This is a genomic window from Desulfosarcina alkanivorans (assembly GCF_009688945.1).
Classification (GTDB): domain Bacteria; phylum Desulfobacterota; class Desulfobacteria; order Desulfobacterales; family Desulfosarcinaceae; genus Desulfosarcina; species Desulfosarcina alkanivorans.
The window spans coordinates 6,857,672-6,915,342 of sequence record NZ_AP021874.1; the positions used below are offsets into that span (position 1 = coordinate 6,857,672).

Here is a 57,671-nt window from a genome sequence, read left to right on the forward strand (position 1 = left end):
CGATGCCGACGGAATCGACTGTGCGCTGATTATCCTGCACGGCCCATATGGCGAGGACGGGACGGTTCAAGGCCTGCTTGACCTGCTGGACATTCCCTATCAGGGGGCCGGTGTGCTGGGCAGCGCCGTTGCCATGAACAAATTGTTGTCCAAGGGTTTATACGAGCAGGCCGGATTAACCGTGCCGCCCTATGCGGTCGTTCGGCGGGGGGAACCGGTCGACGTAGACACGATTGTCACCCGGCTGGGGCTGCCGCTGGTGGTCAAACCAGTGGAGACCGGATCCAGCGTGGGGATGTCCATCGTCCGCACGGACGCGTCCCTTGAGGCTGCGGTGGGAAAAGCATTCGGGTTCGGCGCCACCGTGATGATCGAAGCCCATATCTCCGGAACGGAGATCACCTGCGGCGTGCTGGGCAATGACGACCTGGAGGCGCTGCCGCTCATCGAGATTATTCCGGGTGACAACCATGAGTTTTTTGATTACGATGCCAAATATCAGCCCGGTGCCACCCGGGAAGTCTGTCCGGCACCTCTTTCGGCGGAGCTGACCCGAAAGGCGCAGGCCTGCGCCATAGCCGCCCATCGTGCCCTTTATTGCCAGGGGTACAGCCGCACGGACATGATTCTGAAGGACAATGAATTTTTTATCCTGGAAACCAACACCATCCCGGGCATGACGGCCACCAGCCTTTACCCGCAGTCAGCCGAGGCCGCCGGTTTTTCCTTTGGCGGGCTGCTGGACCGGCTGATCGAACTGGGAATGGATGCCCGGCGTCGTCAAACGACACGGGGGTAGGGGGCCGAAAAAGCGGACGGGAGGACATCATTAAGAAACCGTCAACATACCCATGACCACAAACGCCGGCGGCATTGCCGACGGCTCAAAAAGGAGGGAGGCGTTTTATGAAAGTGCTGGTTGTCGGCGGCGGCGGAAGAGAGCACGCCCTGGTTTGGAAAATTGCCCAGAGTCCACGTGTAAAAAAAATTTTCTGCGCACCCGGAAATGCAGGAATCAACCGACTGGCCACCTGTGTCCCCATCGGGGCAGCCGAAATCGACAAGCTTCTCGCCTTTGCCCGGGATGAGAAGATAGACCTCACCATCGTCGGCCCGGAAGATCCGCTGTCCAATGGGATCGTCGACCAGTTCGAAGCGGCGGGGCTGCGGATTTTCGGAGCCAGCCGGAAAGCGGCCCGGATCGAATCAAGCAAGTCCTTTGCCAAGGCGGTCATGGAAAAATACGGCATCCCCACCGCCAAAGGCCGGACGTTTACCCGTTTCGCCCAGGCGCAGGCCTATGTGAAAAAGATGGGGGCGCCTCTGGTGGTCAAGGCGGATGGCCTGGCCGCCGGAAAAGGCGTTATCGTCTGCAGTACCGAGAAAATGGCTTTGGATGCTTTAAAGCAAATTATGATCGATCGTGAATTTGGAGATGCGGGGGACCAGGTGGTGGTGGAAGAATGCCTGGTGGGGGAAGAGGCCTCGTTCCTGGCATTCACCGACGGTAAAACCGTACTGCCCCTTCCGTCTTCCCAGGACCACAAACCGGTTTTCAATGACGACAAGGGGCTGAATACCGGCGGTATGGGAGCATACTCCCCCGCGCCGGTGGTGGACCAATACCTCCACCAGCGGATCATGAATGAGGTGATGATTCCCATGGTCAACGGCATGGCCGCCGAGGGATGCCCCTATAAGGGTGTATTGTATGCCGGGTTGATGATCGATCGGGATACGATCAAGGTGCTCGAGTTCAACGGCCGGTTTGGTGACCCGGAAGCCCAGCCCCTGCTGGTGCGCATGCAAAACGACATTATTCCGGTTGTCGAGGCCATCATCGATGAGCGGCTGGACGCCTGCCGGCTGGATATCGATCCCCGCGCATCGGTGTGTGTGGTCATGGCCGCCGGCGGCTACCCGGGAAAATACAAAAAGGGGCTCGAGATCAAGGGCATCGATGCGGCCAATCGCATGCGGGATGTGGTGGTTTTTCATGCGGGAACCCGTCTGTCCGGCAAAAAAATCCTTTCCCATGGCGGCAGGGTACTGGGGGTCACGGCCCTTGGGGATACCGTGGAACTGGCCATCAAGAAAGCCTACAAGGCGGTGGCCAAGATAAAATGGACCCGCGTTCATTATCGTACCGATATCGGGAAAAAGGCGCTCGTGCGGATGCAGGCCGTGCCCCGGGTGGGTATTGTCATGGGCAGTGACTCGGACCTGAAAGTGATGGAAGGTGCTCTGGGGATATTCAAAAAGTTCGGCATTCCCATTGAGATGACCGTGGCGTCGGCCCACCGCAGCCCGGAGCGGGCCGCCGCCTATGCCACTTCTGCCAGGGACCGGGGACTCAGGGCAATCATTGCCGGTGCCGGACATGCCGCCCATCTGGCCGGTGTGCTGGCTGCCCATACCACCCTTCCCGTGATCGGGGTACCCATTGATTCGTCGTGCCTTCAGGGATTCGATTCCCTCCTTTCCACCGTACAGATGCCGCCGGGGATCCCCGTGGCGACGGTATCCATCGGAAAGCCGGGTGCCAAAAACGCCGCCATCCTGGCCGTACAGATCATGGCCGTGTCCGACGATGCCCTGGCCGTTCAGTTGAAGGCATTTAAAAAAGAAATGGCCGAACAGGTTGAAAAAAAGGCAGAAACTCAAACGATACCGCTGAGGTCATCCTGATCGACCCGAAGAGGCCCGATCCGGATGGTATCCGTCCGGCGGTCGACGTCCTGAGGCAAAAAGGCGTACTGGTGTTTCCCACCGCGGGACTTTACGGCCTCGGCGCCGATGCGCTTTGTGAGGAAGCCGTCCGCCGCGTATTCGCCATCAAGCGCCGCCCGTTGGATCAACCGCTTCTGGTGTTGCTGTCCGGCATCGAGGACATGAAAACGGTGGTGCCGGCGGTTCCGGACTATGCTGAACCGCTGTTGCGTCTCTGGCCCGGTGGGATCACCCTGGTTTTCAGGGGCGGCGATTGCCTGCCGGCAGCCCTTACCGGCGGAACGGGAAACATCGGTGTACGCATGCCGGCCCATCCGGTGGCCAGGGCGCTGGTCGAGCGTTTCGGCGGCCCCATTACCGGAACCAGCGCCAACCTGTCCGGCTATCCGGCAGCGGCCCGTGTGACGGACCTTGCCCCTGACATCCGCAGGCGGGTGGATCTGGTAGTGGATGCCGGTGTCCTTGCCGGTGGGACCGGCTCCACGATTCTGGACGCGACCTGCTGGCCGATGAAGGTGCTCCGTGAGGGGGCGGTATCCCGGCGGGCCATTGAGGGGGTTCTCAAAAACGGGTCGTGCAAATAGATTGACAATCACACCCGTTTTCCCTATATAACCGAACCCATGCCGGAGTGGTGAAATTGGTAGACGCAGTGGACTCAAAATCCACCGGGGGCGACCCCGTCTCGGTTCGATTCCGAGCTCCGGCACCATAAAGAAATCAGGGGGTTAGCCATTATCGGGTGACTCCCTTTTTTTGTGGGAAATCGGCGATTGTGCCCGAAACTGTGCCCGTAAAATTTTCAAGGTAATCGGCCTGTCTTTCTGACGCTGCTTTCAAGTCCGCATCGTTGACGATGTTGTAACGGTCAAAGACAGAACGAGTTTTATGACCTGATATCATCATTGCCACTCTTTCCAGTGTCCCGGAGCGGACCATGTTTCGAATTGCGGTCCTTCTGAAGTCGTGGAAAAGCCTCCGACCGATTCCAGCAACTTTACAAGCCGAAAATCATGCTGACCTGAAATCTTTGATTTTACCTGTCCCTTTGCGATTCGGAAATACGTATGGGGATAGGGCATTTCGGTCTTTCTGATTTTGCCACTGCCGCTGAAATACATCTCTTAGCTCATCATCAAGGAACACCGTCCGGGCTTCATCGTTTTTGGTTTCACCGACTTCAAGCCGAACAATGCCTTGCTTCAGATCTATACGAAAAATCCTTTGCGGACATTATTTTCTTTGAGTCTGGGAATGTAAGGCATCCTCCGCTCAACGAGTGGAGGCGTTTGCTTGATTCCTGTAGGTTAGCGGGATCGAGGGTGGAGTAACCGGCAAGATAATCACAATCGTTGACAAACGGAAAAGAATTTTCGAATTAGATGAGCCTCCGGCAAGGAGGCTTTTTTTATGGATAAAGAAAAGGGGTGACGGTTGGCAGACCGGAGCACCCCAGAAAACCGGGTCGTATTATCGACCCCAACAAAGTCTTGAGGCGGTGGATGAGGCTATCCGCCGCTACGGAACCCCGGAAATTTTCAACACCGATCAGGGCTCCCAGTTTACCAGTGACGATTTTACCGGCTTGCTAAAAGACCATGGCATTGCCATCAGTATGGACGGCAGAGGCCGTGCCCAAGACAACATTTTTATTGAAAGGCTATGGTGGACCCTGAAGTATAACTATGTCTATCTCCGCGCTTTTAACAATGGGGCCGATCTGCGGAAAGGCCTTCGCGGCTGGTTCTCATTTTACAACAAGGAGCGATTTCATCAGGCACTTGACAACCTGACCCCGGATGAGGTTTATTACGGCCTTCCTCATCCATTCGCGGAGGCGGCCTGAGGCCTCCCCTTAACGAATCGGCTCAGAGTTTATCCTATACGTCAGGTTGTCCAGCCTCTCGGGTCCATCGCCTAATTCATGGATGCATCTTCCTAAAAGCGACCATGGATTTCTGCAAATCTTAAGAGGGCGAAGTCACACAATTTATAAATTAACCATTCAGAGCTTTTAATAGCAAAATAAGAGGATAGCCCGTGACGAACATTGTCGGAATTGCCGACAAAAAATGTTAAAGCACCAGGCCGACGCAAAATTTAGTTTTTAAATCGCTGTAATAAAAGGGTAAAAATATTGCTGCTATTCGGTACAGATTGTGCTACACACCTATAGCGCCGGGATCCAGAATTGATCACGTAATTGTTGCGCTGCCTTTTTCCCCGGCAATCACTATTCAGAAATTATATAATTCGGATATCGAACCACGTTGTGCGCATTGTGTCTGTGCATTTCTATATTGTGCAGTGGGTTCAATTTTTTACTTGCTAAATGAACAAGGTTAGCAAGCATAAATGTGAGTTGCGTGTAGACGTGGGACTGCAAGGAGCTTTAAAAAATGAAGTGAGATCAAACAATGGTTACATGTCGGTTCCACAGGGAAACAGAAATTCGGTTTTTTGCCAAATCTTGAAACGTCGGTAGTCCTTGAAAGGAATGTATGAAACGACTTGCGCTTCTTACCTTTGTATTTCTTATCGGAGTAACTTTCATCCAGGCTTCGGCTTTTTCTGGTGAGGTAACTTTATTTGGGGCGAAGCAGTACCTGCGTACGACAGGTGAGCCGAATTTTTATTCTGACACCTTTTCCGGTGTTCCGGGTCAGGGCAGACTTTTATTAAAAAATGGGAACTATAATGGCGGGAAAAGGGTTGAAGATGGCGTGAGCAGCGCTTGGATCCATGTCAATGGCGTTGAAATTTTTGGTCCCAGCGATTTTAATAAAAATGTCTATATCTTAGAAGCCACAGTAACTCTCTCCGAGCAAAACGTCCTCGAGGTCGAGCTTAGCAGCACGCCGGGTAGCTATCTTACAATCGACATCACGGAGAACATTCCCGCCCCAATTATTTCTTTTGCGGCAGATCCGGGGAGCGTCATTGCCGGGCAATCTGCAATTTTGACATGGACCACCGATGCCGATTCAGTATCTATCGACCAGAGCGTCGGTTCGGTTGCCACTTCCGGGTCAATTTCAGTTATACCTTCGCAAACCACGACATATACGCTTACGGCTACGGGGCTTGGCGGCACAACAACAACCCATGCGACCGTTACAGTCCTGCATCCGCCTAGTGTTTCTTTGGAAGCCACACCAACGATTGTCCTGATCGGAGAATCCTCAACCTTGGCCTGGACCGCGACGAATGCGGACTCCGTTTCCATCGATCAAGGCATTGGCCCGGTTGACCTGACCGGATCGGTTTCAGTAACACCGCTGCAAACAACCACATATACCCTCACTGCCACAGGTCCCGGAGGAACGACAACCGCAATTGCAATTATAACCGTCCTCCAGCCTCCGGAAGTCTCTATTGAGGCCAACCCGGGAACGGTTCATACTGGAGAATTTTCAACCCTGGCATGGACAGCAACCAATTCCGATTCCGTCTTTATCGATCAAGGCATCGGCCAAGTCGACCCTGTCGGCTCGATCACGGTTTCACCTTCACAGACCATGACATATACCCTCACGGCAGTTAACCCCGACGGTACAACGACGGATAGCGCTACGGTCATCTTTGAAAATACGGCTCCGGCTGCAACGGATGATACCGTATTAACCGAAGAGAACATTCCTGTAACCACAACCAACGTGCTCCTAAACGATTCGGATGTCGACGGAGACAACCTTATTGTTTCAGACTATAGCCAAGCCACCACCGGAACGGTCGTCAGCCATGGAGATGGCACCTTTACGTATACCCCGAACGATGGATTTAGCGGTGCGGACAGCTTTACCTACACCGTCAGCGACGGCCAGGGCGGAACGGATACGGCCGTGGTGGAGATACAGGTCGTACCTGGTATTTTGACAATAGAAATTACTATCCCGACATCGGGACAGGAATTTGCCACTGCAAGCATCACTGTAGCCGGAACAGTGAATCGTTCCAGTGCATCCGTATTCGTCAACGGGATTGCTGCAACGGTCAGCGGGAACGAATACACGGCAGATAACGTTCCTTTAGTGCCGGGGACGAATACAATCAGCGTCCTGGCCGAAGACGGCGATGACACACAGGTGGCCAGCATTACCGTGGTACTGTTGGCAACGATCGACCTGGAACCGATCCAAATAGAGGTCTCTTCCAATATCGAAGACGACGGATCGGCCAAAGTATCCGGCCTGGCCATGGTTACGGTGGCCAATAACGGCAGCACTGCGGTTTCCACACCCTACCAGATCGTTTTGTTTGAAGACACCAACCTGAACCAGCGTTACGAAGAGGACGAAGATAATCGATTGGGCGAAACGACTGTTTCAGCAGGCCCCGGAGCCGGCGAAGCAATCAATACTTCCATCGAATTTACCGGTCAGTTGCTGTTTCGAGACAACCGGATGCACGTATTTGTCGACAGCGCAGATGAAATATCCGAAGACGATGAAGCGAACAACATCCTCGCTACCAGCTCCAACGGTATCGACCTGAGCGCTTCGTTTTTGACAATGGATGCTGCCAGCTGCCCGGACGAGGTAGTCCTGACCGCGCGTATCGGCAATGCCGGAGACTCAGCTGTTCAAAGCGGTGTGCCGGTTATTTTTTACGATGGCGATCCCGAAAACGGGGGCTCACCAATTGGAACGGTTTTGACGACCCAAATTCTTGATCCGGGCCAATATGAGGACTTGACACTCCAATGGCCCGATCCGGCTGCAGGTATCACAATTATTTATGCTCATGCCGACGATAACGGCACCGGAGTCGGTATACTGGGTGAAATCGATGAGATCAACAACCTGGTTTCTGCCGAAATGGCCATTTGCACTTCATTGCCTGCGACCGATGGCATATCCGGGCAGGTGATTGATGCGCAAACCGGTGCGATCCTTTCCGGCGTATCGGTTTATTTACATGAAGATGGCAACGGCATTCCCGGAGCAGTCGTCGAACAGACCGGCTCGGATTCCTATGGCGGGTTTGCCTTTTCACAGATCGATCCCGGCACCTATTATGTGGTTGCCAGCCTGCAGGACTATATCGAAGGGCAACGGCGAGTCGTTCTCTTGCCGGATGAAACCCTAACCCATCAGGATTTAGTGCTTTCTCCCGTTTTAAATCCGGGAGAATTTCGAATTGTATTGACCTGGGGAGAAAATCCCGCAGACCTGGAGGCGCACCTGACCGCCCCCAATCCCGATGGCTGTCGGGAGCACTGTTTTTACTGGAATCGTACGATCTCCGGGGCTGATTTAGACGTCGACGACCGGGAATCATACGGCCCCGAGACCATCACCATCTCACAGATGGATCCGGGAACCTACCGTTTCTACGTTCATGATTTCACCAATCGAAATTCCGTTAACAGCGCGGCCTTGGCCAGCTCGGGCGCCACCGTGACGGTTTACTCCGGATCCGGGAATGACCCACTGGTATTTAACGCTCCGGCCGGTGCCGGGAATGTCTGGCATGTTTTCAACCTGGACGGTACCAGCGGAGCGATCACCCGGATAGATAAATTGTCTCACCAGTCCCAGCCGGGTGAGATCGATTTTCCAAGAATCACCTCCTCTCCGGTTACCAACGCCACCTATGGAGAAGCATACAGGTATCAAATAGAGGCCGAGGATCCGGATCTGGATACACTTACATATTCCTTAATAGAAGGTCCGGAAGGGATGGCCCTGGATCCGTTCAACGGTCTGATCGAATGGACACCCACTGCAGGGCAGGGAACAGGGTTTACTGTTGATGTCCGGGTAAATGATGGACGCTGCGGTGAAGATACACAAAGATTTACAGGATTTCTGACATATCTGCCCATCGTTCAGTTTGACGTGGAGCCTTGTTCGGGTGTGAATCCCGGCGGGGATATTACGCTGACCTGGCAGACCGAAAGAGCCGAAACCGTGGTCATCGATCAGGGGATTGGAGAGGTTCCGGCCATAGGAAGCATGAATATTCCATCTCCTGATCCACCCGTCGTATATACCATTACGGCTACGAACGGCGCTGGCCAGGTTGCCCGAACGGTTCCCCGCAAACCATCAATTACCAAACTTTCTGCAAGCTGTATCGGTTCCTTGGGAGAGCCCGGCCAGATTGAATGGACCAGCAAATGTGCCGACAGTTGTTTCATAGATCAGGGAATCGGAGAGGTCTTGCCCAATGGTTCGGTGGTGGTAACGCCCGCACAGCTGCCTGCGGAGTATACACTTACCTGTTCGAACGCTGCAGGGGTGACTTCAGGAAAGTTAATGGTTTATCCGTGTGTACCCAGCGCAACGCTCGATGCCATCGTTCCTTGCTGCTGGACAGCGGGTGAACCGGTTACCTTGGAATGGTCCACCAGCCAGGTCGACGATTGTTCCATCTCTCCCGATGTCGGTAGTGTGGGCTTAAATGGCTCTATGGAAGTGTTTCCAGGCGAGGACCAAAAAATATACACGATTTCCTGCAACATGGCTACGGATTATGTTGATATCTACCCACGAGAACTTCAACTAAGAGCAAGCAAAACCAACGTGCTTCCCGGCGAAAGCACGACCCTTTATTGGAACACCGAGTGCTATGACGCCTGCAGTTTGGATCAGGGGGTTGGTAGTGTGCCGACAAGCGGCGGTATGGTGGTGACTCCCGATCAACTGCCTGTGACCTATACACTTACGGCAACATGCGACCAGATCACGGATACAAAATCCGTAACTCTTGATTATCCTTTTCCGATCATAACTTTTTCTTCCAGCCCCGCGTTTATTAAGACCGGAGAATCCGCTACCCTGACATGGTCAACGGAGTTGGCTACGTCGTGCAGCATTGAACCGGATATCGGAGAGGTACCTCTTAGCGGCAACATCGCTGTTTCCCCGGATCAAAACACGACCTATACGCTTATTGCGGTCGGACCGGGTGGAATTATCGAAAGAACGGCAATCGTGTCCTATGTAAAGCCCACGGCATCGATTTTTGCCGATCCCGGGCATCTCGACGTGGTGGGTCAATCCTCGACGTTGACATGGGTTTTCAGCAACGCGGACACATGCGAAATCGACCAGGGCATCGGCGAAGTGCAATTGGGCGGGAGTGTGGTTGTCTCCCCGCAAGTGAATACCACGTATACCATTACGGCCACGGGGCCTGGTGGCACGGCGAAAAACAGTGTGACGGTAGGTTATACCCGACCGACCGTTGAGATTCATGCGGATCGGGAATTTCTCGATGAAGGCGAGGACGCCACATTGGCATGGACCTTTAGCAACGCCGATATATGCTCCATTGACCAGGGAATTGGCGAAGTGCAGTCTGGGGGCAGCCTTGTTGTCGATCCGAACCAAAGCACCACATATACCATAAAAGCCACCGGTCCTGGAGGCGAATCCACCGATCGGGTAACCCTGACCTGCCTGGCGCCAACGGCAGAGATTCATGCCGATCCCGAAACGATTATCGAGGGACAGGCGGCCACCTTGATCTGGCAGGCGGACCATGCTGCCAGCTACGTTATAGAACCGGACATCGGCCCGGTCGCTCCAACCGGTTCGATCGCGGTTACGCCCACAATTACAAAGACCTATACAATCACCGCAACGGGTCGTGGTGGCGAGACATCGGCTGAAGCTATGGTTACGGTATTGAATCCGCCGTCAATCAGACTCACCGAACCGGATGGCAATGACGATCTTGCGCATGACAGCTATACCATCCAATGGAATGATACGGATTATGACAGCAATGCCGTTATCTCCCTTTATTATGACATCAACAACAGCGGGGCTGACGGGACACTGATCGCCAGCGGGATCAACGAAGACCCTGACGGATTAGACGATAGATACATATGGAACACAACGGACGTTCCTGCAGGCAGCTACTATGTTTATGCGCGTATCGAGGATGGGGTAAACGACCCGGTGGTCGCATACAGCCAGGGGGCCGTTACCATTGACCACGCGGTCACCGATGAGATCAAACTGACTGCAAGCGATGGTGAAGCCCAAGACGATTTTGGCAAAACGGTTGCCATCGATGGCGAATATGCCGTTGTCGGTGCTCCGGATAGCGGTGATGCGGGCGCGGCCTACATTTTCAGAAAAGAAGGCGCCACCTGGGTTGAGCAGGCCAAGCTGACCGCTGACGATGGAGCGTCAGGAGACAATTTTGGCTCCTGGGTATCTATCAGCGGCGATACGGTTGTCGTGGGTGCCCCCAGTGGAAACGGAGATACCGGCGCGGCTTATGTTTTCGCCTATGACGGGACCAGCTGGAACCAACAGGCCCGCTTGGTCGCCGGTGATGGTGAGGAATGGGACTATTTCGGAGATTGTGTAGCCGTAAGTGGAACCACCATAATTGTCGGCGCACGGGGACACGGCAGCTCGGGGGCGGTTTATGTATTCACGGGGCAAGGCGGGACCTGGGTTGAAACTGCAACGTTGACCAATAGTGAAGGTGCAGCGAGTGGTTCTTTTGGTTCCTCGGTTTCTATTGATGACGATGTGCTGATAGCAGGAGATCTGCAAGCAAATAACGGTATCGGTGCCGCTTATATTTTTCGGCAAGCCGGTTCAGAATGGATTGAAGAGTTCCAACTAATTCCTGCCGAAACAAACCAATGGGCATCTTTCGGTACGGCGGTTTCCATCAGCGGCAATTACGCCATCGTAGGCAGTCCCGGTTGTGCCGAAGCAATGGCTGAAAGCGCGGCTTACATTTTCATGTATGACGGCAGCGCCTGGGTTGAACAGGCCAGGATCGGCAGCTACAGTCTCGATGCTGGTGAGAGCTTGGGAGAAAGCGTATCTATCAACGGCAACCTGGCGGCAGTGGGCGAACCGAATATGTGGGATGATGCCGGTGCGGTATACCTGTTTCAACGTTCAGGTTCCCAATGGATCTCGCAGAACACACCAGATTCTGACGAAGAGGACGGCGGGGAAGAGCCGGTTCCCGGAGAAGGAGAAGAACTTCCCCCGAGTGAAGGGGAGGGCGAAGGCGATACGGCAACTGCCGCTGCCATACTGACACCCAGCGATGGCGCGGCTCAGGATTATTTCGGAACCAGCGTGGCCATGGACGGTAGTCATGTCATCGTGGGATCCAGGCTTGATGATGATAAAGGATATAATTCAGGTTCGGCTTATATCTTTCCGATCTTTTCGGTCGGTATCTCGGCAGAGCCCGAAACCATTTACCTCGGCGGTGAAGGATCTGTTACGACAACCTTGTCCTGGACGTCAAGAGGCGCGGATTCAGTCGCGATCACCCCGGATATCGGAGCCGTGGATGTGAGCGGTTCCATGACCGTTGCCCCCCAGCAGACCACCACCTATACGATAACCGGGACCAAAGATGGAGCTACGGTCACGGACAGTGTCACCGTGATAGTGATCGATCCGTCGGCATTGCCCACGGTAACGATTTCGGCCACACCGGAAACCATTGCCCGGGGGGAGTCGGCCACCTTGACCTGGTCAACCACCAATGTTGAATCCGTAACCCTGGACAACGAAATCGGAACGGTGCCAATGAGCGGCAGCCTGCAAGTCTCCCCAGTGCAGACGACAACCTATAAAGTCACGGCTGTCAATGGTGCCGGTAGTGCCACGGCCAGTGTTATTGTTACGGTGGACAATTCCCCAATAACATTGGCAATCGCATCTCCGGTAAACGGCGCTGTTGTCGGCAACGCGACCGTTCAGGTGACCGGTCAGGTGACCCCGGGAGCTACCGTTACGGTGAACGGGGTTTCGGCATTGGTTAGCGAAAATGCTTTTCATGCTGAAATATACCTGGACGGTGAAGGCCGGCATACGATTACGGCGGTCGCTGTCGATTCATACGGAGAGCAGGCGGCAGTACAGGTGAGCGTGTATTTTAATTATTTGCCATCTGTCAGCCTCACCACGAGCAACTATCTTATTCAAATCGGACAAACCGTTACCCTTTCCTGGTCCAGTGAAAACAGCGACCAATGTGTTCTTGAGCCGCTGATGGTTGCGGTGCCTTGCGAAGGATCGTTGGAGGTATCGCCTGAAGCGGATACGGTGTATACCATTAATGCAACCGGTTTGGGAAAGACAGCACAAGACAGTTTGCTCGTTATTGTCGGGAACAGTTACGGCAATCCCAGTGTGGAAGAGCAGGTTCACCTTGAGGATATTAACCGAGCCAGGGCCAATCCCTTGGCTGAAGCGGAGAGGCTTCAGATTGATCTCAATGAAGGTCCTCCCAGCGAAACTATTAGCGAGAACCCTGTGCCTCCGTTGACCTTCAATCGTTTGCTATCCCTTGCCGCTGCCTTGCACACCGAAGACATGGTTGTGAATAAATACCAGGCTCATGAGGGACTTGATGGAAGACAACCTCGTGATCGAATGATCGATGCCGGTTACTTAGGTAACGCGGTCGGCGAGAATTTGGCTAGTAATGCACAATGGGTTCCGATTGAAGATTCCAATGAATTGAGTTCGGTCCTCCACGACGATCTGTTTGTCGATGCCGGTTATGATGGCAGGGGGCACCGTATCAACATCCTGAATGGTCTTTGGAAGGAGGTCGGTATAGGATTCCAACCCGAACCGAATAAAGCGGACTACCCCTATGGCGGCGTGGTCACCTGTGATTTCGGCGCTTTCACCGACGGACCCAACTTCCTTTTGGGGGTGGTCTACGACGATGCCGACAACAGCGGGGATTACACTGGCGGCGAAGGGTTGGATGGGGTAAAGATCTCGGTGGACGGCCAAACAACCTTCACGGCCAATGCCGGTGGGTACGGTCTCCCGATCGATCCCGGTGTCTACACCGTTACCGCTAGGTTGTCGGACGGACGCACGGCAACAAAGCCGGTTACCATGGAAGACCAGAATAAAAAGATAGACTTCACCCTGGCGGATTTTGAAACCGATCCCGTGCCGGAACTCAGCGTTTCAATTGAATCCGGCACCATTTATCGCGGACAAACAATTCAGTTTTCTTGGGCCAGTGCACACGCACAAGGCGTTTCCATCGATCAGGACATCGGCGCGGTTCCCGATAGCGGCGCCATTGAAGTATCGCCAGTCGAGGACACCGTGTATACGATCACCGCCGTTAACGAACATGGCAGCACCTCCAGGACCATCAGCATTACGTTCACGGACGCCGATCCGCCGCCGATCGTGCAACTGACCGTCAACCCCGGGGAGATACCGGTCGGAGACAACGCCACCCTGAGCTGGACCTCCACATATGCCGACACCTTATCCATCGATCAGGATATTGGTGCGATTGAGCCGGGCGGAACCATGACAGTGTATCCATTGCAAACCACAATGTATACGATCACAGCCACCGGGTCGGGAGGGACAACCACTGCGAGTGCGGTCGTAACCGTAAACCATCCGATCACCCTGCAAATCACCGAACCGCTGGATGGAGCGGTGATATCGGATACGGCGGTGACCGTACGGGGAACCATTGATCATTCCGAAGGTCTTGAAACCGGCCTGATGGTAAATAGCCTGCCCGCGATGATCGACGGCGATCAGTTCACGGTCAACCATGTGCCCCTGATCCAGGGAGAAAACATCATCACGGCCGCGGCCACGGATGCTTCCGGGCTTACGTTATCGGATTCTATCACGGTCAATGCGGAAATGCCCGAGGATTATATCCGCCTGACCGCCAGTCCGGTTTCGGGAACGTCGCCCTTCGAGACCACGCTGAGGATCGACAGCTCGTTTGCCGTCGCTTCAGTCCAGATGACCTATTTCGGGCCGGATGACGTCACCTATCTCGATGAATCAATGGATGAAATACGGCTGCAGGTCACGACGGAAGGTGTACATACCTTTGCGGCTGAGGTTACCGACTTGCAAGGCAACACTTATACGGATGATGTTAGCATTGAAGTCGTTGACGCGGAGAAGTTGGACGGCCTGCTGCGGGATAAATGGGCGGGGATGAAGGCGGCCTTGCTTGCCGGAGACTTCAATAATGCCGAAACTTTTTTTGTTTCTGATCGGCAGAATGCCTATAACCTGGTATTCAATGACCTGTCGGACAAAATCGGTGATATTATCTCAGCCACGGGAGCGCTCGAAGCCTTGGAAGTATCCGATGGGCATGCGCGCTACACCATAAGCTATCCCATCACAGTCGACGGCGTCACCACCACCGCCGGGACCTATGTCATCTTCGTACAAGACACCGACGGTCTGTGGAAAATACGGTTTTTTTAGACACAAAAGGAAAATTTAAATGCCTCTGTATTTAAAATTCTGCATCACGATTTTCGCCATAATTTTCACCTGTGGATTATACCGGGCCATAGAAGACCGGCGCAAGAGAATCATCATCACCATGTTGATATTGCTGGCTATCAGCACCTTCAGCAACCGTTCGATTTACTGGTTCATATATTGGGACGGGCCTTACTTCGGGAAAGTTATTGACGCAGACACCGGTGAACCAATCGAAGGCGCTTGTGTGGCCGGTATCTGGGAAATCGAAAACTTTATGCTTATTGCTTCCATGTACCATTTTGCCAATGCTACGGAGACCGTTACCGATGCAGATGGCGAGTTTACGATCCCCCTAACTTTTGCGTTCACCTTATGGCCCATGTCAGGACTGGATGAGATGGATCTCGTGGTGTTTAAGCCGGGGTATGATTCTCATCCACCGGCAATACAAAGAAAAATGGAAAAACCTGAACATATTGAACACACCTCACCGGATGGGAACTATTTTGTGGGACGGCGTGCTCACTGTAAAATATGGAGAAAATGCGAAGTTAGATTGAATAAGGCAATGAGTTATGAAGAAAGAAGGCAAGCTTCAGGCAAATGTTTAAACATTTTGGCTTCTTGGGGTATGAAGACATCAAAAATAAAAAAATTTGTTAAGGCATTAAAGGATGACAACCCATCTCTAAAAAATTGGTGGAAAAAATAAAGGAACTTCCCACAGGAAAATTGTAGATTCTGGAGAATAATAAATGTGCAAATACATTATAAAAATAAGCATGACAATAGTATTTATCGAACTCATATCTCTGTCGGCCGCAATTGCCTATAAAAAAAACGTACATATCAAAATTACCGAAAATGCTGTTTTACAAAGTCAAGAAATTCAGCCCGCCTTGGAGTCGGCGGGGATTTTGCCGCCTGGTGCAGATTTTAAGAATGCAGGTGTAAAGAATCTAACTTTTTCTGAATGGATCCAACACGGCGCAGACTGGGAAGACGGCATTCAGATGGTTTGGGGTGAACCGCAAGATATTGCTTTTTGTCATTTCTACAATCCAATTGCTGATAAAGGGTATATGTTTCCCTCCGGAGCCGAAATTGGCCAATCTCTGATTTCACGTTCCCATGATGTCACCAACGAGTGGTCCTATGAGATGGCAAAAAAGCTTTACTACGCGGCTTTGATCGGTGACAACAGTGAGATCCTGGATAGTGATATTACCCGAATGCGATCAGGATGGGTACCACATCTTCTTGTTACGTTAACAGAGTTGACCGAAGAAGATAGAGACCAATACTTCGCCTGGGCGCTGCAGGCTTTGGGTCACACACTCCATCTGATACAGGATGCGTCAGTTCCTGCGCATACCAGAAATGATTTCCATGGCCCAATGGAACCCTATGAGAGATGGACAAATAATAAACTTGACTATTTGGAAGACAACAAAATTTTTACTGCAGATGGATCCAACCCATGGACAAACTGGAGCCAACACACTGACATCATAGTACCAGATGTTTTTATGGACACCAATCAGCTCGACGCAAGTGACACGGAGCCTATTTCCGGATCAGATCAGGGCATTGCTGAGTATTCCTATGCCAATTTCATGAGTGAAGACACAGTTTTTGCGTATGGTCTGCCTGTAAGGCCGGAAGAGCTGGACTTTTTTTTCAACTATCAAAGCGAAGATTTCAATCTTGATGTCAGGCCGGTGAACGGAAGGGATATGACTTTTGTGTACCTCAGAAATAAGCATCCCGGTGGCGTTGAACACCTATCGTTGGCCGGTGTGCTTCACCCTTATCATCCGAATTCTTCTTCGATATATTACGACTTGAGGTGGACAACAGATGATAATGAAGTAAATAAGGATTACGCGACCAAACTGATTCCCAGGGCTGTGGGCTATTCAGCAGGGTTGCTGGACTATTTCTTTCGCGGCAGTATAGAAATAACCCTGCCCTCCAATCAATACCACTCCGGGGTTTATGCCATAATTGAAGACCCCGATCAAGGCTTTACACACATCATGTTGAACGCCCGAAACACCACTCCGGACGGAGACGAAATGACCGATGGCAGCATTGAACTTGTCGTCAAATACAAGCTTACCCTGAACGGCGAGGACCCGTTTCAGTCCAAATATATTGAAACAACGGAAAGCTATTCATATATCACAGCGGAAGCTAAAAATATTTCTGAGATTTCACGCAATGAGAGCGTAGAGCTGGAATTTGAGTTAAAAGAAGCATTACCCATCAATGCCACGGATGTAACGATCAATCTGGTCTATAGAGGTGTTTTGGGAAGCGAGCAGGATGCCATTGCCGTGGGTTACAAGGACATCAGCGAACCCACACCGCTGGACATTTTCAGCAACCTGGATAAGGTCTGCCTGTCAGGGAACTGGTATGATGCCGGCAGCGCGGAGGCCATCGCATTAATCGATGAAAACGGCAATGGAATATCGGACGAAAACGAAATAGATGTGTATCCGCACGACGTTAAGGATTACTATGCAAGGCTTTCATCAATTTCCGATCCGCAAGCTCCATTGCAAGATCCGGAAGATATTCACATACCCGAAATAAAAGCTGGAGAATTCAAACGAGTGGTCTATTTCCTCGGCGATGACGAACTCGCTTTAAGCCGCTTCAGTCTATGGTCACCCTGCAGCTATCCGGGTGATGGTCATTCATCGGGATCACAGATACCTTTGGGCACGGATACTTTGACAAGCTTTAGAAGACAGACGTATTGGTTAACTGCGGAAGAATGCGCTGCAATGGGAGAAACTCCGGGCTGCAGCATTCGTCGCTATCCATCTTTCACGTCTTTCCGGGGGGTTGAAATGCATGGCGTTAGAATTACCTACGAAGATGAATCATGGGGACATGACAATACCTGCTCCCTGGACAATTTGAATTAGAATCAAGGAAAAGGGGACCGAAATGAAAAGCATTTGCTTTTTTGTGCTGGTTTCAATTTTTGCAATTTGCGGACCGGCATATTGTCACACTTTTAAAGCAACCTATGTCAGTGGAGACGGAACCGAAGCGGTGTTGCGAGATACATCCACTGGAGATGAGTGGATGGTCCAGGTGGGTGACGAGATCGATGGCTATCGAGTGATTCAAATAACCATGGATCATGTTACCATAGTCCATCCCGGGGAAAATGGTGTTGTCTATTCAACGGATATCCCGATCGATGATGAAAAACATACAGTAAAAGTAAGCCCCTGACGCCTAGGCTATACCGTTTATGAACTCGGGTCTTCTGAACTCGGATAGGACCAAGCAGAATAACAAAATATCAATTAGTTAGGCCAAAAAATGGGCCGTTTTACGGCCTTAAATTGATGTTTTTGGGCCGAAAATCGCTGTTTAAGAAATCGCCCGACGGCATTCACCGATCGCTTCGGCAACACCACCGTCATCCGCCGGTATTCCACCGGCGCACCTTATGAAATCGAATCTCCCGATGGTCTCGTCACCCGGTTGACCCGGTTGACCGTCGACCCCGGGGAGATACCGGCCGGAGACAACGCCACCCTAACCTGGACCTCCACATATGCCGATACCTTATTCATCGATCAGGATATTGGCACGGTCGAACCCAATGGAACAATGACGGTGGCCCCATCGTCATCAACAACTTACACCATCACGGCCACGGGTTCCGGAGGAACGGCCACGGCGAGCGCGGTCCTGACCGTAAACCATCCGATCACCCTGCAAATCACCGAACCGCTGGATGGAGCGGTGATATCGGATACGGCGGTGATCGTGAGAGGAACCATTGCCCATGCCAACGGGCTCGAAACCGGCCTGATGGTAAATGGTGTTGCAACCATCATTGATGGTGGTCAGTTCACAGCCAATCACGTGCCGCTGGTTCAGGGAGAAAACACCATTACGGCCACGGCCACGGATACTTCAGGGCTTACTTTCTCGGATTCCATAACGGTCAATGCGGAAATGCCCGAGGATTATATCCGCCTGAGCGCTATCCCGGTTTCGGGAACGTCGCCCTTCGAGACCACGCTGAGGATTGACAGCTCGTTTGCCGTCGCTTCAGTCCAGATGACCTATTTTGGACCTGACGATCCTACCTACTCTGATGTATCGTTAGATGAAAGAAAAGCCCAGGTCACCACAGAAGGCTTGCATGATTTTTCCGTGGAGGTTACCGATTCCGAGGGCAACATCTATACGGATGAGGTTAGTGTTGAAGTCGTTGACGAGGAGGCTTTGGATGCCTTGCTGCAAGACAAGTGGACGAAAATGAAAACAGCCTTGATGACAGGTGATATAGATGGAGCGCTGGAATTCCACCATGAGCATCAAAGGGAGAAATATGAAGGTATCTACAACGCGTTGGGTTCTGATTTAATAACCCTTTCCGGTCAGATGCAGGATATCTCTATGGTATCTTACGTTAACGGTCTCGCCAAATATAAAATTCAACAAGATCATGAAATTGCTGGCCAGGTTGTCACCATTACCTACTATATTTACTTCAGTCGTGATGCGAACGGACTGTGGCTGATAGAAAGTTACTGATAAATTATTGATGGAATTATGACCGGTTTTCTTTAAGGAGGGTATATCATCATGCGAAACAAATCAATCCTGGTCGCCATAGCTATTTTAATGATGTCAGGTTGCGCCCTTCCCCGAACGTTCGGGCCGTATAGTGGAAAAGTCGTTGATGCCGAAAACAATGAGCCGATCGAGGAGGCGGTGGTTGCGGTTTGGTATTATACGAAAAGCTCTTCAATGGGTGGAACAGTTGGGCGATTTGCGGATGCTATTGAAACGACAACTAATGCCAATGGCGAGTTCAGCATTCCTACACATAGCGTCTATTTATTTAAAATACTGGAATGGTGGGATGACAAGAACAGCGTATCTATTTTCAAACCCGGTTACGCCGCATATCCGGGGAATTTCAAAGCATATAGCTCATTAAAAAAAGAACAATCCTATTCGATCCCCGAGAACGAATACATAATGGTTTATTTGCCCAAATTGATGACTGTCAAGGAAAGAAAGGATAATCTTTACGATATAGAAATACCTGGAGGAGTAGATATTCTTAATGATGAGATTCCAAATTTGCGCAGATTAGAAAGTGAGGAAAGATTTAATGTCGGGTTGCAACCCTATAAGGAATGGAGAAAAGAATGAAACATTGCTCCTTTATTATAGCACTGATTGCCTTTGCATTCCAAATATATGTTTTTAATGCAAATGCTTATGATAATACAACTACGCATAGATATATTAACGAAATGGCGGTTAAAAATAAAGCAAATATTGATAGCTACCTAATGACATCGCTTGGCATGAATGGCGGAATAGATACAATGCTCGGAACAAAACCAATATGGGAATGGATAGTTAAAGGCGGTTTCGAAGAGGACAAACCGTCCTCGAGATGCTTGAGGCATTTCCACGATCCGTTGGAGGAAAATTGGGATGAGGCCGGATTATTATTTTTCACGAAGTACGATTCAATGATCTATTGGGCGCAAGCTCCATACTCTGAAAACGACGATAGCGATAATAAATATTCATGGCAATGGGCAAAGGAATATTATCATAAGGCATTGCTTACCGGATCAGAGGAGTATTATGCGAAAACATTTCGATCACTGGGACAGGTGATGCATTTGGTCTCGGATGCAGCGGTCCCGGCTCATGTGAGAAATGATCCTCATCCAATAATAGACCCTTATGAAAGATGGGTTGAAAATCATCCTTCCACGATCAAGAACCTCGAATACAAATGGTTCTCTGCCGAGGATACAATTTTCGATAAGGCTGTTTCCAACAGTTCTGCGCCAAGTCCGATCTCGGCCCTCTGGGATCACGACGAATATCTCCCCGATGGATCGAATATGCCAGATGGTTACAATCGTACGATCGGTTTGGCCGAATACACCAATGCCAATTTCTGGACAGAAGATACTATGAATGATTACCCTCATCCTTCTTTTGAAGACATTAATTTTGATGAGGATTTATTTAGAGAAGTTATTTTGGCTGAAAATTCCGAAAGCCACAATCGTTTTTATTTATCGAAACAAAACGGAGATCCCATAGATCACTTCTTTACTGTCAGGTATTGGTTTTATCATTTAAGTGAATCGGCGGAATATGATGATGCAAAAAAAGAGGCACTGCGGCTTACTTATACTTTGGACGATGTATGTTGTATAGATTACGCTAAAAAGTTGATCCCTCGTGCCATCGGTTATTCCGCAGCATTGCTGGATTATTTCTTTCGCGGTAGCATTGAAATAACCCTGCCCTCCAATCAATACCACTCCGGGGTTTATGCCATAATTGAAGACCCCGATCAAGGCTTTACACACATCATGTTGAACGCCCGAAACACCACTCCGGACGGAGACGAAATGACCGATGGCAGCATTGAACTTGTCGTCAAATACAAGCTTACCCTGAACGGCGAGGACCCGTTTCAGTCCAAATATATTGAAACAACGGAAAGCTATTCATATATCACAGCGGAAGCTAAAAATATTTCTGAGATTTCACGCAATGAGAGCGTAGAGCTGGAATTTGAGTTAAAAGAAGCATTACCCATCAATGCCACGGATGTAACGATCAATCTGGTCTATAGAGGTGTTTTGGGAAGCGAGCAGGATGCCATTGCCGTGGGTTACAAGGACATCAGCGAACCCACACCGCTGGACATTTTCAGCAACCTGGATAAGGTCTGCCTGTCAGGGAACTGGTATGATGCCGGCAGCGCGGAGGCCATCGCATTAATCGATGAAAACGGCAATGGAATATCGGACGAAAACGAAATAGATGTGTATCCGCACGACGTTAAGGATTACTATGCAAGGCTTTCATCAATTTCCGATCCGCAAGCTCCATTGCAAGATCCGGAAGATATTCACATACCCGAAATAAAAGCTGGAGAATTCAAACGAGTGGTCTATTTCCTCGGCGATGACGAACTCGCTTTAAGCCGCTTCAGTCTATGGTCACCCTGCAGCTATCCGGGTGATGGTCATTCATCGGGATCACAGATACCTTTGGGCACGGATACTTTGACAAGCTTTAGAAGACAGACGTATTGGTTAACTGCGGAAGAATGCGCTGCAATGGGAGAAACTCCGGGCTGCAGCATTCGTCGCTATCCATCTTTCACGTCTTTCCGGGGGGTTGAAATGCATGGCGTTAGAATTACCTACGAAGACGAATCGTGGGGACATGACAATACCTGCTCCCTGGACAATTTGAATTAGAATCAAGGAAAAGGAGACCTAAATGAAAAGCATTTGCTTTTTTGTGCTGGTTTCAGTTCTCGCAATTTGCGGACCGGCCTATTGTCACACTTTTAAAGCAACTTATGTCAGTGAAGACAGAACCGAAGTTGTTTTGATAGATAAAGCCACTGGAGATGAGTGGATGGTTCAGGTGGGTGACGAAATCGATGGCTATCGAGTGATTCAAATAACAATGGATCATGTTACCATAGTCCATCCCGGGGAAAATGGTGTTATCTATTCGACAGATATCCCGATAAATAGTGAAAAACATACCATAAAACGTACATTCCGCACCCCAAGCAGCAACGATTCGACTATTTTTCATCGCTTTATGGGGCTGTGAATGTGTCAGTTGTGACGCCAAGCGCTTTCAAATACTCAAGCTGAACAGCTTTCAATGGTTTTGCCAACTGTCTGTGGTTCCCGATGGAAACGACCATGATTGAAGAGAACTTGGTCGTCATCATAAAGCTGGTCGGCTTTCTGGTTTTGCGTCGCACCCAACCGGGCAACTCACAGTCATTGGTCTCGACATACTGGCGCATGGAACGCTCCATCAAACGCCAGATCAAAAGGGAGATCAGCAATACCAGGCCCAACACTTCGATCCGCTGGGCCTTTTTCAGAAAAATGCTGTTTACGATGGCCGGGTCCTTCAGGAAGCTGAAGTTCTTCTCGATGCCGATCTGGCTCTTGTAAAGGGAGAGCAGTTCCGGGGCGGACCAGTCGCCTTGTTGGTCCAAAAGATTCGTCAACAGGACAAAGCAACCGGCTTCTTCCCTGAGCGGTTGCACTTTTTGCGGGGCTTCCACAACCGTCGCCGTTACGCGATATTCGTAGCGCAAAACCTTTCGGGGCTTACCGGCCGCAGGCCGGCCGCGACCGTATTTGGGGATTTTTTCAACACCAGCTTGAAGCCGGTGGTAGCTGGACGCGGATTGACGAATCAGTTTGTCTAACGCGACCTGCGCATCGGCCTGACAATAGTACACGGTGTCCGCGAGCTTTTTGCAGTCTTTTTCAAGCTGCTTGCGGTCCTGTTTCAACATGCGATCGATGCGTTTATGACGCCGCTTGTCATGCGCGCTGGAATGCACGACGATCGCCCGGTAGGTTTTTCCGTAAAGCTCGACGGTGCCGTCATAGGCCCGATAGCGGGCAACTGAGCGATTGGGGCGGTCGCGTTCTTCGGCCAGGCGGCCGATGTCGATCCAGTCATCGGCGGCCACGGCTTCACGAATGATCCGGCCGCACTCTTTGTAGGTCGCCGGCAGGCGGGTCAGAAACCAGGTCTGACGCCTGTCGGCTTTCTTCAGATTGTCCTCGGTGACAAATGCAGAGTCGGCCACATAGACGTACGCGCCCGGTTCAAGCCCGTGTCTGGCCATGTATGCGGAGATATTGGTCAGCAGTTCGTTGTTCAAGGTCTTGTCCGAAGCGTTGCCGTCCGTCGTGGTCCCCAAAATGGGGATGTTGCGGTCGACACACAGCATCGATACCAGAAACTGTTTGAGGTCCGGTCGTTTGTCCTTGCTGTAACCATAGGTGATCTCAAACGGTGGATCAACCAGATGGTAATCGCCGAATACACTCACGGAGGTCGTATCGAAATGCAGTCGTCGCGGATCGACGGCAAAAACTGTCAATGCATTCTGCGCGATCTGAGAAAACACCTTCTGGGTACCGGTCTCGAAAATCTGATCCATGGACCGGCCCAAGTTGGTATCGCAAAAGCGTTCCGGTTCGATAGCGGTGCCCAGGAGAAGCTCCGTATCCTTTTCTTCAAAAAATTCGGTCAGACGGTAAAGCGGTGTCCGTCCCGAAAGGGTGTCGAGCACCATGCCGAATACAGCCATGCCGGGGCTCAATTCCATTTGAGAACCGACCATCCGGTCGATGGTCTCCACCAGACCGATTTTTTGTGCATAAGCCTTGACGATCGGCAGATGCCTGACCTCGGTGATGGTCAAACTTTCAGTGTCAAGCGGTGGCATGTCCCCTCCTTTGAACTGTTGTTGTCAAGATTGGGGGTAACGTACCAGCAACTAGTTGAAATGTCTAGGTATTTTTATTTTACAGTAAATACAATATGTTAAATCGCCTATGTGGTTATTTTTGAACGATAAAAAATTTCCTAAAATCGATTCTCACGGGTGCGGAATGTAAGATAAAAGTAAGCCCCTGACGCCATGGCCACGCCGACGCTGGCCGATAAAGGGGCAAAGATGCAAGTGTCACGATAGCCCAACCAGCGGCGGTATATGAAGATATCGGTCTTCTTATACCGCCGTATTATTTAAATGGTTCCAACTTATTTTACGCAACATCGGGGACTGACCTGGACCTCCACCTATGCCGATACCTTATCCATCGATCAGGATATCGGTGCGATTGAGCCGAGCGGAACCAGGAAAGTTAGGGAAAGTTAGGGACATCCATAAATTTATAAATTGACATAATCATAACCACCATGTAAAAAGACACCCATGCCACGTCAATCCCGCATCGATGCACCTGGCGCGCTTCACCACCTGATCATCCGTGGTATCGAACGAAAGGCTATTTTCAAAGACGACGCGGATCGGTATGGATTTATTGAAAGAATCGAGTCCATCTTTTCAGAGACCGATACCCCATGCTTTGCATGGGCGTTGATGTCCAATCATGTGCATCTTCTGACCCGCACTGCGCAGACCCCCCTGGCCACTTTAATGAGGCGGTTGCTCACCGGCTATGCGGTGGCATTTAATCGCAGGCATCATCGACATGGCCATCTTTTCCAGAATCGCTATAAATCCATCCTTTGTCAGGAAGACGCTTACCTGCTTGAACTGACCCGTTATATCCACCTGAATCCACTGCGCGCCGGAATAGTCAAAGATATTGATGCGCTAAACGTTTATCCGTTCACGGGACACAGCGTCATCATGGGCATTCAAGATGCGAAATGGCAGAACACTGAAAAGATTCTCGGCATGTTCGCCAAATACAAGAAGACCGCTCGGAGAAAATATCGGGAGTTCGTGGAGGGGGGAATCGATGCCGGTCGCAGGCCTGAATTGGTGGGCGGCGGGTTGATTCGCAGTGTGGGGGGATGGAAACAAGCAAAAATTCTATTGAAGGGACAAGAGCGGGTGAAAGGCGATGAGCGGATATTGGGCGACACCGATTTTGTCCAGGATGTGCTCAATCGGTGCAACGAAAATTATATGCGAAAATATCGATTGGCCGCTCAAGGGGTCGAGTTAGATACCTTGTCCAAAGGCGTCGCTGCGTATTTCAATCTGACCTGTGATCGGTTGTATAGCCCCGGCCGTTATCCCGCCGTTGTGCAGGCTCGCAGTGTGCTTTGTTTCCTCGCTGTCCGCCAGTTGGGTCTGACAGCCACCGAACTGGCCCGAAAAATTGGATTGACCCAACCGGCAATCAGTATTTCTGTGAAACGGGGAGAGGGGATCGTCAAGGAAAGAAGGTTCGATATTTCAGACTTCTTACCGTAATTTATATATTTATGGATGTCCCTAAGGTTCCTAAGGTTCAAACAACCTTCACGGCCAATGCCGGTGGGTACGGCCTTCCGATCGATCCCGGTGTTTACACCGTTGCCGCCACGTTGTCGGATGGTCGCGTGGCAACAAAGCCGGTTACCATGGAAGACCAGAATATAAAAATCGATTTTACCCTGGCGGATTTCGAAACCGATCCCGTGCCGGAACTCAGCGTTTCAATTGAATCCGGCACCATTTATCGCGGACAGACACTTCGGTTCACCTGGGCCAGTGCACACGCACAAGGCGTTTCCATCGATCAGGACATCGGTGCGGTTCCCGATAGCGGCGCCATTGAAGTATCGCCAGTCGAGGACACCGTGTATACGATCACCGCCGTTAACGAACACGGCAGCACATCCAGGACCATCAGCATTACGTTCATGGACGCCGATCCCCCGCCGATCGTACAACTGACCGTCGACCCCGGGGAGATACCGGTCGGAGACAACGCCACCCTAACCTGGACCTCCACATATGCCGACACCTTATCCATCGATCAGGATATTGGCACGGTCGAACCCAATGGAACAATGACGGTGGCCCCATCGTCATCAACAACTTACACCATCACGGCCACGGGTTCCGGAGGAACGGCCACGGCGAGCGCGGTCCTGACCGTAACCCATCTGATAACCCTGCAGATAACCGACCCACTGGAGGGGGCCTTTGTATCGGATGCGGCCGTAACCGTGAGGGGAACCATTGCCCATGCCAACGGGCTTGAAACCGGCCTGATGGTCAACGGCATGCCCGCGATAATCGATGGTGGCCAGTTCACAGCCAATCACGTGCCGCTGATCCAGGGAGAAAATACCATTACGGCGACGGCGACGGATACTTCGGGCCTCACGTTATCGGATTCCATCACGGTCAATGGGGAAATGCCCGAGGATTATATCCGCCTGAGCGCTAGTCCGGTTTCGGGAACGTCGCCCTTTGAAACCACGCTGAGGATCGATAGCTCGTTTGCCGTCGCTTCAGTCCAGATGACCTATTTCGGGCCGGATGACGTGACCTTCATGGATCAGACCATTGATGAATCCCGGGTGGAGATCATCACCAGCGGCGTTTATACCTTCAGTGTCGAGGTTACCGATCGGAAGGGGGAAATATATACCGATAGCGTGAGCGTGGAAGTGGTGGACGCGGCGGCGCTGGACGGCCTGCTGCGGGATAAATGGGCGGGAATGAAGGCGGCCTTGATGGCCGGTGATACTAAAAATGCCGTGACATTTTTTGTCTTTGAACGGCAGAATGCCTATAACCTTGTATTCGATGATCTATTGGACAACATCGGTGGCATTATCTCAGCCACGGGAGAGCTTGAATCGTTTGAAACATCCGACGGTCAGGCACGCTATACCATAAGCTATCCCATCACCGTCGACGGCGTCACCATCACCGCCGGGACCTATGTCATTTTCGCTCAAGATACCGACGGGTTGTGGAAAATAAGGTTTTTTTAAACACATAAGGAAAAACCAAATGCATCCGTATTTCAAAGTTTTAATCACGATTGTGGCCATCGTTGTTACCTTTGTTAAATGTCGGGAGATAAAAGACAAACGCAAGAGAATAATTGTCATCATGGCGTTACTGCTGGCCATCAGTACATTTAGCAACCGGTCGATTTATTGGTTTTTATACTGGGACGGACCTTACTACGGACAGGTTGTAGATGCAGACACCGGAGAGCCCATCAAAGGGGCTTCTGTGGCCGGTATTTGGAAGTTTGAAGGTTTTATACTTTTTATTACTTCCCTTACCCATTTTGCCAATGCCAAGGAAACCGTAACCGATGCAGAGGGAAAATTTACGATCCCCCTAACCTCTATATGGCCTCCGGTTGTCAAGGAAAAAACTTCTCCCATGGATCGGAATAATCAATTTCTAAGCGAACCTCTTCCGTCTCTTTTCTCGGATTCCTTGACAAGCAATTCGTTGGTTCCGGCTTGCGTCTTCGGTCGCGAGCGTCAGCGCGTTTGGATAACGCGTCTGCACCAAACATCTATCAGGATTGACTGATTTGCCAGATGGTTCTTTGACAATCAGCGTGCCACCTTAAGGCGGCTTCAGAATATATTTCGATTCCCTTATTCCGGCGCAGTCAAAGGTATCGGCTCGTCCGACGGGCGGACGTCCAGTTAGGGTGTCACTCGGATAAGGGGCAGAACACGATCACCACCGGTCAAGCTATCCGTATGCGTGGATGGAACCGAAAGGTGCCGCCAATCAAAGCATTGAGCTTCGGGCATCGGGTCCACTCTTTTTTCGCAGTCGGGCTGCATGTCTTAAATCGAGAGACTCAGATCCGCCCGTTTGATCTCAGTTATGCGATAAGTTGACACCTTCCGGTTCCACATCTATTGATCGAAGAATCGTTTCATGTTGAACGCCTCCTTGTTTTTGAGCATAAAGTAAATGGCCCGGCCCAGCTTGTGGGTGAAGATTCCCAGAGCCTTGCCTTTATTGTATTTGTGTTCCAGTTTGGAAACGAAATACTTTGCCTGGGATGAATCCCTGAGCATGAGGATCGCGGCTTCCTTGATCGCCCATTTGAGATGGTGGTTGCCGATCTTCTTGTTGCTGTGCCCGGCCCACTTGCCGTCGGACTCTTTTACCGGCCGGATCAGCCTGGCATAGGATGAGAAATCCTGTACCCTGGGAAACCGCCTGACATCATGGACCTCGTACAGGATTACCAGGGCCAGGATCTGCCCGACACCGGGGATTGAGCGCAGCAGATATAAAGTGTGGTAATCATGCTGGCGGGCGGTTTTTTCGATATGCCATTCAAGCTTTTTAAGAATCTGATTCATGGCATCGATCATGGCCAAGTCGACTTCGATGCTCTTTCTGACAGCCGGGTCTTCAAACCTTTCGGCGACACCGCCATGGTTGTATTTGCGTGACAATTTTTTCCTGAACGCCGGCAGGTTGTACTGGGTATTGGTGTTGTTAATATGGGCTACCAGTTCGCTGCATCGTCTCGACAGATACATGCGCCGGCGCAGCAGATCCCGTGTTGCCCGCCACTTGGCCGGATAGGGATAAGCGGTGGGAAAATTGCCGCCTTTGAGTAACATGGCGAGTTTGTAAGAATCGATTTTATCGTTTTTGGTTTTGCCGCCGTGGATGGCTTTCATGTATAATGCGTGTCCAAGGACGAAATCGATTTTGTGATCGGCGCACAGATCGGCCAGCCAGTACCAGCAGAAGACACATTCAACACCGACAACAACGTCTTCGATAAACGGGAACACCAGTTCGAAAAAGAGTTCCGGGTCGGTTTTGATATTCAGGTGAACAACAATTTTTCCTTTATGGTCGAGGATGCAGACATACATTTTCCTGGCATGCAGATCGACACCGCAGTAATACTTGTGCTGTCGGTTGTAAAATTTCATGATGTGCCTCCTTTTGCTTGGGTAAGTATTTGTTAGGGGTAACAAAAGTTTACCGTTGCAAGTGAAAGGGGGCAACCCATCATCATGTTTTCTGTTCGAGAATGGGGTATTAAAAAGCTCGTCGGAGAACAGGAAATATGATGATGGGTTTACACGACAGCCCCGTTTCTTTGGGAGGCCATAACTAGTATCATTTGCATTCACTTTCTGGCCCATGTCAGGACTGGATGAGATGAATCTTGTGGTGTTTAAGCCGGGGTATGATTCTCATCCGCCTGCGATACGCAGAAAGATGGAAAAGCCTGAAAATAATAAATACCCAACAACCGATGGTAAATATCATGTGGGAAAATTTGCTCACTGTAAAATTTGGAGAAAATGCAAAGTTAAGTTGAATAAGACAATAAGTTTGGAAGAAAGAATGAAGGCGGTTGCTCGATGTGGAAGCAGATTGGGGGCGACGGGTGTTAATCGATCTAAAGTTTATAGCTTTCTAAAAGTAATCGAAAAAGAAAATCCGCATTTGAAATATCTTAGAGAAAAGAAATGAAGTGGTTTGAAATGTATACACAAAAGTAGTGGAGACCGATTGATGTGTAAATGGATAAAAAGAATATTCGTGTCAATGGTTTTATTTTGCCAGCTAATCTATCTGCCTGCTGCGATCGCTTATAAACCTGACGTACATATTAAAATAACAGAAAATGCGGTGTTAGAAAGCCAGAGAGTTCAGTCAGCTCTGGAAGGGGCAGGATTGTTGCCGGCTGGTGGAGATTTAGAGCAGACAACATTAAAAGCAATGAATCTTTCAGAGTGGATTCAATATGGCGCGTCTTGGGAAGACAACATCCAAATCTGGTGGGGTGAACCGCAAGATATCGCTTTTTGTCATTTCTACAATCCTGTTACGAATCAGGGGTACACCCTTTCTTCAGGAACGGAGATCGGCCAATCTCTGATTGCACGTTCCCATGATTTCACGAACGAGTGGTCCTATGAGATGGCAAAAAAGCTTTACTACGCAGCCTTGATTGGTGACAACAGTGAGATCCTGGATGGTGATATTACTCGAATGCGACCGGGATGGGTGCCTCATCTTCTTGGTCCGATAACAGACATGACCGAAGAGGACAGAGATCAATACTTCGCTTGGACGCTGCAGGCTTTGGGTCATACACTCCATCTGATACAGGATGCGTCGGTTCCTGCACATACAAGAAATGACCTCCATGGTCTATTAGAGCCTTATGAGGTATGGACAAATAATAAACTTAAATATTTGGAAGAAAACGATATCTTCATTGGAGATGGATCCAACCCATGGACAAGCTGGAACCAACACACTGACATTATAGTACCAGACGTTTTTATGGACACAAATCAGCTCGACGCAAGTGACACAGAGCCTATTTCCGGATCAGGCCAGGGAATTGCTGAATATGCCTATGCCAATTTCATGAGTGAAGGTACAATTTTTACATATGACCTGCCGGTAAAACCTGATGATTCGGAATTTTTTACCAATTATCAAAGTGAAAATTTTAATCTTGATGTCAGGCCGGTGAACGGAAGGGATATGACTTTTGTGTACCTCAGAAATAAGCATCCCGGTGGCGTTGAACACCTGGCGTTGGCCGGTGTGCTTCACCCTCACCCGATTTCTTCTGCAATAAGCTACGATGTGAGGTGGACGACTAATGATAGAAAAGTGTAAGCATTCACGGGGTACTTTGATGGTCCGATTGGCTTCGCAAGTCCCCGAAATCAATACACAAAAGTAAGGTTCCTAACCATCTGGAATAATTCAAAATAAATCTAGATTTTTCTTTTTGGCTATGATAGGGTGCTTTTCATGGCACTCAAAAGACCTTTTTCGGAACTCGATTGGCAACTGACGCCAGAGCCGGTGCGTCATTACATCATGGCTCTGGAACGGACGCTTTTCGATATGGAACAGCGGATTGCACTCCACGAAAAACGGCTCGAGAAGCTCGAGGTTCGGACCCGGAAAAATTCTCACAACTCCAGCAAACCACCGTCTTCCGATCCACCTTTTGCGAGGAAGAAGAGAAAGCAAAAAAAGAGCAAAAAGGCTAAAGGCGGTCAGAAAGGCCATAAGCCGCACCAGCAGCAAGTGCTGGACCCGACCGAGAGCTATTGGTTGACCCCGCAACGTTGCTCATGCGGGCATTCGGCTTTCGATCAGGAAAAGATGAAAACGTTTTACGTACATCAACATATTGAGCTTCCCGAAATCGAAATGCAAGTCAATCACTATCTTCTCCAGCAATGCGATTGCCCTAACTGCGGTAACGTGGTCAAAGCCATGCTGCCACCTGAGATGTCCACCGGTTACGGTCCTCGTTTTACCGCCTTTATCGGTGAACTGAGCGGCATCAAGGGCATGAGCCGAAACGATGTCAAAAAGTTGTGCGAATCTGTATTAGACATTCCCATTGCCACCGGAACCATCCAGAAAATTGTCGACCGCACCTCAAATGCGCTATTGCCAGTCTACGAACGCATCGGCCAGATCGCCCGACGCTTTTGGTGTAACTACATCGACGAAACATCCTGGTTTAAGCAAAATGATCTGCACTGGCTGTGGGCCATGGTAAATGAACGGGTGGCATTTTATCGTATCGACCCACACCGGTCTAAGGCGGCCTTCGAAAACTTAATCCAGGATTGGAACGGCATTCTGGTCAGTGATGGATACGGCCTATACCAAAAATGGGTGCACCGCCAAACCTGCCTGGCTCACCTGATCCGCAAGGCCGATGCCCTGACGGAAAGAAAGAAACCCGACCTTCGCCGCTTCGGAGAAATCGTCGCCGCCTGGCTGAGGCAACTGGTATCGTTTGCCAAAGAACCTCCCGACTCAAAACAGTGGTCGGATTTTTATACGTTCTTCTTGTTCACCGTCTCCCTTTGGGAGGAGGACAAGACCGATGCTGGTAGACTTGCCCGTCAGATCGTACGGGAAATGGACAGTCTGTGGACCTTTCTCGATCACCATGGCGTCGAACCTACAAATAATCGCGCTGAGCGGGCCTTACGTTTTGGTGTGCTGTGGCGAAAACGCAGTCTGGGAACCCAAAGCGAAAAGGGTAATCGGTGGGTCGAGCGGATCTTGTCACTGAAAGAGACCTGCCGTTTAAATGAAAAGCCCACGTTCCCATTTCTCGTGGAATGTATTGCTTCCTACTTTCGTAATATAATGCCTGACCTTTCCTGGATTTGATTCATACGGGAATATCCCGTGAACGCGTACGAAAAGTAAATGGGGATTACGCCGGTAAACTTATCCCCCGCGCCGTAGGTTATGCAGTGAAAGTTAGTGAAAGTTAGGGACATCCATAAATTTATAAATTGACATAATCATAACCACCATGTAAAAAGACACCCATGCCACGTCAATCCCGCATCGATGCACCTGGCGCGCTTCACCACCTGATCATCCGTGGTATCGAACGAAAGGCTATTTTCAAAGACGACGCGGATCGGTATGGATTTATTGAAAGAATCGAGTCCATCTTTTCAGAGACCGATACCCCATGCTTTGCATGGGCGTTGATGTCCAATCATGTGCATCTTCTGACCCGCACTGCGCAGACCCCCCTGGCCACTTTAATGAGGCGGTTGCTCACCGGCTATGCGGTGGCATTTAATCGCAGGCATCATCGACATGGCCATCTTTTCCAGAATCGCTATAAATCCATCCTTTGTCAGGAAGACGCTTACCTGCTTGAACTGACCCGTTATATCCACCTGAATCCACTGCGCGCCGGAATAGTCAAAGATATTGATGCGCTAAACGTTTATCCGTTCACGGGACACAGCGTCATCATGGGCATTCAAGATGCGAAATGGCAGAACACTGAAAAGATTCTCGGCATGTTCGCCAAATACAAGAAGACCGCTCGGAGAAAATATCGGGAGTTCGTGGAGGGGGGAATCGATGCCGGTCGCAGGCCTGAATTGGTGGGCGGCGGGTTGATTCGCAGTGTGGGGGGATGGAAACAAGCAAAAATTCTATTGAAGGGACAAGAGCGGGTGAAAGGCGATGAGCGGATATTGGGCGACACCGATTTTGTCCAGGATGTGCTCAATCGGTGCAACGAAAATTATATGCGAAAATATCGATTGGCCGCTCAAGGGGTCGAGTTAGATACCTTGTCCAAAGGCGTCGCTGCGTATTTCAATCTGACCTGTGATCGGTTGTATAGCCCCGGCCGTTATCCTGCCGTTGTGCAGGCTCGCAGTGTGCTTTGTTTCCTCGCTGTCCGCCAGTTGGGTCTGACAGCCACCGAACTGGCCCGAAAAATTGGATTGACCCAACCGGCAATCAGTATTTCTGTGAAACGGGGAGAGGGGATCGTCAAGGAAAGAAGGTTCGATATTTCAGACTTCCTACCGTAATTTATATATTTATGGATGTCCCTAAGGTTTCCTAAGGTTTCTACTAAGGTTTCATTACCGTTCTTTTCGATGATTTCAGCCAGCCCCCCACAGCATTTCTTACCGGAGGTGCGGATTACATCCAGCAAGGGGCGTCTACTACGCTTAACTGGCAATCCAGCAATGGCAATCGTTTTTATATCGATAACAATGTCGGTGAAGTCGATTATCGCGGGTCCATTGCGGTATCGCCGGAATATTCGACAACCTACACGTTTACTGTGGTTGGCCCGTCCGGTGTCGCCCAATCTCGTGTTACTGTTTATGTGACCGGCTCGCCGTATCCGCAACCCGCGGGAGCCTTTGGCACGGCCTATGAGGATCTGGTTCCATTGGATGCGACCATTATCGAATACGACCCCAGACGGTTTGCGCTCATGACCGGATTGGTTGTTGACAGCTACGAGTCAGGCCTTGAATCCGTGGCCGTGACTGTCTTGGACCATCCTGAATACGGAACGGTTTTCACCGATGATCAGGGCACTTATGCCATTCCGGTGGAAGGGGGTGTTCGTTTAACTCTCGTTTTCAATAAACAGGGGTACATTTCAGGGCAGCGATCGGAAAATGTTCCCTGGAACGGGATTGTTGCTGTCGATGATCTGCAGATGATAGCAGAAGATACCGTGGCTACCACCATCACATTGGATGGCAATCCGGACACACTTACCGCCCATCGCGGATCGGAAGTGAATGATTCCGACGGCCGACGCGCATTTACACTCGTGTTCTCTGGAGATACCGGAGTGATTGCTTTGAACGAGAACGGCAACGACCTGATGTCACTTGAGACGTTTAAGGTCCGGACCACCATGCTCAACACGGCCAAGTCCATACCAGCCAAATTGCCTTCCAATTCAGAGGCTGCTTATATGGTCGAAATGCAGGTCGACGGCTTGTCCGAGGTGAGATTCACCAAGCCGGTGGTCAGCTGGGTGGATAATTATCTTGGTTTCGATGTTGGAGAGATCGTTCCCAATGCCTATTACGACCGCAATGCGGCAAAATGGCTTCCGCAAGCCAACGGGGTTGTCGTGCGCCTGATGGACCTCGACAGTGACGGCATTGTAGATGCCCTTGATGCCGATGGAGATGGTATCGCCGATGACCTTGACAATGATGGGGTCTTGAGCGATGAGGTCGCCGGATTGAACGATCCAGCGGTTTATGAACCGGAGAGCACCTTCTGGCGGGTTCCGTTGGATCACTTCTGCTTCTTTGCAGGCATTTACACCATGGGCTGTTATTACTCATGTGAGTCTGCGGATCCGCCCGATCCGTCAATCGATCTTTTCGTTGATGTACAGAAAAAAGATGAGAAGTGTTTTTCAACCGGTTCTTATGTTGAATGCAAGAGCCGCAATTTTCACGAAGAAATACCCATTCTCGGAACCGGATTCACGCTGCATTACAGCAATGATCGAACCGATGGTTACAAGACTATTTTTAACGCTCAAGCCAGTGGTGGCACAATACCCTCTGGATTGAAAGAGATTCTCGTTCAAGTCGAAGTGGCGGGCCGGGTACTCACACAAACGATGCCGCCATTGCCTGATCAGGTGGCTGAGATCATATGGGACGGGGTGGATTTCAGAGGAAATCCGGTGAAAGGTCCCATCAATGCCCATGTTAGAATTGGATATTTCTATGATGGCAGTTATACCACTTCGGAAGGCTCGACCGGCGTCCTATCTAAAAATGATTTAACCCGTTGGAAGAGCTACGATGTAACCGTCAATCGAAAGCAGGGAGCGATAGCACAAGGCTGGACCCTTTCTCATCATCACCAGTTAAGTGCCGTCAATAGCAGCTCTCTCATTAAGGGCAACGGATTCAGCGTAACGCGCCGGGTCGATGTTGTGGAAACCGTTGCAGGCGGCGGCACCGGTGATGAGCCCTGGATAAACGGGCCTGCCAGAGAAGCCTATTTGCCCTATCCGTTCGATGTTGTCAGCGATGCTTCCGGTGGCTACTATGTTTCTGTTCCCACCAACGACAGCGTCTATAAAATAGACGCGGATGGCATCATTTCTATCATGGCAGGCACCGGAGTTTCCGGATACAGTGGTGACGGTGGACAGGCGGCTGCGGCCCAAATGAATGGACCTACGGGACTCGCAGTCGGTCCTGATGGCAGCCTGTACGTGGCGGATCAAGGCAACCATAGAGTTCGCAAAATTTCTCCCGAAGGCTTGATTGACACTATTGCCGGCACCGGCGTAGAAGGCGGCGGCGGTGTTGACGGTCCGGCCGTCGATGCTCAGCTGAATTCTCCTGCAGTGCTACACCTGGATTCTGATGGGAACCTGTATGTTTCTGAAGAATATGGCCATCGCGTTCGTAAAATAGACACGCAAGGGGTTATCCAAACCGTTGCCGGCACAGGGATCCAAGGATTTAATGGCAGTGACGGCGATGCTGTCCTGACGATGTTGAGCCAGCCTGGCGGTTTGGCAAAGGATCAGGCCGGCAATCTGTTTATATCGGATTTTGGCAACAACTGTGTTCGCAAAGTGGATCCCATGGGCGTGATTTCCGATTTCGCCGGACAATGCGGGGACGGTGGATTTTCAGGCGATGGCGGCCTGGCGACGCAAGCGCGTATGTACAGACCCGTCGGGATCGCGCTCGACGACCAGGATAACCTCTACATCGCGGAACGATACGACAATCGAGTGCGTAAGGTGGACCAGAACGGTATCATTACAACCGTTGCCGGTTCCGGTTCTGTGGGATTTGGTTCCTTCAGTGGGGACGGCGGACCAGCCATCCAGGCCCGATTTGACAGCCCGACCGCTGTGGAAGTGACTCCGGCTGGGAACTTGCTGGTCGTGGATGCTGCCAATTATCGAATTCGTGAAGTTAAGGTTCATAATCCCAAGAACGACTGGGTCGGCTACAGTGACTTCTCTTTTGCTGAAAATGAAGGCCAATTGCACTATTTCTCTTCAGACGGCCTGCATTCGCAGACGGTCGACCCGGATACCGGGGTGGGGTTGTATGCCTTCGGATATGACAGTCAAGATCACCTGGTATCTATTGCCGATCGATTTGGCAATATAACGACCATTAGGCGATATTCAGACGGTGTGCCCTATGAGATCGAATCTTCCGATGGGCTGATAACCCAGATTTCTGTCGATACATATAATCAGCTTACTGCGATCGGTTATCCGGACAGCAGTGGCTATGTTTTCGAATATGCCGCCAACGACGGCTTGTTGACAGCCAAGATGGATCCGGAAAACCACCGCTTCGATCACTTTTTCGATGCCAACGGCCGGGTTACGGACACCTTCGATGAAGAAGGGGGACACTGGCAGTTCAGCCAAACAGCCGAGGATTCTGGTGAGATCAGGAGCGAAACGCTTACCGCTGAAGGTAATCGTACCCAGCTTATCGAGCGTCATTATCTTTCCGGAATCGAGGAGACCCAATCCATATCGCCCTCCGGAGAAAGCCGCCTGGTGCAGCACTTGGCCGATAGGGTGACCACGCAGCGTACGAACAGTTGCGGCTCTATAATTACCGAAACCACCGGTATCGATCCGGATTTTGGGTACAGTTATGTGGTATCGGAAAACCTGGTCACCCCGGATGGGCTTCAGCGGCACGTTGAACGGCAAAAATCCAGATCTGATACGGACGGCGACGGGGATATGGACACGGTCGGCGATACGGTCACGGTCAACGGCCGCACAATGACCGCCGTTGATGACGTGGAAGCAGGAACCGTGGTCACGACGTCTCCCGAGGGTCGCACCTCGACAGCATACTATGATCCGGCGACCCTGCTGCCCGTGCGAACCACGGTCCCGGGCCTGGCCGATGTGGAGTACGGCTTCGACGCCAAGGGGCGGTTGACCAGTGTACTCACGGGAAGCCGCGAAACCACCTATACCTATACCCCCGAGGGCTTTTTGGCCTCGGTCACCGATCCGGAGCAGACCACCATTACCTATGACCACGATGCCTTGGGCCGTGTGACGGCAGTACACCGGCCCGACGCCGGCGTCATCGGTTTTGCCTATGACAACAACGGCCACATGACCTTGTTGACCAACGCGGATACCATCGACCACGGCTTTTCCTACTCCGCCGTGGGCAAGCGCGACGGGTACCAGACGCCCTTGAGCGGCAGCTACAGTTATGATTTCGACCGCGACCGGCGTCCGACCGCAATCAACTTCCCGTCGGGACAACAGATTCTCTACGAATACGATCCGGCGTTGCTGACTCGCATCGTCACCCCCGAAGGAAATATCGACTATACTTACACCTGCGGCGATCAGGTACAGCAGATCAGCCGGGACGGGGAGAGCATCGGCTACACCTACGACGGCAGCCTGCTCACCGGCGTCACCCTCAGCGGCTGCCTGAACCAGGGCATCGAGCTGGCCTATGACGACGACTTCCGGCTTTCCAGCATTACCTATGCCGGATCATCCGTAGCCGCCACCTACGATGACGATAGCCTGCTCACCGGCCTGGGCGGTTTCTCCATCGGCCGCAACGCTGAAAACGGCTTGCCCGAAACCGTCGACGATGGGAGCTATACCCTGCAGCGCGGGTTCAACGCCTACGGTGAGATCGATGAGGAAAGCGTGTCTGTGAATAGTAGCCCGGTCTTTACCATTCAATTGGAACGGGACGACAACGGACGCATCTACCGCAAAACCGAGACTCTGGCCGGGACGACCACGGTTTTCGACTACCACTACGATCTTGCCGGCCGCCTGCAAACCGTGGAAAAGGACGGCACGCCGGTCGAATCCTACCAGTATAACACCACCGGAACACGCAGTTATGAGGAGAATAGCCTGCGAGGAATTGCCGGGCGTAGCCTGAGTTATTCGGACGAGGACCATCTGCTCACCGCCGGGGATGCGACCTACCAGTACGACCTGGACGGATTTTTGACCCGTAAGAGCGATGCCGACGGCGATACCGTTTACGACTACGCCTCACGCGGAGAACTGTTGACCGCTACCCTGCCCGATGGTACCTATATTACATACGATCACGATCCGCTGGGCCGCCGCATCGCCAAGCGGATTGGCGGCACAATCGTAGAAAAGTATCTGTGGCAGGGGCTGACCCGGCTTCTGGCCGTGTACGACGACGCCGACAATCTGCTCCAACGGTTCGAATACGCCGATGCCCGTTTGCCCTTGGCCATGACCGCCGGCGGGGTCCGTTATTACCTGGTCTATGACCAGGTGGGTACCCTGCGGGCTGTGACGGATGGCAGCGGCACCATCGTCAAGCAGATCGATTATGACAGCTTCGGCAACGTGATCGCCGAAACCAGTCCGGGTTTTGCCGTGCCCTTCGGTTTTGCTGGCGGACTGCATGATCGGGATACCGGTATTGTGAGATTCGGTTATCGGGACTACGATCCGGCCACTGGCCGCTGGACAGCCAAGGATCCCATCGATTTTGATGGCGGAGATACGGATCTTTATGGGTATGTCCAAAATAATCCGGTTAACTTGGTTGACCCATGGGGATTGGAAGGTTCAGGTTATGGATGGAGTTTTTCTCAGTCAATGAACTATGTTCATAATCAGGGACTTGCCCCTTCGCAGCCTGGATATAAAGCACCAAAGAAAAAAGTTAAAACATATCCATATAGACCAGAAGCTGATCTAAACAACGACGGTGCTGTCAACGATTACGACAATACTCAATGGTTACTATTCAGGTTTTATTGGACAATTGCAACACCTCCTGGGACACCATTCCCACCAGGGTATGGACCTGAAGGTCCTGGCTCAAGCGATCTGATATGGCAGGAGATCTATGGAAGATCACGCTGTGATAGCTAAATTCTAATTTCATAGGAATTGGGACTATCGATAATAAAATGAAAAAGAAAGAGAATTATTCATACTTTCAAGGGGCGCGGCTCTCTGAAACAGATTCTAACAGAGTTGGAGTGGGGGTAATTCTTGGTATTATTGGAGTCTTTGTCTCGCTCTATGTGACAGACCTTAAAAATCTAAGGTTTCTGATAATTACCATATTTGCGGGGGTAGGGTTCTTCATTTTGGGACCGATATTGTTTAAAAGTAAAAAGCCGACCGGGAAAAGTGTTGATTCGAAATCCCGGGACCAACAAAAATAAGTTCTATGATGAAAGGCGGTTGGAGAAGCACAATTTCAACCGCCTTTTCGTTGTTCCGGCAGGCTGAACGCGACGGCAACCTTTTTATTCGCCTTTAACCTTCCGGATAAATGTGGTGGCATCAACGATCTGGATGCCGTGGAAGTGCTTGAGGTTCCTCAGGTGGGGATCGCGCGAGACGATGTAGTCGGCCTTTTTCTCCAGGGCGCAGGCCAAAAATTTATTGTCGGTGGGATCGTCGGCGATCCGGTCGGTCTGATAGAGGTCCTTAGAAATGATCGCCTTCCTGAAAATCAGCCGGAAAAACCGCCGTACGTTCTTTTCCTTGGGTTTGAAACGCTCCTTGATCCGGGGATAGCTGAGCACCCGGCTGATCTCCTTGACGATCTCAAGGGAAGTGACCAGCTCGAACTGCTGGTCGATCCAAAGGTTTTGCAGCTGCGCCGACAAAGAATCCTTGGCAAACAGCCCGCTGATAAACAGATTGGTGTCGATGACCGCCCGCAGTTTACGTTCCACCTGGGTTAGCCCGCTTTCCTGACCGCATCGACGGCTTCATCGACAATGCTTTCGATATCGTCGTCGGCAAACTCCGCCGCCCCCTGCCTGAATTCATCCACCACTTCGCGCATCTGTTTGGACCAGGCGGCATCCGTGCGCGAGGGCATCACCTCTTCCAGGCGACCTTTCAGGATCATGCTTTCCAAGATGGTTTTGACGGCCTCTTTGTCATGGGCGCTGAGCCTGGATATCTGCTCGAACTGTTCGAGCAGCTTGCGGTCCAGGATCTTGGCGGCGGCCACACGCTCTTCCTCGTCGAAAATCAACTCGTCCGCAGAGATGCCCAGGGTACGGGCAATATTCTTGATTACTTCCAGCGTCGGTGACGAATTGCCTTTTTCGTAGCGCCGCATCTGGGCGATGCCCACCCCGATCAGGTTGGCCATCTCCTGTTGCGTCAAACCTCTTTCGTTCCTCAGCGTGGACAGTTTCTGTGCAAACGGCATGTTGCGGTCCTCCAATTGAAATTGATTGGAGGCATTATAACATGGGTTTTTGAGATCGCTGTTATTATGGGATCGCTGCATGGCTGAACTCCTTGACATGAGATATCACAAATGATAGCGAAAATATCATAAAAGATTATAGGCTTGAATCCGGATTTTTGCAAATTTTATTCTTGACAGGCCCTGGCCGGGAGTTTGCGGCAAAAAGAGAGGGCCGACAACCAGAGAGTCTTTGGCGGGACACTGGTTGACGGCCCGGACAGCGGGGTTCAAGACAGGTTGCAACCTGTTGAAACCGCTTTCTTTTGCCTATCGTATCTTCCCGCAAATTACAAGGAAAGGAGGTGATTTGAGCGTGCAGTCCCAACGACTGGAAACCACGGATATTTACAAAAGTGCGGTCTTTTTATGCAACGGCGGCCGCCTGGCCGGTGTGCGGTTCAAGGAGCGCAAACGCGGCATCGTCAGCTTTTTGATCGAGGGCGACGGCATCTTGCAGGTGGATTTGGATTATCGCAATGGATCCGCGCAGGTCAATGCCTTGCAGTTGCGACATACATTGAACCACTTGCGGGACGTGCTTTTTACGAGATTACGAGAACAAGGGGAGAGAAAACATGGCAATAGAACAGGCGGCCATCGATCAGGCCAAGCGTACTGACCTTGTGGCCCTGGTCCGATCCGGGGGCATCGATGTAAAGCAAAACGGCAAGGGCTGGTTCGGTCTTTGCCCCTTCCACGACGACAAGAACCCGTCTTTATCGATCAATCCCGATAAAAACCTGTTCCAGTGTTTTGGCTGCGGCGCGGCCGGCGACGCGATCCGGTTCGTGGAGCTGTTCGATAAGGTGGACTTTGCGGAAGCGATCCGCAAGCTCATGGCCGATAGCTCAAAGCTCAAAGTAAAACCCAAAACCAGGACGTCCGCCCCCGACCCGCCGCTGTCGGCCAAACAGAAAAAACTGCTGGCCCGGGTGGTGGCTTTTTACCACACGGCATTCGGCGAGGACCCGCGCGCCCGGCAGTACCTGGAAACGCGGGGCATCGCGGACAAGGCCGTGTTGTCCGCCCATAAGGCCGGCTTTGCCAACGGCACGCTGTTGAACGTGCTGCCCACAGAGGGGGAAGTCAAATCGCAACTCAAACAGCTGGGCATCTTGAATGAGCGGGGCAAGGAGCATTTTTACGGCTGCGTGACCTTCCCCTTGTACGATGCCAACGGTAACCCGGCCGGGATCTACGGCCGGCGCATCGACGATGCGGCCAGGCCCGGTTCGGCGCCACACCTGTACCTGACCGGACAACGGCTGGGCCTGTTCAACCGGCAGGCGGCCATGGCGCACAAGGAAATCATTCTTACCGAATCGGTGATCGACAGCCTGACGTTGCTGTGCGCCGGGATCCACAACACCATCCCGGCTTACGGCACCAACGGCCTTACCGGCGATCATCTGGCCTGGTTCAAACAATGCGGCGTCGAAACCGTTCACATCTGCTTCGACGCCGACGATGCCGGACGGCAGGCGGCGGAAAAGACCGCCGCAAGGCTTGCCGCCGAAGGCTTTACCGCCCGCCGCATCGATCTTCCCGAGGGTAAGGATATCAACGACTTTTTTCTTTTAACCGCCGATGCGGATACCGCGTTCAAAACGCTGATCGGTGCCGCCGACCCAAAAGCGGAAAACGCGGTTAAAAAAGAAAAGGACCGCTACACCGCCACCGATTACGGCTTTACGGCAACCGTTGACGGCCGGGATTACGAGCTCCGGGGCATCGCCCGGCGAGAAAACAAGCTGAAAGCCACGGTTAAGGGCATTGCCCAAGACAACGGTAAAAAGCGCTTCCACGTGGATACGGTGGACTTTTACTCGGCCAGGTCCAGGGGCTTTTTGCTCAAGGGGCTGTGCGATCTGTTCGGCATCGATGAGAAGACCGTCTCCGACGACCTGCAGAAGCTGCTGCAGCATGCCGAGCGTTACCGGCCGCCCGAAGAGACCAAACCCGGCCAAAAGCAAATGACCGCCGGCGACAAACAAAAGGCCCTGGCCCTTCTCGAAAACCCGGCCATGTTCGACGAGATCCTTACCGACTTCGAGACCGTGGGCTACACCGGCGAGTCCATGAACAAGCTGCTGTGCTATATCGCGGCCGTATCGCGCAAGATGGACGAACCGCTGTCGGTGATGATCCAGAGCCGGTCCGCCGCCGGTAAATCCTTCCTGCAGGACACGGTTTTATCGCTGATCCCCGAAGGCGAAGTCATCAAGTACACCCGGTTGACCGACCAGGCCCTGTTTTACAAGGCATCGGACAGCCTCAAGCATAAAATCCTGGCCATCGAGGAACTGGACGGCATGAACGGGGCGATCTACTCCATCCGCTCTATCCAGAGCTCCAAAAAGATTACCATCGCTTACACGGGAAAGGACCCGGTTACCGGCAAGCTCAAAACCGAAGAAAACACGGTGGAAGGCCCGTTGATGGTCTTTATCACCACCACGGCCGTGGATATCGACGGCGAGACGGCCTCCCGGTTCGTGTTCGTCTCCATCGACGAGTCGGTCGAGATGACCGAAAAAATCCTGGCCAAGCAAAGGCAGCGCCACACCATGGCCGGGATGCTCTCCTCGATGAGCGCCGATGCGGTCATGGCCAAGCACCGCAACGCCAACCGGCTCTTGCAGCCCGTCAAGGTAGTCAACCCCTATGCCGAGCTGCTGACGTTTACCAGCAAGTCCCTGCGGGCCAGGCGGGACCACACCAAGTACCTGAACCTGATATCGGCGGTCAGCTACCTGTTCCAGTATCAGCGAAGGCGCCGCACCGTCGAACATGAGGGCCAGGCCATCGAATATATCGCCGTGACGCTTGCCGACATCGAGAAGGCCAACACCATCGCAAACGAGGTGCTGGGGCGCAGCCTGGACGAACTCTCGCCTTCGTCCCGGGCGCTTTTGCACCTGATCCGCGAGATGGTTCTCGCTCACTGCGAGCAAAACAAGCTCACGCCCGAACAATATCGGTTCACCCGCCGGGATATCCGCCATTTTAGCGGCTGGTCCGACTTCCAGGTCAAGACCCACATCCGCCAGTTGGAGGATTTGGAGTACATCTATCCGGTCATGGGCAAAAAGGGCAAAACCTACATCTACGAACTGCTAGCCGCCGGCCAAATCGACGAGGACAGGCCCTTTCTTATCGGCCTGATCGATATCGGGCGGTTAAAGAAAAAAGCCGAGGAAGCAGGGATCGTGGACGAAGACGGCCAACCTGGAGGGCTAGAATCCTGACTTGGAGGGTACCTGGAGCCCGCTTGGAGGGCGGTTGTCGGGTTATGGCCAATCCCTCTTATTTCTTAACCGCCAAGGGTTTACAGCGATTTTAGGTCCGACCTGGTGCCGATCCCGGCAAAAGTAATATAGGCCAGGCCATATAAACAGCAATCATAAGAGTAGTTCGAAAGGGGATCGTATGGATAATGCGAACGACTTGCTGTTCTCGTTCCGGCAGCATTTAAAGGCCCATGGCCGCAGCCCGGCCACCGTGGATCTGTATGCCGAGCAAGCCGGGCTTTTTTTGCAAAAGGTGGCCGTGGGAGACATCCGGCAGGTGACCAAAAGCCATATCGAGGCTTACATAGAAGGGCTTTACCGCCACAAAACCGATAAGGGCAAATCCTACACCATCGGCACCATCTGCACCAAGGTACGGGCCATAAAGCGTCTGTTCGAATACCTGGAGGCATCCAACCGGGTGTTCATCGACCCGGCAGAATCCATCCGCGAACCGCAAAAGGACAAATCCCTGCCCCGGCATGTGTTGACCCGCAAGGAGATGGAAAAGATCCTGGACCAGCCCAACCTGGCCCTGATGACCGGCATCCGGGACCGGGCCATTCTGGAGGTGTTCTACTCCACCGGCATCCGCTTGCGGGAGCTGTGCGCCTTGACCGTGTTCGATGCCGACCTGCAGGGCGGCCTTTTGCGGGTCAACAAGGGCAAGGGGCAAAAGGACCGGGTGGTGCCCATGGGCAGGCACGCCGTCAAAGCCGTGCGCGAATACATCGCCAAGGCCAGGCCCCGGCTGACAAAGAAGAACCGCAAAACCCGGCGCTTGTTCGTCAACCGCTACGGCAATCCGGTCACCTCCCAGGTGGTGAGCCTCATGATCCGCACGTTTGCCCGGCAGGCCAGGCTTAAAAAAAGGGTCACGGCCCATACGTTCCGGCACACCTTTGCCACCGACCTGGTAAAAAACGGGGCGGATATCGTGGCGGTGCAACGGATGCTGGGCCATGCGGACCTGAAAAGCACCCAGCAGTATATCCGGGCACTGGGGCTGGATATCAAGGCCGTGCACGCAAAGACTCACCCCAGGGAAAAGGATAAAACCGCCAGGGTCACGGTGAAACCCCAAATCGAAAGGATCAAGGGCCGCTATGAACGAAACGCACTTTAAATCCTTATCCGTCGCCTATCTGCGGTCGCTCAAAGTGCGGAACCTGTCAGAGCGCACCATCGACCATGTAGACTGGATGCTGGCAAAGTTTTTGGCCTACCTGGAAGGCTGCGGCGTGACGCATGTGGAGCAAATCGCTTCCCAAACGATCCGTGAGTATCAAATGGCGCTTTTCGAAAGCCTGAACAGCCGGGGACAGCCCAACTCCATCGCCTACCAGAACCGCATGCTCTCGGCGGCCAAGAACTTCACCCGCTTTTTAAAGGACAACGATTATATTGTCTCCGATCCGGGCGGCAATGTGGCCTATGCCAAGGAGCCCAAAAAGCTTCCCCGGGGCGTGCTGACGCCGGCAGAGGCCCGCAGGATCATCCATGCCCCGGATGTTAAGACCGTCATCGGCTACCGCGACCGCACCATCCTGGAAGTGCTCTACTCTTCGGCCATCCGCAAGGACGAACTCAACAAGCTGACCCTGGCCGATGTGGACTACCGGGACGGGTTCTTGCGCATTATCGAGGGCAAGGGCAAGAAGGACCGCATCGTTCCCATCGGCCGGATCGCCTGCCGGTACTTGGAAAACTATATCAAGTCCGTTCGCGGCGAGTTGATCGTCGATCCGTACAACGCCCACCTGTTCCTCACCATGCAGGGGAAAACGTTCTCCAAAAACGTGGTCTGGAAACTGGTCAAAAAGTATGCGAAAAAAGCCAAGCTGAAAAAGAACGTGCACCCGCATACCTTCCGGCATTCGTGCGCCACGGCCATGCTCAAGAACAAGGCCGACATCCGGACGATCCAGAAATTGCTCGGTCACGCCTCGCTGGACTCGACCCAGGTGTATACCCATCTGTCGATCACCGACCTGAAAGACATCCATCGCCGCTGTCATCCCCGTGAACGGGAAAAAATGTGAAAGGAGGCCCTTATGTCATCCATTGACGAAAGGCTGTACCGGATCGCCTGTTCGTTCCCGGCGCTGCGTCACAAAGGCGTGGAACGGGGCAATATCCCGGGTATCACGCCCACCGACTTTTACGACCTGGATCTTTCCACCTGGCTGTACAAGGGCGGCGGCGGGCTGCTCTCCCACGGCGAGTTTTTGATCCTGGAAGCGTTGCTCAACCTGTGCAACCCGAACCTTCACGACCGGTTCAACCTGGGCGAGGCCTTGCAGACCCTGGACCCGGACAACATGCAGGCTCTGCTGGACGGCATCCGCAGCACCTACAACCGCAGATGAGCGGTGCGTCCGCCTCCTCGGGCTACGGCCCTCCGGTCCTCCGCTGCCTGCGGGGGCGGCCTGCGTCTGAATCGATATGCCCGCCCGCCGCCCCGAAGGTCGGCCGCATCCATTGATAAGCCCCGCCTGTCACGCCCCCTGCTTCTTCTTACATAATCAGTCGTTATCGTACAGCACGTCCGATTGGACATAGATTGCGGTGCGCCATCCGATAACGCGAGTTTATATAATCAGAGCACGGGTCCCGCCAGGCGGGGCAACGACACATTAAGGAATGCAGCCGGTCGAATCCGATTCTTATCCCGCCCGCCGCCCCTTTGAAAGGCGGCGTCTGCCTCCTCGCCCTGCGGCCCGTGCCGGTCCTCCGGCTGCTGCGGGGGCAGCCGGTCTGTTCTCCTCGTGGCGGTTAAAGAGAAAATCTCTCCTTTTTCTTTTAACCGCTAAAAATCATTTGATTATCCGGTGGATGGACGATACAAGAAAAGTGTGTGTCGATCCTGAACCCCATGCCCGACTTTACGGTTACGCTTTTTCAATTTTTGCTTAAAATCCGGCTCTTTCACATAGCGGTCGAATCCTGGATAAGGTGCCGATATTAGAGCCGATGCAATCTTGAGCGCGGGGGCGCTCGACCGGATTAACGTCCAAAATAATCCGGTTAACTTGGTTGACCCATGGGGATTGGAAGGTTCAGGTTATGGATGGAGTTTTTCTCAGTCAATGAACTATGTTCATAATCAGGGACTTGCCCCTTCGCAGCCTGGATATAAAGCGCCAAAGAAAAAAGTTAAAACATATCCATATAGACCAGAAGCTGATCTAAACAACGACGGTGCTGTCAACGATTACGACAATACTCAATGGTTACTATTCAGGTTTTATTGGACAATTGCAACACCTCCTGGGACACCATTCCCACCAGGGTATGGACCTGAAGGTCCTGGCTCAAGCGATCTGATATGGCAGGAGATCTATGGAAGATCACGCTGTGATAGCTAAATTCTAATTTCATAGGAATTGGGACTATCGATAATAAAATGAAAAAGAAAGAGAATTATTCATACTTTCAAGGGGCGCGGCTCTCTGAAACAGATTCTAACAGAGTTGGAGTGGGGGTAATTCTTGGTATTATTGGAGTCTTTGTCTCGCTCTATGTGACAGACCTTAAAAATCTAAGGTTTCTGATAATTACCATATTTGCGGGGGTAGGGTTCTTCATTTTGGGACCGATATTGTTTAAAAGTAAAAAGCCGACCGGGAAAAGTGTTGATTCGAAATCCCGGGACCAACAAAAATAAGTTCTATGATGAAAGGCGGTTGGAGAAGCACAATTTCAACCGCCTTTTCGTTGTTCCGGCAGGCTGAACGCGACGGCAACCTTTTTATTCGCCTTTAACCTTCCGGATAAATGTGGTGGCATCAACGATCTGGATGCCGTGGAAGTGCTTGAGGTTCCTCAGGTGGGGATCGCGCGAGACGATGTAGTCGGCCTTTTTCTCCAGGGCGCAGGCCAAAAATTTATTGTCGGTGGGATCGTCGGCGATCCGGTCGGTCTGATAGAGGTCCTTAGAAATGATCGCCTTCCTGAAAATCAGCCGGAAAAACCGCCGTACGTTCTTTTCCTTGGGTTTGAAACGCTCCTTGATCCGGGGATAGCTGAGCACCCGGCTGATCTCCTTGACGATCTCAAGGGAAGTGACCAGCTCGAACTGCTGGTCGATCCAAAGGTTTTGCAGCTGCGCCGACAAAGAATCCTTGGCAAACAGCCCGCTGATAAACAGATTGGTGTCGATGACCGCCCGCAGTTTACGTTCCACCTGGGTTAGCCCGCTTTCCTGACCGCATCGACGGCTTCATCGACAATGCTTTCGATATCGTCGTCGGCAAACTCCGCCGCCCCCTGCCTGAATTCATCCACCACTTCGCGCATCTGTTTGGACCAGGCGGCATCCGTGCGCGAGGGCATCACCTCTTCCAGGCGACCTTTCAGGATCATGCTTTCCAAGATGGTTTTGACGGCCTCTTTGTCATGGGCGCTGAGCCTGGATATCTGCTCGAACTGTTCGAGCAGCTTGCGGTCCAGGATCTTGGCGGCGGCCACACGCTCTTCCTCGTCGAAAATCAACTCGTCCGCAGAGATGCCCAGGGTACGGGCAATATTCTTGATTACTTCCAGCGTCGGTGACGAATTGCCTTTTTCGTAGCGCCGCATCTGGGCGATGCCCACCCCGATCAGGTTGGCCATCTCCTGTTGCGTCAAACCTCTTTCGTTCCTCAGCGTGGACAGTTTCTGTGCAAACGGCATGTTGCGGTCCTCCAATTGAAATTGATTGGAGGCATTATAACATGGGTTTTTGAGATCGCTGTTATTATGGGATCGCTGCATGGCTGAACTCCTTGACATGAGATATCACAAATGATAGCGAAAATATCATAAAAGATTATAGGCTTGAATCCGGATTTTTGCAAATTTTATTCTTGACAGGCCCTGGCCGGGAGTTTGCGGCAAAAAGAGAGGGCCGACAACCAGAGAGTCTTTGGCGGGACACTGGTTGACGGCCCGGACAGCGGGGTTCAAGACAGGTTGCAACCTGTTGAAACCGCTTTCTTTTGCCTATCGTATCTTCCCGCAAATTACAAGGAAAGGAGGTGATTTGAGCGTGCAGTCCCAACGACTGGAAACCACGGATATTTACAAAAGTGCGGTCTTTTTATGCAACGGCGGCCGCCTGGCCGGTGTGCGGTTCAAGGAGCGCAAACGCGGCATCGTCAGCTTTTTGATCGAGGGCGACGGCATCTTGCAGGTGGATTTGGATTATCGCAATGGATCCGCGCAGGTCAATGCCTTGCAGTTGCGACATACATTGAACCACTTGCGGGGAAAGTTAGGGACATCCATAAATTTATAAATTGACATAATCATAACCACCATGTAAAAAGACACCCATGCCACGTCAATCCCGCATCGATGCACCTGGCGCGCTTCACCACCTGATCATCCGTGGTATCGAACGAAAGGCTATTTTCAAAGACGACGCGGATCGGTATGGATTTATTGAAAGAATCGAGTCCATCTTTTCAGAGACCGATACCCCATGCTTTGCATGGGCGTTGATGTCCAATCATGTGCATCTTCTGACCCGCACTGCGCAGACCCCCCTGGCCACTTTAATGAGGCGGTTGCTCACCGGCTATGCGGTGGCATTTAATCGCAGGCATCATCGACATGGCCATCTTTTCCAGAATCGCTATAAATCCATCCTTTGTCAGGAAGACGCTTACCTGCTTGAACTGACCCGTTATATCCACCTGAATCCACTGCGCGCCGGAATAGTCAAAGATATTGATGCGCTAAACGTTTATCCGTTCACGGGACACAGCGTCATCATGGGCATTCAAGATGCGAAATGGCAGAACACTGAAAAGATTCTCGGCATGTTCGCCAAATACAAGAAGACCGCTCGGAGAAAATATCGGGAGTTCGTGGAGGGGGGAATCGATGCCGGTCGCAGGCCTGAATTGGTGGGCGGCGGGTTGATTCGCAGTGTGGGGGGATGGAAACAAGCAAAAATTCTATTGAAGGGACAAGAGCGGGTGAAAGGCGATGAGCGGATATTGGGCGACACCGATTTTGTCCAGGATGTGCTCAATCGGTGCAACGAAAATTATATGCGAAAATATCGATTGGCCGCTCAAGGGGTCGAGTTAGATACCTTGTCCAAAGGCGTCGCTGCGTATTTCAATCTGACCTGTGATCGGTTGTATAGCCCCGGCCGTTATCCCGCCGTTGTGCAGGCTCGCAGTGTGCTTTGTTTCCTCGCTGTCCGCCAGTTGGGTCTGACAGCCACCGAACTGGCCCGAAAAATTGGATTGACCCAACCGGCAATCAGTATTTCTGTGAAACGGGGAGAGGGGATCGTCAAGGAAAGAAGGTTCGATATTTCAGACTTCCTACCGTAATTTATATATTTATGGATGTCCCTAAGGTTCCGGGGGGAGTCGGCCACCTTGACCTGGTCAACCACCAATGTTGAATCCGTAACCCTGGACAACGAAATCGGAACGGTGCCAATGAGCGGCAGCCTGCAAGTCTCCCCAGTGCAGACGACAACCTATAAAGTCACGGCTGTCAATGGTGCCGGTAGTGCCACGGCCAGTGTTATTGTTACGGTGGACAATTCCCCAATAACATTGGCAATCGCGTCTCCGGTAAACGGCGCTGTTGTCGGCGACGCGACCGTTCAGGTGACCGGCCAGGTAACCCCTGGCGCCACCGTCACGGTGAACGGGGTTTCGGCATTGGTTAGCGAAAATGCTTTTCATGCTGAAATATACCTGGACGGTGAAGGCCGGCATACGATTACGGCGGTTGCTGTCGATTCATACGGAGAGCAGGCGGCAGTACAGGTGAGCGTGTATTTTTATTATCTGCCATCTGTCAGCCTCACCACGAGCAACTATCTTATTCAAATCGGGCAAACCGTTACCCTTTCCTGGTCCAGTGAAAACAGCGACCAATGTGTTCTTGAGCCGCTGATGGTTGCGGTGCCTTGTGAAGGATCGTTGGGGGTGTCGCCTGAAGCGGATACGGTGTATACCATTAATGCAACCGGTTTGGGAAAGACAGCACAAGACAGTTTGCTCGTTATTGTCGGGAACAGTTACGGCAATCCCAGTGTGGAAGAGCAGGTTCACCTTGAGGATATTAACCGAGCCCGGGCCAACCCCTTGGCCGAAGCGGAGAGGCTTCAGATTGATCTCAATGAAGGTCCTCCCAGCGAAACTATTAGCGAGAACCCTGTGCCTCCGTTGACCTTCAATCGTTTTCTATCCCTTGCCGCTGCCTTGCACACCGAAGACATGGTTGTGAATAAATACCAGGCTCATGAGGGACTTGATGGAAGACAACCTCGGGATCGAATGATCGATGCCGGTTACTTAGGGAACGCGGTCGGCGAGAATTTGGCTAGTAATGCACAATGGGTTCCGATTGAAGATTCCAATGAGTTGAGTTCAGTCCTCCACGACATTCTGTTTGTCGATGCCGGCGTCGATAGCAGGGGGCACCGAATTAACATCCTGAATGGTCTTTGGAAGGAGGCCGGTATAGGATTCCAACCCGAACCGAATAAAGCGGACTACCCCTACGGTGGCGTCGTCACCTGTGATTTCGGTGCCTTCACCGACGGACCCAACTTCCTTTTGGGAGTGGTCTACGACGATGCCGACAACAGCGGGGATTACACTGGCGGCGAAGGGTTGGATGGCGTTCGGATTTCGGTAAACGGCAGCACAACCTTCACGGCCGATGCCGGTGGGTACGGTCTTCCGATCGATCCCGGTGTCTACACCGTTACCGCTAGGTTGTCGGACGGACGCACGGCAACAAAGCCGGTTACCATGGAAGACCAGAATAAAAAGATAGACTTCACCCTGGCGGATTTTGAAACCGATCCCGTGCCGGAACTCAGCGTTTCAATTGAATCCGGCACCATTTATCGCGGACAAACAATTCAGTTTTCTTGGGCCAGTGCACACGCACAAGGCGTTTCCATCGATCAGGACATCGGCGCGGTTCCCGATAGTGGCGCCATTGAAGTATCGCCAGTCGAGGACACCGTGTATACGATCACCGCCGTTAACGAACATGGCAGCACCTCCAGGACCATCAGCATTACGTTCACGGACGCCGATCCGCCGCCGATCGTACAACTGACCGTCGACCCCGGGGAGATACCGGTCGGAGACAACGCCACCCTGAGCTGGACCTCCACCTATGCCGATACCTTATTCATCGATCAGGATATCGGTGCGATTGAGCCGAGCGGAACCATGACAGTGTATCCATTGCAAACCACAATGTATACGATCACAGCCACGGGATCGGGAGGGACAACCACTGCGAGTGCGGTCGTAACCGTAAACCATCCGATCACCCTGCAAATCACCGAACCGGTGGATGGAGCGGTGATATCGGATACGGCGGTGACCGTACGGGGAACCATTGCCCATGCCAATGGGCTCGAAACCGGCCTGATGGTCAATGGTGTTGCAACCATCATTGATGGTGGTCAGTTCACAGCCAATCACGTGCCGCTGGTTCAGGGAGAAAACACCATTACGGCCACGGCCACGGATACTTCAGGGTTTACTTTCTCGGATTCGATCACGGTTAATGCGGAAATGCCTGAGGATTATATCCGCCTGACCGCCACTCCGGTTTCGGGAACGTCGCCCTTCGAGACCACGCTGAGGATTGACAGCTCGTTTGCCGTCGCTTCAGTCCAGATGACCTATTTTGGACCTGACGATCCTACCTACTCTGATGTATCGTTAGATGAAAGAAAAGCCCAGGTCACCACAGAAGGCTTGCATGATTTTTCCGTGGAGGTTACCGATTCCGAGGGCAACATCTATACGGATGAGGTTAGTGTTGAAGTCGTTGACGAGGAGGCTTTGGATGCCTTGCTGCAAGACAAGTGGACGAAAATGAAAACAGCCTTGATGACAGGTGATATAGATGGAGCGCTGGAATTCCACCACGAGCATCAAAGGGAGAAATATGAAGGTATCTACAACGCGTTGGGTTCTGATTTAACAACACTTTCCGGTCAGATGCAGGATATCTCTATGGTATCTTACGTTAACGGTCTCGCCAAATATAAAATTCAACAAGACCATGAAATTGCTGGCCAGGTTGTCACCATTACCTACTATATTTACTTCAGTCGTGATGCAAACGGACTGTGGCTGATAGAAAGTTACTGATAAATTATTGATGGAATTATGACCGGTTTTCTTTAAGGAGGGTATATCATCATGCGAAACAAATCGATCCTGGTCGCCATAGCTATTTTAATGATGTCAGGTTGCGCCCTTCCCCGCACGTTTGGGCCGTATAGTGGAAAAGTCGTTGATGCCGAAAACAATGCGCCGATCAAGGGGGTGGCGGTTGCAGTTTGGTTTTCTACGAAAAGTCCCTCAATGGGTGGAACGGTATGGAAGGTCGCTGATGCAGTTGAAACTTTAACTGATGCCAAGGGCGAGTTTACAATACCCCCACATCGAATCAAATTATTCAAAATTATGGCATCTTGGGATGATGAATGCCAAGTATCTGTTTTCAAGCCAGGTTATGGAGCATATCCAGGGAACTTGAAAACATATTGTTCATGGAAAGAAAAACATCCCTTTTTTATTCCAGAAGAAGAACATGTCACATATTACCTTCCGAAGTTACTAATATTTGATGATAGAAGGGAAAATTATGTGATTACCCCTGGAGGGAAAACGGATGAGAAACTGCCAACTTTAATGAAATATATGGATGAGTGGGCAAAATGACATACTGGACGCAAATGGAGAAGGACCAATGGGAAAAATTTTAAAAGTGCTGATGCTATCTCATCTTATTCTATTATTTTGCACTCAGCAAACCTGTAATGCATACGATAATAAACATACACATCAATATATAAATTTAAAGGCATTGGAAGGATCAGATTTAGACAGCACTTTAAAGGACTCTTCGGGGTTTCCTAACGGAATAGCAGAGAAAGTAAATGGAAAAACAATTCAGAAATTGATACTTGATGGCGGGAAAGAAGAAGACGAACCAGGCACACGATGCTTTAAACATTTTCATAATCCACTGGAGCAAAATTGGGATAATGCCGGACTTATTTTTTTAGATGACATCGGTTTGAAGTGGTTCAGATCAATGGTTTATTGGTCGCAGGCTCCCGACAATGAGTATTCGTGGCCAAAGGCAAAAGAATATTACTATCAGGCATTGCGGACAGGGTCGGAAGATTATTACGTAAAAACCTTCCGATCGTTGGGACAGGTGATGCATCTGATCTCAGACGCGGCGGTTCCGGCTCATGTGAGAAATGATCCTCATCCAGTAATAGATTTTTATGAAAGATCGGTTGAGAATCACCCTTCCATGATCTTGAGCCTTGAATACAAATGGTTCTCTGTCGGGGATACAATTTTCGATAAGTTTGTTTCCAACAGTTCTGCACCAAGTCCGATCTCGGCCCTCTGGGATCACGACGAATATCTCCCCGATGGATCGAATATGCCGGATGGTTACAATCGTACGATCGGTCTGGCCGAATACACCAATGCCAATTTCTGGACAGAAGATACGGTTAATGCCTACCCTCATCCTTCTTTTGAAGACATTAACTTTGATGAGGATTTATTTAGAGAAGTTATTTTGGCTGAAAATTCAGAGAGCCACAATCGTTTTTATTTATCGAAGCAGAACGGAGATCCCATAGATCATTTCTTTACTGTTGGGTATTGGTTTTATCATTTAAGTGAATCGGCGGAACATGATGATGCAAAAAAAGAGGCACTACAGCTTACTTATACTTTGGACGATGTATGTTGTAAAGATTACGCTAAAAAATTGATCCCTAGGGCAATAGGTTATTCTTCTGCTCTACTGGACTATTTTTTCCGCGGCAGTATAGAAATAACCCTGCCCTCCAATCAATACCACTCCGGGGTTTATGCCATGATTGAAGACCCCGATCAAGGCTTTACACACATCATGTTGAACGCCCGAAACACCACTCCGGACGGAGACGAAATGACCGATGGCAGCATTGAACTTGTCGTCAAATACAAGCTTACCCTGAACGGCGAGGACCCGTTTCAGTCCAAATATATTGAAACAACGGAAAGCTATTCATATATCACAGCGGAAGCTAAAAATATTTCTGAGATTCCACGCAATGAGAGCGTAGAGCTGGAATTTGAGTTAAAAGAAGCATTACCCATCAATGCCACGGATGTAACGATCAATCTGGTCTACAGAGGTGCGTTGGGAAACGAGCAGGATGCCATTGCCGTGGGCTACAAGGACATCAGCGAACCCACACCGCTGGACATTTTCAGCAATCTGGATAAGGTCTGCCTGTCAGGGAACTGGTATGATGCCGGCAGCGACGATGCAATCCGCTTGGTCGATGAAAACGGCAATGGAATATCGGACGAAAACGAAATAGATGTGTATCCACACGACGTTGAGGATTACTATGCAAGACTTTCATCAATTTCCGATCCGCAAGCTCCTTTGCAAGATCCGGAAGATATTCACATACCCGAAATAAAAGCTGGAGAATTCAAGCGAAAGGTCTATTTCCTCGGCGATGACGAACTCGCTTTAAGCCGCTTCAGTCTATGGTCACCCTGCAGCTATCCGGGTGATGGTCATTCATCGGGATCACAGATACCTTTGGGCACGGATACTTTGACAAGCTTTAGAAGACAGACGTATTGGTTAACTGCGGAAGAATGCGCTGCAATGGGAGAAACTCCGGGCTGCAGCATTCGTCGCTATCCATCTTTCACGTCTTTCCGGGGGGTTGAAATGCATGGCGTTAGAATTACCTACGAAGACGAATCGTGGGGACATGACAATACCTGTTCCCTGGACAATTTGAATTAGAATCAAGGGAAAGAGGGTCGAGATGAAAAGAATCTGTTTTTTTGTGCTTGTTTCTGTCTTCGCAATTTGCGGACCTGTATATTGTCACACTTTTAAAGCAACCTATGTCAGTGAAGACGGAACCGAAGTTATTTTGATAGATAAAGCCACTGGAGATGAGTGGATGGTTCAGGTGGGTGATAAAATAGATGAATATCGGATAATTCAAATAACCATGGATCATGTTACCATAGTCCATTCCGGGGAAAATGGGGTTGTCTATTCAACGGATATCCCGATCAATGATGAAAAACACACCGTAAAAATAAGCCCCTGACGCCTCGGCTATACCGTTTGGCGGCCACAAACGGTGAACTCGGGTCGGACAAAGCAGAATGGTAAAATATCAAATAGCGTACGCGTTCACGGGATATTCCCGTATGAATCAAATCCAGGAAAGGTCAGGCATTATATTACGAAAGTAGGAAGCAATACATTCCACGAGAAATGGGAACGTGGGCTTTTCATTTAAACGGCAGGTCTCTTTCAGTGACAAGATCCGCTCGACCCACCGATTACCCTTTTCGCTTTGGGTTCCCAGACTGCGTTTTCGCCACAGCACACCAAAACGTAAGGCCCGCTCAGCGCGATTATTTGTAGGTTCGACGCCATGGTGATCGAGAAAGGTCCACAGACTGTCCATTTCCCGTACGATCTGACGGGCAAGTCTACCAGCATCGGTCTTGTCCTCTTCCCAAAGGGAGACGGTGAACAAGAAGAACGTATAAAAATCCGACCACTGTTTTGAGTCGGGAGGTTCTTTGGCAAACGATACCAGTTGCCTCAGCCAGGCGGCGACGATTTCTCCGAAGCGGCGAAGGTCGGGTTTCTTTCTTTCCGTCAGGGCATCGGCCTTGCGGATCAGGTGAGCCAGGCAGGTTTGGCGGTGCACCCATTTTTGGTATAGGCCGTATCCATCACTGACCAGAATGCCGTTCCAATCCTGGATTAAGTTTTCGAAGGCCTCCTTAGACCGGTGTGGGTCGATACGATAAAATGCCACCCGTTCATTTACCATGGCCCACAGCCAGTGCAGATCATTTTGCTTAAACCAGGATGTTTCGTCGATGTAGTTACACCAAAAGCGTCGGGCGATCTGGCCGATGCGTTCGTAGACTGGCAATAGCGCATTTGAGGTGCGGTCGACAATTTTCTGGATGGTTCCGGTGGCAATGGGAATGTCTAATACAGATTCGCACAACTTTTTGACATCGTTTCGGCTCATGCCCTTGATGCCGCTCAGTTCACCGATAAAGGCGGTAAAACGAGGACCGTAACCGGTGGACATCTCAGGTGGCAGCATGGCTTTGACCACGTTACCGCAGTTAGGGCAATCGCATTGCTGGAGAAGATAGTGATTGACTTGCATTTCGATTTCGGGAAGCTCAATATGTTGATGTACGTAAAACGTTTTCATCTTTTCCTGATCGAAAGCCGAATGCCCGCATGAGCAACGTTGCGGGGTCAACCAATAGCTCTCGGTCGGGTCCAGCACTTGCTGCTGGTGCGGCTTATGGCCTTTCTGACCGCCTTTAGCCTTTTTGCTCTTTTTTTGCTTTCTCTTCTTCCTCGCAAAAGGTGGATCGGAAGACGGTGGCTTGCTGGAGTTGTGAGAATTTTTCCGGGTCCGAACCTCGAG

Annotated in this window: 37 protein-coding genes, 1 tRNA gene and 1 pseudogene (2 of these 39 running past the window's edge); 32 read left to right on the plus strand and 7 right to left on the minus strand. The window is 51.3% G+C overall.

The genetic code is table 11. The annotated features are described in order from the left end of the window. From DSCA_RS29825 to DSCA_RS29890, 13 genes and pseudogenes are all read left to right on the plus strand, one after another. On the plus strand, nt 1-799 hold the 3' portion of the coding sequence (locus DSCA_RS29825) for a D-alanine--D-alanine ligase family protein (protein WP_155319897.1). 155 nt of this gene lie to the left of the window's left edge; the window shows 799 of its 954 coding nt (coding positions 156-954); its start codon lies beyond the left edge, outside the window; its stop codon occupies nt 797-799. 107 nt (nt 800-906) lie between these two features. Continuing rightward, the gene (gene purD, locus DSCA_RS29830; RefSeq protein ID WP_155319898.1) at nt 907-2,688 is read left to right on the plus strand and encodes a phosphoribosylamine--glycine ligase; all 1,782 of its coding nucleotides are present in this window, start codon (nt 907-909) and stop codon (nt 2,686-2,688) included. Continuing rightward, a complete protein-coding gene (locus DSCA_RS29835) occupies nt 2,688-3,314 on the plus strand; it encodes an L-threonylcarbamoyladenylate synthase (RefSeq protein ID WP_269434697.1) in 627 nt (208 codons plus the stop codon). Before purD ends, DSCA_RS29835 begins: the two co-directional genes overlap by 1 nt. Before the next feature lie 41 nt (nt 3,315-3,355). Next, a tRNA-Leu gene (locus tag DSCA_RS29840) sits at nt 3,356-3,442 on the plus strand. 786 nt (nt 3,443-4,228) lie between these two features. Next, a pseudogene (locus DSCA_RS29850) lies at nt 4,229-4,576 on the plus strand (transposase); the annotation flags it as partial. A gap of 655 nt (nt 4,577-5,231) precedes the next feature. Then, on the plus strand, nt 5,232-14,954 hold the full coding sequence (locus DSCA_RS29855) for an Ig-like domain-containing protein (RefSeq protein WP_155319901.1): 9,723 nt from the start codon (nt 5,232-5,234) through the stop codon (nt 14,952-14,954). A gap of 19 nt (nt 14,955-14,973) precedes the next feature. After that, the gene (locus DSCA_RS29860; protein WP_155319902.1) at nt 14,974-15,669 is read left to right on the plus strand and encodes a peptidase associated/transthyretin-like domain-containing protein; all 696 of its coding nucleotides are present in this window, start codon (nt 14,974-14,976) and stop codon (nt 15,667-15,669) included. A 43-nt stretch (nt 15,670-15,712) separates the two neighbouring features. Continuing rightward, nucleotides 15,713-17,896 (plus strand): phospholipase C/P1 nuclease family protein, encoded by a 2,184-nt coding sequence (locus DSCA_RS29865; RefSeq protein WP_155319903.1) that lies wholly within the window; start codon nt 15,713-15,715, stop codon nt 17,894-17,896. Nucleotides 17,897-17,918: 22 nt separating this feature from the next. Then, nucleotides 17,919-18,212 (plus strand): hypothetical protein, encoded by a 294-nt coding sequence (locus DSCA_RS29870; RefSeq protein ID WP_155319904.1) that lies wholly within the window; start codon nt 17,919-17,921, stop codon nt 18,210-18,212. 264 nt (nt 18,213-18,476) lie between these two features. Further along, nucleotides 18,477-19,532 (plus strand): hypothetical protein, encoded by a 1,056-nt coding sequence (locus DSCA_RS29875; RefSeq protein ID WP_155319905.1) that lies wholly within the window; start codon nt 18,477-18,479, stop codon nt 19,530-19,532. Between the two features lie 51 nt (nt 19,533-19,583). Continuing rightward, nucleotides 19,584-20,159 (plus strand): peptidase associated/transthyretin-like domain-containing protein, encoded by a 576-nt coding sequence (locus DSCA_RS29880; protein WP_155319906.1) that lies wholly within the window; start codon nt 19,584-19,586, stop codon nt 20,157-20,159. Next, nucleotides 20,156-22,252, plus strand: coding sequence for a phospholipase C/P1 nuclease family protein (locus DSCA_RS29885; RefSeq protein WP_155319907.1), 2,097 nt, complete (start codon nt 20,156-20,158; stop codon nt 22,250-22,252). The genes DSCA_RS29880 and DSCA_RS29885 overlap by 4 nt, the downstream gene beginning before the upstream one ends. Nucleotides 22,253-22,274: 22 nt before the next feature. Then, complete coding sequence (locus DSCA_RS29890) at nt 22,275-22,619, plus strand: hypothetical protein (protein WP_155319908.1); 345 nt, start codon at nt 22,275-22,277, stop codon at nt 22,617-22,619. Here DSCA_RS29890 and DSCA_RS29895 read toward each other — a convergent pair. After that, complete coding sequence (locus tag DSCA_RS29895; RefSeq protein WP_155315006.1) at nt 22,606-24,270, minus strand: IS1634 family transposase; 1,665 nt, start codon at nt 24,268-24,270, stop codon at nt 22,606-22,608. The two genes, DSCA_RS29890 and DSCA_RS29895, sit on opposite strands and share 14 nt — an antisense overlap. 492 nt (nt 24,271-24,762) lie before the next feature. Between DSCA_RS29895 and DSCA_RS29900 the strand changes: the two genes are divergently transcribed. The 3 genes from DSCA_RS29900 (at nt 24,763) to DSCA_RS29910 (ending at nt 27,852) form a co-directional block, all read left to right on the plus strand. Continuing rightward, nucleotides 24,763-25,776 carry a transposase gene (locus DSCA_RS29900; protein WP_155319909.1) on the plus strand — a complete coding sequence of 338 codons (1,014 nt, stop codon included), beginning with the start codon at nt 24,763-24,765 and terminating at the stop codon, nt 25,774-25,776. A 128-nt stretch (nt 25,777-25,904) separates the two neighbouring features. After that, nucleotides 25,905-27,293, plus strand: a complete 1,389-nt coding sequence (locus DSCA_RS29905) for a hypothetical protein (RefSeq protein ID WP_155319910.1) — start codon at nt 25,905-25,907, stop codon at nt 27,291-27,293. Nucleotides 27,294-27,312: 19 nt separating this feature from the next. Continuing rightward, a complete protein-coding gene (locus tag DSCA_RS29910) occupies nt 27,313-27,852 on the plus strand; it encodes a peptidase associated/transthyretin-like domain-containing protein (RefSeq protein ID WP_155319911.1) in 540 nt (179 codons plus the stop codon). A 338-nt stretch (nt 27,853-28,190) separates the two neighbouring features. On the opposite strand, the gene DSCA_RS29915 is transcribed toward DSCA_RS29910, so the two are convergent. Then, entirely contained in the window at nt 28,191-29,234 is a 1,044-nt protein-coding gene (locus tag DSCA_RS29915) for an IS110 family RNA-guided transposase (protein ID WP_155314958.1), read from the minus strand. A 232-nt stretch (nt 29,235-29,466) separates the two neighbouring features. On the opposite strand from DSCA_RS29915, the gene DSCA_RS29920 reads away from it, so the two are divergent. From DSCA_RS29920 to DSCA_RS29940, 5 genes are all read left to right on the plus strand, one after another. Continuing rightward, on the plus strand, nt 29,467-29,784 hold the full coding sequence (locus DSCA_RS29920) for a hypothetical protein (RefSeq protein WP_155319912.1): 318 nt from the start codon (nt 29,467-29,469) through the stop codon (nt 29,782-29,784). 42 nt (nt 29,785-29,826) lie between these two features. Then, complete coding sequence (locus tag DSCA_RS29925; protein WP_155319913.1) at nt 29,827-30,948, plus strand: hypothetical protein; 1,122 nt, start codon at nt 29,827-29,829, stop codon at nt 30,946-30,948. A gap of 138 nt (nt 30,949-31,086) precedes the next feature. Further along, a complete protein-coding gene (gene tnpC, locus DSCA_RS29930) occupies nt 31,087-32,478 on the plus strand; it encodes an IS66 family transposase (RefSeq protein ID WP_155316279.1) in 1,392 nt (463 codons plus the stop codon). A gap of 164 nt (nt 32,479-32,642) precedes the next feature. Beyond that, entirely contained in the window at nt 32,643-33,656 is a 1,014-nt protein-coding gene (locus tag DSCA_RS29935; RefSeq protein WP_155319909.1) for a transposase, read from the plus strand. A 371-nt stretch (nt 33,657-34,027) separates the two neighbouring features. Continuing rightward, complete coding sequence (locus tag DSCA_RS29940; RefSeq protein WP_155319914.1) at nt 34,028-39,523, plus strand: NHL domain-containing protein; 5,496 nt, start codon at nt 34,028-34,030, stop codon at nt 39,521-39,523. A gap of 383 nt (nt 39,524-39,906) precedes the next feature. Here DSCA_RS29940 and DSCA_RS29945 read toward each other — a convergent pair whose 3' ends face one another. Beyond that, nucleotides 39,907-40,341: a putative toxin-antitoxin system toxin component, PIN family gene (locus tag DSCA_RS29945; protein WP_155319915.1), complete on the minus strand. Its 435-nt coding sequence runs from the start codon at nt 40,339-40,341 to the stop codon at nt 39,907-39,909. A gap of 5 nt (nt 40,342-40,346) precedes the next feature. Beyond that, entirely contained in the window at nt 40,347-40,829 is a 483-nt protein-coding gene (locus DSCA_RS29950) for a helix-turn-helix domain-containing protein (RefSeq protein ID WP_155319916.1), read from the minus strand. Between the two features lie 289 nt (nt 40,830-41,118). Here DSCA_RS29950 and DSCA_RS29955 point away from each other — a divergent pair, with 289 nt between their 5' ends. The 5 genes from DSCA_RS29955 (at nt 41,119) to DSCA_RS29975 (ending at nt 46,530) form a co-directional block, all read left to right on the plus strand. Then, on the plus strand, nt 41,119-41,490 hold the full coding sequence (locus DSCA_RS29955) for a hypothetical protein (protein WP_155319917.1): 372 nt from the start codon (nt 41,119-41,121) through the stop codon (nt 41,488-41,490). Then, nucleotides 41,447-44,119 (plus strand): CHC2 zinc finger domain-containing protein, encoded by a 2,673-nt coding sequence (locus DSCA_RS29960; RefSeq protein WP_155319918.1) that lies wholly within the window; start codon nt 41,447-41,449, stop codon nt 44,117-44,119. Before DSCA_RS29955 ends, DSCA_RS29960 begins: the two co-directional genes overlap by 44 nt. Before the next feature lie 181 nt (nt 44,120-44,300). Beyond that, complete coding sequence (locus DSCA_RS29965; RefSeq protein ID WP_155319919.1) at nt 44,301-45,287, plus strand: tyrosine-type recombinase/integrase; 987 nt, start codon at nt 44,301-44,303, stop codon at nt 45,285-45,287. After that, on the plus strand, nt 45,268-46,203 hold the full coding sequence (locus tag DSCA_RS29970; protein WP_155319920.1) for a tyrosine-type recombinase/integrase: 936 nt from the start codon (nt 45,268-45,270) through the stop codon (nt 46,201-46,203). Before DSCA_RS29965 ends, DSCA_RS29970 begins: the two co-directional genes overlap by 20 nt. A 12-nt stretch (nt 46,204-46,215) precedes the next feature. Then, nucleotides 46,216-46,530 (plus strand): hypothetical protein, encoded by a 315-nt coding sequence (locus DSCA_RS29975; protein ID WP_155316731.1) that lies wholly within the window; start codon nt 46,216-46,218, stop codon nt 46,528-46,530. A gap of 1,382 nt (nt 46,531-47,912) precedes the next feature. Here the strand turns inward: DSCA_RS29975 and DSCA_RS29980 are convergent. Then, nucleotides 47,913-48,347: a putative toxin-antitoxin system toxin component, PIN family gene (locus DSCA_RS29980; RefSeq protein ID WP_155319915.1), complete on the minus strand. Its 435-nt coding sequence runs from the start codon at nt 48,345-48,347 to the stop codon at nt 47,913-47,915. Between the two features lie 5 nt (nt 48,348-48,352). After that, complete coding sequence (locus DSCA_RS29985) at nt 48,353-48,835, minus strand: helix-turn-helix domain-containing protein (RefSeq protein ID WP_155319916.1); 483 nt, start codon at nt 48,833-48,835, stop codon at nt 48,353-48,355. A 289-nt stretch (nt 48,836-49,124) separates the two neighbouring features. Here DSCA_RS29985 and DSCA_RS29990 point away from each other — a divergent pair, with 289 nt between their 5' ends. From DSCA_RS29990 to DSCA_RS30015, 6 genes are read left to right on the plus strand one after another with little or no spacing between them, the layout of a single operon-like run. After that, nucleotides 49,125-49,439 (plus strand): hypothetical protein, encoded by a 315-nt coding sequence (locus DSCA_RS29990; protein WP_155319921.1) that lies wholly within the window; start codon nt 49,125-49,127, stop codon nt 49,437-49,439. A 37-nt stretch (nt 49,440-49,476) separates the two neighbouring features. Then, nucleotides 49,477-50,490, plus strand: a complete 1,014-nt coding sequence (locus tag DSCA_RS29995) for a transposase (protein WP_155319909.1) — start codon at nt 49,477-49,479, stop codon at nt 50,488-50,490. A 48-nt stretch (nt 50,491-50,538) separates the two neighbouring features. Then, the gene (locus DSCA_RS30000; protein WP_167528012.1) at nt 50,539-53,298 is read left to right on the plus strand and encodes a CAP domain-containing protein; all 2,760 of its coding nucleotides are present in this window, start codon (nt 50,539-50,541) and stop codon (nt 53,296-53,298) included. Between the two features lie 51 nt (nt 53,299-53,349). Further along, on the plus strand, nt 53,350-53,874 hold the full coding sequence (locus DSCA_RS30005; RefSeq protein ID WP_155319923.1) for a peptidase associated/transthyretin-like domain-containing protein: 525 nt from the start codon (nt 53,350-53,352) through the stop codon (nt 53,872-53,874). Between the two features lie 28 nt (nt 53,875-53,902). Beyond that, complete coding sequence (locus DSCA_RS30010; RefSeq protein WP_155319924.1) at nt 53,903-55,993, plus strand: phospholipase C/P1 nuclease family protein; 2,091 nt, start codon at nt 53,903-53,905, stop codon at nt 55,991-55,993. Between the two features lie 22 nt (nt 55,994-56,015). Further along, a complete protein-coding gene (locus DSCA_RS30015) occupies nt 56,016-56,309 on the plus strand; it encodes a hypothetical protein (RefSeq protein WP_155319925.1) in 294 nt (97 codons plus the stop codon). Nucleotides 56,310-56,417: 108 nt separating this feature from the next. Here DSCA_RS30015 and tnpC (DSCA_RS30020) read toward each other — a convergent pair whose 3' ends face one another. After that, on the minus strand, nt 56,418-57,671 hold the 3' portion of the coding sequence (gene tnpC / locus DSCA_RS30020) for an IS66 family transposase (RefSeq protein WP_155314961.1). It continues 138 nt past the right edge of the window; 1,254 of the gene's 1,392 nt are visible here — the last part of the coding sequence; its start codon lies off the right edge, out of view; its stop codon occupies nt 56,418-56,420.

Coding starts and splice junctions, on each gene's coding strand:
- purD (WP_155319898.1), top strand. CDS start 907: ATGAAAGTGCTGGTTGTCGGCGGCGGCGGAAGAGAGCACGCCCTGGTT.
- DSCA_RS29855 (WP_155319901.1), top strand. CDS start 5,232: ATGAAACGACTTGCGCTTCTTACCTTTGTATTTCTTATCGGAGTAACT.
- DSCA_RS29860 (WP_155319902.1), top strand. CDS start 14,974: ATGCCTCTGTATTTAAAATTCTGCATCACGATTTTCGCCATAATTTTC.
- DSCA_RS29865 (WP_155319903.1), top strand. CDS start 15,713: ATGTGCAAATACATTATAAAAATAAGCATGACAATAGTATTTATCGAA.
- DSCA_RS29870 (WP_155319904.1), top strand. CDS start 17,919: ATGAAAAGCATTTGCTTTTTTGTGCTGGTTTCAATTTTTGCAATTTGC.
- DSCA_RS29880 (WP_155319906.1), top strand. CDS start 19,584: ATGCGAAACAAATCAATCCTGGTCGCCATAGCTATTTTAATGATGTCA.
- DSCA_RS29885 (WP_155319907.1), top strand. CDS start 20,156: ATGAAACATTGCTCCTTTATTATAGCACTGATTGCCTTTGCATTCCAA.
- DSCA_RS29890 (WP_155319908.1), top strand. CDS start 22,275: ATGAAAAGCATTTGCTTTTTTGTGCTGGTTTCAGTTCTCGCAATTTGC.
- DSCA_RS29895 (WP_155315006.1), bottom strand. CDS start 24,270: ATGCCACCGCTTGACACTGAAAGTTTGACCATCACCGAGGTCAGGCAT.
- DSCA_RS29900 (WP_155319909.1), top strand. CDS start 24,763: ATGCCACGTCAATCCCGCATCGATGCACCTGGCGCGCTTCACCACCTG.
- DSCA_RS29910 (WP_155319911.1), top strand. CDS start 27,313: ATGCATCCGTATTTCAAAGTTTTAATCACGATTGTGGCCATCGTTGTT.
- DSCA_RS29915 (WP_155314958.1), bottom strand. CDS start 29,234: ATGAAATTTTACAACCGACAGCACAAGTATTACTGCGGTGTCGATCTG.
- DSCA_RS29920 (WP_155319912.1), top strand. CDS start 29,467: ATGAATCTTGTGGTGTTTAAGCCGGGGTATGATTCTCATCCGCCTGCG.
- DSCA_RS29925 (WP_155319913.1), top strand. CDS start 29,827: ATGTGTAAATGGATAAAAAGAATATTCGTGTCAATGGTTTTATTTTGC.
- tnpC (WP_155316279.1), top strand. CDS start 31,087: ATGGCACTCAAAAGACCTTTTTCGGAACTCGATTGGCAACTGACGCCA.
- DSCA_RS29935 (WP_155319909.1), top strand. CDS start 32,643: ATGCCACGTCAATCCCGCATCGATGCACCTGGCGCGCTTCACCACCTG.
- DSCA_RS29950 (WP_155319916.1), bottom strand. CDS start 40,829: ATGCCGTTTGCACAGAAACTGTCCACGCTGAGGAACGAAAGAGGTTTG.
- DSCA_RS29960 (WP_155319918.1), top strand. CDS start 41,447: ATGGCAATAGAACAGGCGGCCATCGATCAGGCCAAGCGTACTGACCTT.
- DSCA_RS29965 (WP_155319919.1), top strand. CDS start 44,301: ATGGATAATGCGAACGACTTGCTGTTCTCGTTCCGGCAGCATTTAAAG.
- DSCA_RS29970 (WP_155319920.1), top strand. CDS start 45,268: ATGAACGAAACGCACTTTAAATCCTTATCCGTCGCCTATCTGCGGTCG.
- DSCA_RS29975 (WP_155316731.1), top strand. CDS start 46,216: ATGTCATCCATTGACGAAAGGCTGTACCGGATCGCCTGTTCGTTCCCG.
- DSCA_RS29985 (WP_155319916.1), bottom strand. CDS start 48,835: ATGCCGTTTGCACAGAAACTGTCCACGCTGAGGAACGAAAGAGGTTTG.
- DSCA_RS29995 (WP_155319909.1), top strand. CDS start 49,477: ATGCCACGTCAATCCCGCATCGATGCACCTGGCGCGCTTCACCACCTG.
- DSCA_RS30005 (WP_155319923.1), top strand. CDS start 53,350: ATGCGAAACAAATCGATCCTGGTCGCCATAGCTATTTTAATGATGTCA.
- DSCA_RS30010 (WP_155319924.1), top strand. CDS start 53,903: ATGGGAAAAATTTTAAAAGTGCTGATGCTATCTCATCTTATTCTATTA.
- DSCA_RS30015 (WP_155319925.1), top strand. CDS start 56,016: ATGAAAAGAATCTGTTTTTTTGTGCTTGTTTCTGTCTTCGCAATTTGC.